This window comes from Paenibacillus polymyxa (assembly GCF_018614975.1).
Lineage (GTDB): Bacteria > Bacillota > Bacilli > Paenibacillales > Paenibacillaceae > Paenibacillus > Paenibacillus polymyxa_E.
This window is the reverse complement of the sequence record NZ_JAGGNR010000018.1, coordinates 1-57,671: the sequence shown is the minus strand read 5'-3', so window position 1 is coordinate 57,671 and position 57,671 is coordinate 1. Positions and strand designations below refer to the sequence as shown.

52 protein-coding genes and 1 riboswitch (1 of these 53 running past the window's edge) are annotated in these 57,671 nt (G+C 46.9%); of the genes, 47 read left to right on the top strand and 5 right to left on the bottom strand.

Features of this window, described 5'->3' with window-relative positions; all coding sequences use genetic code 11:
• The 4 genes from J7E78_RS16940 to J7E78_RS16925 all read left to right on the top strand — a co-directional run.
• Nucleotides 1-1,265: the end of a DEAD/DEAH box helicase gene (locus J7E78_RS16940; RefSeq protein WP_215077395.1), read on the top strand. It extends 1,432 nt beyond the left edge of the window; the window shows 1,265 of its 2,697 coding nt (coding positions 1,433-2,697); its start codon lies beyond the left edge, outside the window; the stop codon is at nucleotides 1,263-1,265.
• 20 nt (nucleotides 1,266-1,285) lie between these two features.
• Nucleotides 1,286-2,248, top strand: coding sequence for an SWIM zinc finger family protein (locus J7E78_RS29825; RefSeq protein ID WP_215077394.1), 963 nt, complete (start codon nucleotides 1,286-1,288; stop codon nucleotides 2,246-2,248).
• A gap of 949 nt (nucleotides 2,249-3,197) precedes the next feature.
• On the top strand, nucleotides 3,198-4,400 hold the full coding sequence (locus tag J7E78_RS16930; protein WP_251035101.1) for a transcriptional regulator: 1,203 nt from the start codon (nucleotides 3,198-3,200) through the stop codon (nucleotides 4,398-4,400).
• Between the two features lie 301 nt (nucleotides 4,401-4,701).
• Nucleotides 4,702-4,872: an aspartyl-phosphate phosphatase Spo0E family protein gene (locus J7E78_RS16925; protein ID WP_215077392.1), complete on the top strand. Its 171-nt coding sequence runs from the start codon at nucleotides 4,702-4,704 to the stop codon at nucleotides 4,870-4,872.
• Between the two features lie 82 nt (nucleotides 4,873-4,954).
• Here J7E78_RS16925 and J7E78_RS16920 read toward each other — a convergent pair whose 3' ends face one another.
• Entirely contained in the window at nucleotides 4,955-5,389 is a 435-nt protein-coding gene (locus J7E78_RS16920; protein WP_215077391.1) for a hypothetical protein, read from the bottom strand.
• Between the two features lie 215 nt (nucleotides 5,390-5,604).
• Here J7E78_RS16920 and J7E78_RS16915 point away from each other — a divergent pair, with 215 nt between their 5' ends.
• From J7E78_RS16915 to J7E78_RS16905, 3 genes are all read left to right on the top strand, one after another.
• Nucleotides 5,605-6,075, top strand: coding sequence for a GNAT family N-acetyltransferase (locus J7E78_RS16915; protein WP_100528395.1), 471 nt, complete (start codon nucleotides 5,605-5,607; stop codon nucleotides 6,073-6,075).
• A 192-nt stretch (nucleotides 6,076-6,267) separates the two neighbouring features.
• Nucleotides 6,268-7,368, top strand: a complete 1,101-nt coding sequence (gene ychF / locus J7E78_RS16910; protein WP_215077389.1) for a redox-regulated ATPase YchF — start codon at nucleotides 6,268-6,270, stop codon at nucleotides 7,366-7,368.
• A 206-nt stretch (nucleotides 7,369-7,574) separates the two neighbouring features.
• Nucleotides 7,575-7,790 carry a hypothetical protein gene (locus J7E78_RS16905; protein WP_215077388.1) on the top strand — a complete coding sequence of 72 codons (216 nt, stop codon included), beginning with the start codon at nucleotides 7,575-7,577 and terminating at the stop codon, nucleotides 7,788-7,790.
• 16 nt (nucleotides 7,791-7,806) lie between these two features.
• Here J7E78_RS16905 and J7E78_RS16900 read toward each other — a convergent pair whose 3' ends face one another.
• The 4 genes from J7E78_RS16900 to J7E78_RS16885 are packed head-to-tail and all read right to left on the bottom strand — an operon-like array spanning nucleotide 7,807 to nucleotide 12,886.
• Nucleotides 7,807-8,913, bottom strand: a complete 1,107-nt coding sequence (locus J7E78_RS16900) for a GerAB/ArcD/ProY family transporter (RefSeq protein WP_215077387.1) — start codon at nucleotides 8,911-8,913, stop codon at nucleotides 7,807-7,809.
• Between the two features lie 24 nt (nucleotides 8,914-8,937).
• Complete coding sequence (locus tag J7E78_RS16895; RefSeq protein WP_215077386.1) at nucleotides 8,938-10,029, bottom strand: GerAB/ArcD/ProY family transporter; 1,092 nt, start codon at nucleotides 10,027-10,029, stop codon at nucleotides 8,938-8,940.
• A 19-nt stretch (nucleotides 10,030-10,048) separates the two neighbouring features.
• Entirely contained in the window at nucleotides 10,049-11,263 is a 1,215-nt protein-coding gene (locus J7E78_RS16890; protein WP_215077385.1) for a Ger(x)C family spore germination protein, read from the bottom strand.
• Nucleotides 11,264-11,269: 6 nt separating this feature from the next.
• A complete protein-coding gene (locus J7E78_RS16885; RefSeq protein WP_251035099.1) occupies nucleotides 11,270-12,886 on the bottom strand; it encodes a spore germination protein in 1,617 nt (538 codons plus the stop codon).
• Between the two features lie 465 nt (nucleotides 12,887-13,351).
• On the opposite strand from J7E78_RS16885, the gene prfA reads away from it, so the two are divergent.
• From prfA to J7E78_RS16690, 40 genes are all read left to right on the top strand, one after another.
• A complete protein-coding gene (gene prfA, locus J7E78_RS16880; protein ID WP_215077384.1) occupies nucleotides 13,352-14,419 on the top strand; it encodes a peptide chain release factor 1 in 1,068 nt (355 codons plus the stop codon).
• Between the two features lie 24 nt (nucleotides 14,420-14,443).
• Nucleotides 14,444-15,328, top strand: coding sequence for a peptide chain release factor N(5)-glutamine methyltransferase (prmC, locus tag J7E78_RS16875; protein ID WP_215077478.1), 885 nt, complete (start codon nucleotides 14,444-14,446; stop codon nucleotides 15,326-15,328).
• A gap of 85 nt (nucleotides 15,329-15,413) precedes the next feature.
• The gene (locus J7E78_RS16870; RefSeq protein ID WP_215077383.1) at nucleotides 15,414-16,634 is read left to right on the top strand and encodes an FtsW/RodA/SpoVE family cell cycle protein; all 1,221 of its coding nucleotides are present in this window, start codon (nucleotides 15,414-15,416) and stop codon (nucleotides 16,632-16,634) included.
• A gap of 271 nt (nucleotides 16,635-16,905) precedes the next feature.
• Nucleotides 16,906-18,126: an FtsW/RodA/SpoVE family cell cycle protein gene (locus tag J7E78_RS16865; protein ID WP_215077382.1), complete on the top strand. Its 1,221-nt coding sequence runs from the start codon at nucleotides 16,906-16,908 to the stop codon at nucleotides 18,124-18,126.
• Nucleotides 18,127-18,384: 258 nt separating this feature from the next.
• On the top strand, nucleotides 18,385-19,044 hold the full coding sequence (gene spoIIR, locus J7E78_RS16860) for a stage II sporulation protein R (protein WP_215077381.1): 660 nt from the start codon (nucleotides 18,385-18,387) through the stop codon (nucleotides 19,042-19,044).
• Between the two features lie 420 nt (nucleotides 19,045-19,464).
• Nucleotides 19,465-20,664 (top strand): L-threonylcarbamoyladenylate synthase, encoded by a 1,200-nt coding sequence (locus J7E78_RS16855; RefSeq protein ID WP_397330591.1) that lies wholly within the window; start codon nucleotides 19,465-19,467, stop codon nucleotides 20,662-20,664.
• 176 nt (nucleotides 20,665-20,840) lie between these two features.
• Complete coding sequence (locus J7E78_RS16850; RefSeq protein ID WP_215077379.1) at nucleotides 20,841-21,401, top strand: manganese efflux pump MntP; 561 nt, start codon at nucleotides 20,841-20,843, stop codon at nucleotides 21,399-21,401.
• 58 nt (nucleotides 21,402-21,459) lie between these two features.
• Nucleotides 21,460-22,038 carry a low molecular weight protein arginine phosphatase gene (locus J7E78_RS16845; RefSeq protein WP_215077378.1) on the top strand — a complete coding sequence of 193 codons (579 nt, stop codon included), beginning with the start codon at nucleotides 21,460-21,462 and terminating at the stop codon, nucleotides 22,036-22,038.
• A gap of 90 nt (nucleotides 22,039-22,128) precedes the next feature.
• Nucleotides 22,129-22,210: riboswitch (ZMP/ZTP riboswitch) on the top strand.
• 141 nt (nucleotides 22,211-22,351) lie between these two features.
• Nucleotides 22,352-22,945, top strand: a complete 594-nt coding sequence (locus tag J7E78_RS16840; protein ID WP_215077377.1) for a TIGR01440 family protein — start codon at nucleotides 22,352-22,354, stop codon at nucleotides 22,943-22,945.
• A gap of 28 nt (nucleotides 22,946-22,973) precedes the next feature.
• A complete protein-coding gene (locus J7E78_RS16835; RefSeq protein WP_165980299.1) occupies nucleotides 22,974-24,221 on the top strand; it encodes a serine hydroxymethyltransferase in 1,248 nt (415 codons plus the stop codon).
• Nucleotides 24,222-24,650: 429 nt separating this feature from the next.
• Nucleotides 24,651-25,280, top strand: a complete 630-nt coding sequence (gene upp / locus J7E78_RS16830) for a uracil phosphoribosyltransferase (RefSeq protein ID WP_017691929.1) — start codon at nucleotides 24,651-24,653, stop codon at nucleotides 25,278-25,280.
• Nucleotides 25,281-25,330: 50 nt separating this feature from the next.
• The gene (gene wecB / locus J7E78_RS16825) at nucleotides 25,331-26,488 is read left to right on the top strand and encodes a non-hydrolyzing UDP-N-acetylglucosamine 2-epimerase (RefSeq protein ID WP_036667768.1); all 1,158 of its coding nucleotides are present in this window, start codon (nucleotides 25,331-25,333) and stop codon (nucleotides 26,486-26,488) included.
• Nucleotides 26,489-26,673: 185 nt separating this feature from the next.
• Complete coding sequence (locus J7E78_RS16820) at nucleotides 26,674-26,928, top strand: AtpZ/AtpI family protein (RefSeq protein WP_145324430.1); 255 nt, start codon at nucleotides 26,674-26,676, stop codon at nucleotides 26,926-26,928.
• Nucleotides 26,921-27,298, top strand: a complete 378-nt coding sequence (locus J7E78_RS16815; protein WP_215077376.1) for an ATP synthase subunit I — start codon at nucleotides 26,921-26,923, stop codon at nucleotides 27,296-27,298. Before J7E78_RS16820 ends, J7E78_RS16815 begins: the two co-directional genes overlap by 8 nt.
• Before the next feature lie 45 nt (nucleotides 27,299-27,343).
• A complete protein-coding gene (gene atpB / locus J7E78_RS16810; protein WP_215077375.1) occupies nucleotides 27,344-28,162 on the top strand; it encodes a F0F1 ATP synthase subunit A in 819 nt (272 codons plus the stop codon).
• A gap of 78 nt (nucleotides 28,163-28,240) precedes the next feature.
• Nucleotides 28,241-28,465: a F0F1 ATP synthase subunit C gene (gene atpE, locus J7E78_RS16805; protein WP_017691934.1), complete on the top strand. Its 225-nt coding sequence runs from the start codon at nucleotides 28,241-28,243 to the stop codon at nucleotides 28,463-28,465.
• Between the two features lie 115 nt (nucleotides 28,466-28,580).
• On the top strand, nucleotides 28,581-29,069 hold the full coding sequence (gene atpF, locus J7E78_RS16800; RefSeq protein WP_215077374.1) for a F0F1 ATP synthase subunit B: 489 nt from the start codon (nucleotides 28,581-28,583) through the stop codon (nucleotides 29,067-29,069).
• The gene (locus J7E78_RS16795; protein WP_215077373.1) at nucleotides 29,066-29,614 is read left to right on the top strand and encodes a F0F1 ATP synthase subunit delta; all 549 of its coding nucleotides are present in this window, start codon (nucleotides 29,066-29,068) and stop codon (nucleotides 29,612-29,614) included. The genes atpF and J7E78_RS16795 overlap by 4 nt, the downstream gene beginning before the upstream one ends.
• 16 nt (nucleotides 29,615-29,630) lie before the next feature.
• Nucleotides 29,631-31,145: a F0F1 ATP synthase subunit alpha gene (gene atpA / locus J7E78_RS16790; RefSeq protein ID WP_215077372.1), complete on the top strand. Its 1,515-nt coding sequence runs from the start codon at nucleotides 29,631-29,633 to the stop codon at nucleotides 31,143-31,145.
• A gap of 210 nt (nucleotides 31,146-31,355) precedes the next feature.
• Entirely contained in the window at nucleotides 31,356-32,228 is an 873-nt protein-coding gene (gene atpG / locus J7E78_RS16785) for an ATP synthase F1 subunit gamma (RefSeq protein WP_076209796.1), read from the top strand.
• A 95-nt stretch (nucleotides 32,229-32,323) separates the two neighbouring features.
• Complete coding sequence (gene atpD / locus J7E78_RS16780) at nucleotides 32,324-33,727, top strand: F0F1 ATP synthase subunit beta (protein WP_047840699.1); 1,404 nt, start codon at nucleotides 32,324-32,326, stop codon at nucleotides 33,725-33,727.
• 60 nt (nucleotides 33,728-33,787) lie between these two features.
• Nucleotides 33,788-34,192 (top strand): F0F1 ATP synthase subunit epsilon, encoded by a 405-nt coding sequence (locus tag J7E78_RS16775; protein WP_215077371.1) that lies wholly within the window; start codon nucleotides 33,788-33,790, stop codon nucleotides 34,190-34,192.
• A 609-nt stretch (nucleotides 34,193-34,801) separates the two neighbouring features.
• Nucleotides 34,802-35,059 (top strand): DUF1146 family protein, encoded by a 258-nt coding sequence (locus J7E78_RS16770; protein ID WP_017691941.1) that lies wholly within the window; start codon nucleotides 34,802-34,804, stop codon nucleotides 35,057-35,059.
• 520 nt (nucleotides 35,060-35,579) lie between these two features.
• Nucleotides 35,580-36,926 (top strand): UDP-N-acetylglucosamine 1-carboxyvinyltransferase, encoded by a 1,347-nt coding sequence (gene murA, locus J7E78_RS16765; protein ID WP_215077477.1) that lies wholly within the window; start codon nucleotides 35,580-35,582, stop codon nucleotides 36,924-36,926.
• Nucleotides 36,927-37,395: 469 nt separating this feature from the next.
• A complete protein-coding gene (gene spoIID, locus J7E78_RS16760; RefSeq protein WP_215077370.1) occupies nucleotides 37,396-38,736 on the top strand; it encodes a stage II sporulation protein D in 1,341 nt (446 codons plus the stop codon).
• 476 nt (nucleotides 38,737-39,212) lie between these two features.
• Nucleotides 39,213-39,953 (top strand): peptidoglycan DD-metalloendopeptidase family protein, encoded by a 741-nt coding sequence (locus J7E78_RS16755; RefSeq protein WP_215077369.1) that lies wholly within the window; start codon nucleotides 39,213-39,215, stop codon nucleotides 39,951-39,953.
• A 171-nt stretch (nucleotides 39,954-40,124) separates the two neighbouring features.
• Complete coding sequence (gene spoIIID / locus J7E78_RS16750) at nucleotides 40,125-40,412, top strand: sporulation transcriptional regulator SpoIIID (protein ID WP_017691945.1); 288 nt, start codon at nucleotides 40,125-40,127, stop codon at nucleotides 40,410-40,412.
• Between the two features lie 219 nt (nucleotides 40,413-40,631).
• Entirely contained in the window at nucleotides 40,632-41,630 is a 999-nt protein-coding gene (gene mreB / locus J7E78_RS16745) for a rod shape-determining protein (RefSeq protein ID WP_076209800.1), read from the top strand.
• A gap of 102 nt (nucleotides 41,631-41,732) precedes the next feature.
• A complete protein-coding gene (locus J7E78_RS16740; RefSeq protein WP_215077368.1) occupies nucleotides 41,733-42,617 on the top strand; it encodes a flagellar hook-basal body protein in 885 nt (294 codons plus the stop codon).
• A gap of 117 nt (nucleotides 42,618-42,734) precedes the next feature.
• Nucleotides 42,735-42,860: a hypothetical protein gene (locus tag J7E78_RS29715; RefSeq protein ID WP_285229449.1), complete on the top strand. Its 126-nt coding sequence runs from the start codon at nucleotides 42,735-42,737 to the stop codon at nucleotides 42,858-42,860.
• Between the two features lie 393 nt (nucleotides 42,861-43,253).
• Complete coding sequence (locus tag J7E78_RS16735) at nucleotides 43,254-44,093, top strand: flagellar hook-basal body protein (protein WP_215077367.1); 840 nt, start codon at nucleotides 43,254-43,256, stop codon at nucleotides 44,091-44,093.
• A gap of 12 nt (nucleotides 44,094-44,105) precedes the next feature.
• Complete coding sequence (locus J7E78_RS16730) at nucleotides 44,106-44,330, top strand: DNA-directed RNA polymerase subunit beta (RefSeq protein ID WP_210109216.1); 225 nt, start codon at nucleotides 44,106-44,108, stop codon at nucleotides 44,328-44,330.
• A 488-nt stretch (nucleotides 44,331-44,818) separates the two neighbouring features.
• A complete protein-coding gene (gene fabZ, locus J7E78_RS16725; protein WP_036613058.1) occupies nucleotides 44,819-45,250 on the top strand; it encodes a 3-hydroxyacyl-ACP dehydratase FabZ in 432 nt (143 codons plus the stop codon).
• Between the two features lie 111 nt (nucleotides 45,251-45,361).
• A complete protein-coding gene (locus J7E78_RS16720; RefSeq protein WP_215077366.1) occupies nucleotides 45,362-47,083 on the top strand; it encodes a phospho-sugar mutase in 1,722 nt (573 codons plus the stop codon).
• A gap of 411 nt (nucleotides 47,084-47,494) precedes the next feature.
• Nucleotides 47,495-49,516 carry a DUF5693 family protein gene (locus tag J7E78_RS16715; protein ID WP_215077365.1) on the top strand — a complete coding sequence of 674 codons (2,022 nt, stop codon included), beginning with the start codon at nucleotides 47,495-47,497 and terminating at the stop codon, nucleotides 49,514-49,516.
• Nucleotides 49,492-50,673 carry a polysaccharide pyruvyl transferase CsaB gene (csaB, locus tag J7E78_RS16710; protein ID WP_215077364.1) on the top strand — a complete coding sequence of 394 codons (1,182 nt, stop codon included), beginning with the start codon at nucleotides 49,492-49,494 and terminating at the stop codon, nucleotides 50,671-50,673. The genes J7E78_RS16715 and csaB overlap by 25 nt, the downstream gene beginning before the upstream one ends.
• A 7-nt stretch (nucleotides 50,674-50,680) precedes the next feature.
• On the top strand, nucleotides 50,681-51,439 hold the full coding sequence (locus J7E78_RS16705; RefSeq protein ID WP_215077363.1) for a WecB/TagA/CpsF family glycosyltransferase: 759 nt from the start codon (nucleotides 50,681-50,683) through the stop codon (nucleotides 51,437-51,439).
• 414 nt (nucleotides 51,440-51,853) lie between these two features.
• Nucleotides 51,854-52,981, top strand: a complete 1,128-nt coding sequence (locus J7E78_RS16700; RefSeq protein WP_036612523.1) for a glycosyltransferase family 4 protein — start codon at nucleotides 51,854-51,856, stop codon at nucleotides 52,979-52,981.
• A gap of 163 nt (nucleotides 52,982-53,144) precedes the next feature.
• Nucleotides 53,145-57,074, top strand: a complete 3,930-nt coding sequence (locus J7E78_RS16695; RefSeq protein WP_215077362.1) for an S-layer homology domain-containing protein — start codon at nucleotides 53,145-53,147, stop codon at nucleotides 57,072-57,074.
• 206 nt (nucleotides 57,075-57,280) lie between these two features.
• Nucleotides 57,281-57,622 carry a hypothetical protein gene (locus J7E78_RS16690; protein WP_036612519.1) on the top strand — a complete coding sequence of 114 codons (342 nt, stop codon included), beginning with the start codon at nucleotides 57,281-57,283 and terminating at the stop codon, nucleotides 57,620-57,622.
• The last annotated feature ends 49 nt before the right edge of the window (nucleotides 57,623-57,671 follow it).

Genomic DNA, 57,671 nt, shown 5'->3' with positions numbered 1-57,671 from the left:
TGCGGCAGGAGCGGGCACTGCTCATCGTCCCGGCTTCACTGATCGGGAACTGGATGCGAGAGATTGACAAGTTCGCGCCTTCTCTGAAATATTACGTATGCCATTCATCGCAGAACAAAGATATTCAGGAAGCCGTTGCTCTTGGAGCGGGGACTCAACTTGTCATTACAACGTACGGGATGTTAGCGAAGTATGAGTGGCTGAGGACGCAGGAGTGGGACATGCTTATCCTCGACGAAGCCCAGGCGATCAAAAATCCAGGCACAAAGCAGACGAAACTCGTCAAGCAGATTCAAGCCTCCTATCGTATCGCGATGACAGGTACGCCAATCGAGAACAGGTTGGGCGATCTGTGGTCGCTGTTTGATTTTCTCAACAAGGGATTGCTCGGAACGGTAAAAGAATTCGGTGCTTTCACGCGTGGACTGCGCGATTCCAGCGATGGCTATGGCAGGCTGCGGCAGACAGTGAGTCCGTTTATTTTGCGCCGGTTAAAGACAGATCGCACGGTTATTACCGATCTGCCTGACAAAATCGAGATGAAAACGTATGCGACCCTTACGAAAAAACAGGTTGTCCTGTACAACAAGCTTGTCAAGGAATTGCAGGAGAAGCTTACAGCTTCGGAAGAGGGTATTCAGCGCAAAGGATTGGTACTGGCGGCGTTAATGAAATTCAAGCAAATCTGTAATCACCCTGATCAGTATTTGGGTCAGCAGGTCTATGCAGAACCAGATAGCGGCAAGTTTGCGCGGCTACGCGAAATCTGCGAGACGATCTACGAGAAGCGGGAGCGGGTGCTTATTTTTACCCAATTCAAGGAAGTGACGGAAGCGTTACAGATGTTTCTGGAGCCGATCTTTCAGCATAAAGGGCTGGTTCTCCATGGTGAAACGCCGATTGGGAAGCGGCAAGAGTTGGTGGAAGCTTTTCAGGGCAAAGAATATGTACCGTTTATGGTGCTGTCCATCAAAGCGGGTGGAGTGGGGCTGAACTTGACGGCGGCCAATCATGTGGTTCATTTCGACAGATGGTGGAATCCGGCGGTGGAAAATCAGGCGACAGACCGGGCATTTCGGATTGGTCAGCAGAAGAATGTGATTGTCCACAAATTTATTACACAAGGGACGATTGAGGAGAAAATCGATCAGATCATTGAAGACAAGGTACGTCTATCACAGGAAATCGTGCCGGACATCCAGGAAAGCTGGATCACAGAAATGGACAATGATCAACTGCTGAATTTGATGAAGCTGACAGAATAGCGCTGTGGGAGGGATGAGAAGTGGGTTTCTATAATGGCTTCCCTGAATATATACCCGTTGCTGAGAAGAAGCGCAGAGCAGCAGCGGCTGCAGCAAAATTGCAAAAGAAAAATGCTAACGTATGGCCCGTTGTCATAACGGGACGTTCCGTTGCGACAACCTGGTGGGGGAAGGCGTGGTGTACGAATCTGGAGAGCTATGCCGATTACAGCAATCGGATTGATCGTGGGCGCAGCTATGTGAGGCACGGCTCAGTGCTCGATTTACAGATTGCTAATAATAAGGTGGCCGCTCTCGTTCAAGGAAGTTCCTCTAAGCCATACAAGGTAGAAGTTACCGTAGGTTCGTTGTCGGATTCCGTGTGGCAGCAGATCATCAAGGGATGTGCGGGCAAAATCAATTCGTTGCAGGAACTTGCAGGTGGCAAATTCCCGGCTGGACTATCGGAGTTGTTCACAACCAAAGGTACGGGCTTGTTTCCATCACCCCAAGACATTAGCTTCACGTGCAGTTGCCCGGATTATGCAGTGATGTGCAAGCATGTAGCGGCTGTGCTGTATGGGATCGGTGCAAGGTTTGATCATGATTCGGCGCTATTCTTCCAGCTTCGCAATGTGAAGATGGACGAGCTTATATCGGCATCGCTTGCTGCACAATCTCAAGAGATGATAGGCAAGAGCGGCCGCCGTGGAAGAAGAGTTGTGGATGATGGTGACCTGGGTAGCACATTTGGTATTGATCTGGATCAGGGGGCAGAAGTCGACACTTCTACCACCAAAGCAACCGTGAAGAAGGCCCCCAAGAGCCGAAGTTCAGTTGCCAACAAAGCAACAACCAAGGCGAGTGCTCCGAAGGAAGCACCCGCTACCGGGAGTGAAGTAGCGAAGCCACGGCGAGGAAGACCGCCGAAGAACAAAGCCGTGGCTGAGGTGGATCAGGTAGCAGTTGATGCTGTCCCTAAAAAGAGTCGCAGACGTCTGTAGCGGTGCGAACCCCAAGCTCACATGATTTCCCTGGGGGATTCGCACCTCGAAATTTGTCGAATACGTTGTTTTCGTGACTATTTGGCAACAGGTAGGTTGAGATTATACGTTGGCGTGGCATATAATGAACGTATTATTTGTTCGAAGTATCGCAGTTACGCGTGTGATTATGTTTTATGTGATTTTATTGCGCGTAATTTCTCTGTCGCACTCCGTATGGAGTGCGTGGATTGAAATCAATGAACTATTGGGTATTATATTTTCGGCGTGTGGCGATAGCTACACGCCTTTTGCTTAAAAACTATATTTTTGTAAGAAGTCAATTGATATGATTGAAAAAACTCTTTTTAAATAGATAGTAGTAGACTCAATACCTTGTATAGTGATCCAGAACATCAAGAAGTATTGAAGCAAGAGGTTTATTCTATTCAAGAAAACATGATAGTCGTTAAAAGAAATTGTAGATAGTGGAGTGGCATTTAACGAAATTGTATTCGAAAAGCAGGATTCAAGAAAAGTTCTTAATTTCGTAGGCTGAGGAATACAACATAAATGATAAAATTTTGAATCAAACTGATGGTGATTTTTCCACAAAGACCTGCTCAACTAAATTGGGCAGGTTTTTGTTTTGCACTATATATCAAATTATATCAAGGTAGATAAAACTTAAGTTCCTAAAAGATAAAAGGTATCTAACCCATTGAATATATAGTTAAATATTTACAAGTAAAATATTGCTAATTAACTGAGGTGTATAGTATTATTTAATTGACCATTGCTTAATTTTGTTTGGAAAGGTGGTGTACCTTTGAACTCAGTAGCCACAATACGTGATCATTTAGCAGACTACTTAAAAACGAACCATATGACACTCAATCAATTCTCTGAGATATCGGGAATTAATTCAGGGACGTTGAGTGGCACGCTGAACGGGCTGCGTCCTATTGGCATGCAGCAGTTGGATCGACTTACTGCCGGGATGGGTTTAACAGAGGGTTACTTCTATGAATTATACATAAATGAGTGTTTTGTACATGCAAGTCCGGATTGGCGAAGACTTGGGCCTTTTTTATACCGTTGTGCCGAACTCGGTAAGATCAATTATATGGAAGAAGCCGTTAATCTAATTATGGATAATCTTTCCTATGCACCGCTTTTATTCGAATTGGCTGAACAGTTATATCATGAAGGGAGGCTTGAAGCGGCCAAGCCCCTGTACCTTTGTGTAGCTGAGGGCGAGAAAATGCAGCATTCTGAACGGTTAGCTCTAAGTCAGTATCGTTTGTTCACAATCGGGCTTTCCCAGGATCAGTTGAGCAATCTTACACTTGCCACGCAGTTTGAGTTTTTTGTAGATCGGCTTGACGAGCCTTACCAGTTGGATGGACTGAACGACCTGATTAATGTGTATGCATCCTTGCGTCGATGGGATAAGGTGAGGGGTCTTGCTAATCAGTTAAAGTTAAAAGCAATGATTCATTATGAGTTAAGGGAAACATCTGGAGCAACTGAAGCTAAACTCAAAAAGCAGGATATTTTTTACGTTTCATACGCATATTTGATGCTTGGAGAGGCTTGTTTCTATTATGAAGAATATGAAAAAGCACTTCAATATGTTTCGTTGTACACCGACTATAGTTGGGTAAATGATCCGAGCGAAGAGGAAACTGTCGTTATTCGTCAATTCGAAGAATGGGCAGAAGGCAACCGATATCTATATGAACTAATGTCAGGTAAAACAGAGGTTATCCAAAGTTATATGAATTACATCTCTGAGAGAGAGAATGAGATCTTTCCTGCTTTATGTGCAATTGTGAATGCGGCAAATCGGTTTGATATCAATATTGATTCAGTTCTTGAAACGTATGAAGCTTATTTCATGTACCAGGAACAGAGTAGCCGTATTGGAAAAATCAGCGAGCAATATACGAATGATCAATATGGTACTTTGCTTGTGGGCCTAGGGACATACTATTTAAAACATGAAGATTATAACAGAGGATTTGAGTTGATTCTTAACGGTTTGGATTTTGCAATTAAAATTAAGAATAAAGATAGTATTCTAGAATGTATAAAATTATTTGAAGAATTTTGGTATGGTGCAGTCGAAGAAGCTAAACTACGATACAAACAATTGATTCGGGAGGTATGAAGACGAATGAAGATGAAATTGGCAACATTTATATTTACATGCAGTATCGCCGTAGGAGTAATTATTCCTACTATTCAACCAATCTCCCTTGATATAGAACGTCCAGCAATCATAAAGACCAATGGCCACGGCACAGGGAGTTAACCAACATTTCTGAAAAGAAACTCCTTTAATATGAGAAGCTCCCTCAAGTAGATTAGTGAATTGTCTACGCTGAAGGGAGCTTTTTCGTGTTGGAGTTCGCCTGATTTCCTACTAATTAGCAGAATGGACTAGAATGTTACAACAGGGAGGGGTGAATATGGATTGTGGTAAGCTCAAGTTGCAGATCGAAGCAGCGAGGCAAAAGCTCTATCAACTCAAGGTGGACTATGGAGATCTTCTTCATCCTCATGTTATACAGCAATCTATAGTCCTGGATGATCTCATTAATCAATACAATCAGGTTAAAATAAAAAAGCCGATTGAATAATTCAATCGACTTTGGGCGAGAAACTTTGGCGGGTCGCTCGCCCCTATATTTTAACATAAGTCCACAGAGCGAAGTATCGTTATTACATACATTCCTCTTTCACGGTGACATTCTCATTGGTTACAGTAACATAGGAGTTGCCGGACAAGTATTCCGTATAACCGCAAACCGTTTTGGTATAGGTTTTTCCGCGGCTGTCCGTAAACGCCAAGGAGACGGCCCCCTCCCCGGAGAGTTTCAGCTTCGGGGCGAATTTCACGTTTGCTCCGCTGAGAATATCCTTATCGAATATGTAGGTGGAGCCACTCTCGTTGTTGTTAAATGAGTTGTCGCCTTGTACCAGGCTAGCCTGAATATTGGTGAGGTCATAGTCGGACTGATTATGGATTGTGATCCTTAAATGTCGAAAGGGATCCATTGCATTCAGAAAGCTCATAAAAGCGACGATGGCGATTCCGAGTATGATGGCGGACAAGATAATCATTTTCTTTTTAGAGAATCGGCGATGTGTGTTCAATATGATCCACTCCTTTCCTTCATGAGGTATAAACGATGGGAAGAGATCAAAAGTTATGAATCAAATGGATAAATATGAAAATTGAAGCTCAAATCGTATGAATAACTTCATGCGCTAAGCGGGAGAACAGGATACAATAAGATACTAGTAGTGCAAAAAGGACTGTACAGAGATCATACATAATGAAGACCACTCGAAAAAGGAGGGGAAATAAGTTGGAACTTTCTCCAATGAATCAGGAAGATTATGCGAGTTTTCGCATTCGATCGATTAAGGATTTTGCACAGGAAAAAGTAGAAGCGGGCACCTGGGCTGAGGAAGAAGCACAGCAACTGGCGGAGGAATCTTATGAACGTTATCTGCCAGAAGGCCTGAACACACCTGGAGCATATCTCTACAATCTGGTGCATCCTGTGGACGGCAATGTGGGGTATATCTGGTTTAATATCACGGATAACCGTCGCGGGAAGGATGCCTTTTTGCTGGATATTGTCGTTGAAGAAGCGCATCGGGGTAAGGGATACGGAACAGAGACGATGCAGGCGCTTGAACAGACGGCCTTGAGTCTTGGCGTGGATCGCATTGGTTTGCATGTGTTTGGACATAATGTGCGGGCGAGCAGCCTGTATCGCAAGATGGGATATGAGGTAACGGATCTAACCATGTACAAGGAAATCAAAGGGTAAACCTAATAGGGGATATTCTAGGCAAAACTTAAGATCTGCGCAAAACGAATTATCCGCAGTAACCGGGGATTTCGGGAAGCGTATGGGACTCTAATCGAATTGGCGAAGTTCCTTGATGCCTTGAGGTTTGTCATATATAATGTATAGGATTATCCATACCGAACAAGTAATCAATGAGGAGTTGTCATATACATGGCTTTGAAAGCTGGAATCGTGGGTTTGCCTAACGTTGGTAAATCTACATTGTTTAACGCAATTACACAAGCAGGTGCCGAATCGGCAAACTATCCGTTCTGTACGATTGACCCTAACGTGGGGATCGTTGAAGTACCCGATGAGCGTTTGGACAAATTAACAGAACTTGTTGTACCTAAGAAAACAGTACCAACGGCGTTTGAGTTTGTAGATATCGCTGGTCTGGTTCGTGGTGCGAGCAAAGGCGAAGGTCTTGGTAACAAGTTCCTTGCCCACATTCGTGAAGTAGATGCAATTGTACACGTGGTACGTTGCTTTGTAGATGAGAACATTACACACGTCGATGGCAAAATTGACCCGGTGAGCGACATCCAGACGATCAATCTGGAGCTGATCTTGGCCGATATCGAGAGTGTTGAGAAGAAAATCGATCGCTCCAAGAAAAACATGAAGGGCGGTAACAAGTCTGCCTCTCAAGAAGTAGAAGTGTTGGAGAAAGTGAAGGCTGTTCTGTACGATGACAAGCCGGCACGCAGCATGGAACTTACGGATGACGAGCTTCTGATCATACGCGATCTGCACTTGCTGACCCTGAAGCCTGTTCTGTACGCAGCCAATGTAGCTGAGGACGAAATCGGCGACGTGGCGAACAATGCTTACGTGCAAAAAGTAAGAGAATTCGCGGCTGCTGAGAATGCAGAAGTGGTGCCAATCAGTGCGAAGGTTGAAGAAGAGATTTCTGAGCTGGAAGGCGAAGATAAACAAATGTTCCTGGAAGAACTCGGTATCGAGGATTCCGGTCTGAACCTGTTGATCAAAGCGGCTTACAAATTGCTCGGTCTGTACACATACTTCACAGCAGGTGTACAGGAAGTTCGTGCGTGGACAATCCGCAAAGGTACCAAAGCGCCTGGCGCAGCGGGTGTCATTCACACCGACTTCGAACGTGGATTCATCCGTGCAGAAGTGGTTTCCTACGACGATCTGGTTGCAGCGGGTTCCATGAACGGTGCCAAAGAGCGCGGACAACTTCGTCTTGAAGGTAAAGAGTACGTTGTAAGTGACGGCGACGTTATGCACTTCCGTTTCAACGTATAAGTTGTGGCATGTATCGGGGACGCATTAGCCTCGCGGCTACATTTTTGCTGCTTCCCGTACAACCCCCGGAATTAAAATTTTCGGGGGTGTTTGCCGTTTCCATATAATCAGGCTTTCTGCCCCTCCACAATGAATGAAATCCTGGTAGGGTTATCATACTAATGGGAGTGTTTTCAAAAAAAGAAACGGTATTGGAGGCAGGCTGAATGCAAGTGCTCGTTATTTCATTGGTGCTTTTAGTTCTAAGTCTCGTTTTTGTTGTTCTGATGGATTTGTTGGTGGGACTTCCTCTATCAGTATCCTTTAATAATATTACCTCCCCATTTCTCTTCATGAAGATGGACGAGATGATCATACTTGTCCTCGTTATACTCTATGTTATTGCCAAACCGATTATCCAGAACTATCTGAGCAAAAGATAATCTTCAGCCTCAATATTTAAGATGGTGTGCTATTTAATCTGAATCGTTTCTTGATCCATCCAAAAATCAGTAACAGGACAGGAAGCGCTACCCCCATGAAGATAAACAACGTTCGTAGCGCTAGATTACCCTCCTCAATATGTTCTGGAAAACTTCCGGCGCTTGCGAGTGAAGTCAGTAATATCAGGAGACCAACAGGTAGAATCATCCTGCGCTCATCCTGAATGTGGAAGATATCGGTAATCGCGCTCACGCAAGCATAATAAAACATCGCAATCTTGAAAAACACCCCGATAATTAAGGTCAGAACAACAAAAACGTCCAGCCTTTGCACAATTGAACCAATGTCGATCAAACTGATCATGTACAGCAAGGGGAATGTACTGCGTGAGGTGATATCTGTACCGAGAATGGTGATCTGTAGCATACTCGATATGGTGAGAACAATGCCACTGATTACCACAGCGACAAATCCGAAACGAATCCCCTTTTTCGTTTGATTGATCAAAGGCAGCAGCATCATGAAGCAGATTAATTCGCTATATGGAAACTCGAAGGTTTGCTGCAAAACGGATATCAGAACAGGGCTCCAGCCGTTTCCAAGGACGGGAAATAGTCGCTCCGTCTCAATCAGGCGAGAACAGAGTAAAAAAAACATGCTGAGCAGACCGGTCAGCAGTAATACGACCAGGAAAATTTGTGCTGTCCGGGCCAAAACTTCTATTCCTTTGTTTAAGACATAAGCAACGGACAGAATCATTACTGCCTCCACGACAGTAAGAGGAGTTTGATCGAGGACAGAATTGATGAGCAAATTACCGGCGTCTCGCAGATCCCTTGCAGCACCGTACATAAAAAAGATAATGTACAACATTCCTGCGACAAAGCCAATTCTTCTGCCCAGCATCGTCCTCAGATGGCCAGTCAGCCGAAGGTTCGGGGCAAGAAGGTGAAGAGCCGCGTATACTCCGAACAGGAGAAATCCTCCAGCAGCTCCGAGCAGATTTGCCAGCCAGGCATCTCTTTCAGCACTTGTCCCCAGACTGACCACAAGCGCTGTTCCCATATTAAACAGTATCATTAGAGCAAGCAATTGCTGAGAATTTATTTTTACTTTGTCCACGTTCTGTCCCCCCTGTCATTCACTTTACTTCATGAGCTTGCCCAGTTTGGCCACCATCCACAAGACGAGAGGAATGCCCAAGCCAAACGTAAGAAAAACAGTAAACAGCAAAATATCTCCTTCCTCGATCTGTTCTGCAAAATTACCTGAAAGCACCAATGACATCAGCAACACAATCACTCCGATCGGGACCACAAGCTTTCGATAGTCCGGAACCTGAAACAGATCTGTGGCAGCCATGATGCCTGCATAAAAAAAGATTGCGATTTTAAAAAAATCCCCGACAATCAGTGTGAGCACTACAAAAACGTCCAGACGTTGTACAAAATCGCCGATGCTGATCAAGCTGATGGTGTACAAAAGCGGAAAGGTGGCCCGTTCAGCTATTTGAGCTCCCAGAATTGCGATATTGGTTGCGCTGGAGTAGGAAAGCAGGATTCCGCTGGTTAGCACTGCGGCAAACCCCGCCCGTATTCCGCGCCCGGAGGTATTATTCATATATGGCAAAAGCATTGTAAAACAAATCAATTCTTCATACGGGAACTGGATGGTTTGTTTCAAGGTGACATTCAGTACGGGAAGCCAGCCGTTCCCCAATACAGGAAGCAGATGATCCATCTCGACGATTCCGGAGAAATACATCAGCAGGTTGCTGATCACCGCCAAAGCTCCCAGGGTAAAAGCAAAGATCAGGGCGGTTCGAGCCAGCACTTCAATGCCCTTGTTCAGCACATAGGCAATAGACAGGATCATCACTGCACTGACAACGATCTCGGGCGTCTGATCCAGTACGGAGCTGATCAGCAAATCCGAACCTTCACGTAAATCTCTTGCCGCTCCATGAATGAAAAAAAGAACGTATAGTACACCCAGCAGCCACCCAAGCTTTTGACCCAAAATAGCTCTTATATATCCTGAGAGCGGGAGCTTGGGATACAGCCGATACAGGGAGATGTATACGGAGAAGATGAGCATGCCTCCTACCAATCCAAGAAGGATAGCGATCCAAGCATCTTTTTCTGCTTTGGTCGCAAGAACACGTATGATCGCGGTCCCTGTATCAAATAGCAAGATTAAGGAAAATAACTGTCCTGGACTGAGTTTTGCTTTTTCCACGCTGTCATCACCCCCGTACTTACTGCTCTTCTTTCTTAATCTCATGCAAATATGGCTTCGTGATCTTGCCTGTGCGTCTGATCTTCGACTCCACAGTTACATCAAATTCACAGGTGGAGAATAACGTATCCCATTGTTTCTCTATCTTCTTCCAGCCCTTGGGATTAGCCCGTTCAATGGCTTCCCCAAAACCGAGCACATCCGTTTTCATGGATTGCACCTTTCTGACGGCTTGTACAATCTCTTCTTTAACCTTTTCATTCCACTCAAGCTCGAGCTTGCGAAGCTCCGCTGAACTGGACGGATCAAATGACGAACAGATGACCTCTCCCACCATGCCAACATCCCGAATCCCGATATGTACAATCGGCTGCCCTCCCCTCCAATCAGCCTTGATCCGTGTCTTCGTGTTGAACACATCAATGGCAATTCCGTTCTTGTGATCTTGGCAATCGAGACTGACAATGGTGTAGTTGATGTTATTGTTGATCCAAGCGACTCCCCGTGACTCTCCATTATTGAGCCAGCCGATCAATTTACCCTCTTTGAAGAGGCCTATGCCGTCAAGTGAAATCTCTGCAGGGACATCGGTCCGCTCCAGGCTCGACTTGTATTTTGCCAGCTCTTGTTGGCCGGAAAGTTTGATTCCGTTGACAACGGGTCCACCTCCTTTAGTCAGCAGACCACGAATGACATCATCGATGCTGACCTCGTAGTTTTCGCCAAAAACTTTTGCCGTTGTTTTTAGCTTTCCCAGCATAGCATTGGCCGGAATGCTTTCGATGGGGGTGAGAGCTTTAAGAATCGATTCGGCATCCGTGTTTTTTGCGATAAACACACGGGTCCTCAGTCGAGGTTCCGCATCCCGCTCCATGAAGTCAAATATTTCCTCCATTCCATTTCTTGCCAGATCCTCGCCGATAATCAAATCACTCACATGTTGGACATTAAGCCGTCGGGGAATTTTTTTGGATGCCTTGCGGGCAGCCTCCAGCAAAGTACGTCCATCGCTGGAATATACAACAACCGGGACGACAGCCCCTGATTTATTACCGGCAATGGCCCGAGCATTAACCACCTGAAACGAGAAGTGATATAAATCAGTTTCGGGCACCCTATCAATACCTATGGCCAAAGGGAACGCCAAATCGTTAAGTTCGCGGTAGTTCCAGCATCCGCTCATAAGCAGTAAGGAGAGAATGGATAACACCAGGAGCTTATATCTAAGGTTCACGGCTGTTCATTCCTTCCGGTGTGTTCGTTGATTATTTGAAGAAGAGGTGTCCTCGTTTGCATGAGACTCGGATATGGGCTGTGAGTGCGAAGTTTGAGGACGTGTAATTTCTGACTTTAACGGAGCTCGCCAAATGGTATCCTTTTGACCTTTCAAGTCAAATGGAGAGAATGGAGACATATAAGGCGTGCCAAAAGACTTTAAACTGGTCAAGTGAGCGACCAGAATAATCATGGCGATGATGATCCCGTAAAATCCCAATGTGGAGGCAGCCAGCATCAGCGGAAAGCGGATTAGCCTGGCGGCGTTGGTTAAGGTGTAGCCTGGTAAAGCGAAACTAGAGATGCCTGTAAGTGAAACAATGATAACCATCATGGCGGTAACGATGCCTGCTTCTACGGCCGCTTGTCCCAGCACGACGGCACCCACAATCGATACGGCTTGTCCCACAGCCCTGGGCATACGTGTGCCAGCCTCGCGCATGATCTCAAAAGCTATCTCCATCAGCAGTGCTTCAATCGCAACAGGAAATGGAACCCCCTCGCGCTGTGCTAACAGATTAATGGCCAGAAGTGTTGGAATCATCTCATGATGGTAAGCTGTGACGGCAATATATATGGAGGGCACAAGAATAACAATAAAAAAGCTCAAATATCGAATGGCCCGCATAAAGGTGGTGAAATCGAATCGTTGGTAATAATCTTCTGCTGCTTTGAAAAACTGTGAAAAGGTAGTTGGCAAAATCAATGTGTTTGGCGTGCCATCAACCAGTACAGCGATTCGCCCCTCAAGCAGATTGCCAACCACGACGTCCGGCCGTTCCGTATTGTATACCGTCGGAAAGGGGGACAGGATATCGTCCTTGACCAGATCCTCAATATATCCAGATTCAAGAATGGCATCAATATGGATGTCCTTTAAGCGTCCTTTCACTTCTTCGACAAGATGCTCCTCGGCAACATTTTGCAGGTACATGATTGCTACCTCGGTGTTGGAGACCGTACCGATATTCATCGATTCCAGCCATAAATTCGGAGTTTTTAAGTGCCGGCGAATGAGCGAAATGTTGGTTGCAATGGATTCGGTAAAGCTGTCTTTTGGACCGCGAATATTGATCTCCGTTTCGGGGGGCATGATACTTCGTTCCTTGCTGCTCCGAAGATTGGCTATGATGCAGTTACTGAATCCATCCACAAGAACGATTAGATCCCCCGATAAGATAGAGTTCACCATGCTGTTCCAATTGTTATGAATACGAATGTCACCCACACTCAATGCCCTGTCCTTAAAAAAGTCAAAGAGGCTCTTTGTATCCGTATCGAGGGGCAGAGTAGCACTGAACGGCACATCTACCAATAAGGATTGGGCAATGAAATCATTAATTCTCTCTTTGTCAGCCAACCCCTCCATGTAGACGACTGCAACGTGAGCGTTGGAATCGCGATGTGACTGGAAGGTGCGGATAATGATGTCCGAGCTGTGACCAAGCTCATTTTGGATTTGCAACAGCTTTTGCTGCAAGTCTTTCTCCAGTGGATGATTTTCATCTTGAACATCCATAGAGAAGCCGATTTCGTTGGATTTACGTATTTTCTTCAAACGAAAGTACCGTCTCAAGGACATGAACATCCTCCTTTGATGATCTGGTGTTGATGTGTATTATCAGTAATATGCAGGAAATTATACGGAAAACAACGAAATCCTGGATTAAGAATTCGCAGACGTATGTTCGCCTTGTTAGAAGTGCTGTATTGTCCGGTAAACAGTTACTATTCAGGAGCATAAGAATATGCTATAATTAAGAGTCGTATACCACGTAAAAATTCGCGCTTGAACAGATGAGCTGAAGCGGATTTCATACAGGGTACACGATTTCTTGATTTCACTTTAAAAGTAAAGGATTTGATGACGTTGTAGCGATGTTATACGTCGATCATACAGGAATGTGAATACATGCTGCGGTCAGGGGATTCGGTGAGAATCCTGTGCGTTGTGGAATATAGATTATAGATGTTATGAATAATGAAACCGAAATAATTATTAAAAACGATATTTGCATGGACAAAATAATGTGTGAGGTGACTATACATGTTGGATAAATTACAGGCGTTAGCCGACCGTTATGACAAGTTGAGTGAGCTTTTGTGTGACCCGGATGTGGCAAGTGACAACAAAAAGCTGCGGGAATACTCCAAAGAACAATCCGATCTGCAACCGACTTATGAAGCGTACAATGAATACAAACAGGTAAGTCAGGATCTCGAAGCTGCGAAGGAAATGCAGGGTGAGAAACTGGATGATGAGATGCGCGAAATGGTCAAAATGGAGATTGAGGAACTGAGTGCGCGCAAGAAGGAGCTGGATGATCTGATTCGTGTGCTTATGCTGCCGAAAGATCCAAATGATGACAAGAATGTTATCGTGGAAATTCGCGGAGCGGCTGGTGGAGATGAAGCAGCGTTGTTTGCAGCAGATCTGTACCGGATGTACACACGTTATGCAGATGCACAAGGCTGGCGTGTAGAGCTGATGGACGTTAACACAAATGATCTCGGTGGATTCAAAGAGGTTGTTTTCCTGATCAACGGACGTGGCGCTTACAGCAAAATGAAATACGAAAGCGGCGCACACCGTGTGCAGCGTATTCCAACCACCGAATCGGGCGGACGTATTCATACGTCAACTTCAACGGTTGCGGTTATGCCTGAAGCCGAAGATTTCGATATCGAAATTCATGACAAAGACATCCGCGTCGATACGTTCTGTTCGAGTGGTGCTGGTGGACAATCGGTTAATACCACGAAATCGGCAGTACGGGTAACGCACGTTCCAACGGGAATCGTGGCGACATGTCAGGATGGAAAATCACAGAACTCCAACAAGGAAAAAGCGTTGCAGGTTCTGCGTACACGGATCTTCGATATGAAACGTATGGAAGAGGAAGCGAAGATCTCTGTTGAGCGGAAGAGCAAAGTAGGAACGGGTGACCGCAGTGAGCGTATTCGTACGTACAACTTCCCGCAAAGCCGTGTGACGGATCACCGTATCGGTCTGACAATGCACAAGCTGGATCAGATCATGAACGGGGAGATTGAAGATATCTTGTCTGCACTGACGATTGCTCAGCAGACTGAGTTGATGGATAGAGGAGAATAATCTGTGTCCCGCGCGCAGTTCGTTATGACGCCGGAACAGAGCTGTCGGGAAGCCTTCGTGGAGGCTTCCTCTTTTTTGGAAAAGTGCGGCGTGTACGAGCCGCAAAACAATGCCCGGCTGCTGCTGGAACATGTACTCGGCGTTTATGGCGCCGCGTATTACATGATGCAGCCAGAGCCCTTTCCCAGCGAGCATCGCAGCCGCTGGGAGGACGCCGTCACGCGCAAGGCTGCGGGTGAGCCGGCGCAATACATTATCGGCAGCCAGGAATTCTATGGGCTGCCGTTCGAGGTCACGCCGGCCGTGCTGATTCCGCGGCCGGAGACCGAGCTGTTGGTCGAGGCTGTGCTGCGCGAAGCCGACCGCGTGTTTCCCGACGGCGCTCCGCTCGCCGTCGATATCGGCACGGGCAGTGGGGCCATCGCGGTGACGATGGCTTCACTACGCCCGCGCTGGCAGGTCGGCGCCGGAGATCTCTCGGCGGCTGCCCTGCAAGTGGCCGCGCGGAACGCGGCCGCGAACGGGGTACAGATCGACTTCCGTGAAGGCGATCTGCTGGCCCCGTTCGCCGGGGAACGGGTGGACATTCTGGTGTCCAACCCGCCGTACATCCCGGCGGCAGATATCGCCGGGTTACAGCAGGAGGTGCGCGATCATGAGCCGCGCATGGCACTGGATGGCGGTCCGGACGGGCTTGCACCGTACCGGATCATGCTAGAGCAACTGGCTCTGCTGCCTGCGCCGCCGCAGATCATTGGTTTTGAGCTGGGCCAGGGGCAGGCTCGCGACATCGCAGCTCTGCTTGAAGCGGCAGGACATTGGCCGGAAATCATCATTGTACCGGACCTTGCCGGAATCGAGCGGCATGTCCTGGGTGTTCGTACTTCGGAACAGGTGACGAAAATGTAAGGTTCCGCGGGTTTTCTTTTTGCCGTGAAATCCTCTACAATGAGATATACCGAAGATTTCTGAATGCTTGGGGGAACATAATTACATGCTGCACAAATTTAAAAAGATAGACTATTCTATTGTGTTTATATTGGTTATTCTGATGGTTATCAGTATTCTGTCGATTTACAGTACAACGTTTGGTCGTCCGAAGCTGGAGGGACTCCCGAAAAGTGCAGTGATCTTTTATATTTTGGGCTTCATCGTCTTTTTTGGGATGTCGATGATCAATTATAAATTTATAATCAAAAATTATTTATATATCTATGGCGTAGGTATGCTACTGCTCATTTTCGTAATGTTCTTTGGTAAAGAGTATTATGGTGCAAAAGGGTGGCTGTCCATCTTCGGGGTCAGTTTGCAGCCTGCTGAGTTGTTCAAGCTATGCCTGATTGTGTTTTTATCGGCCTTTTTGGCCCGAAAGAAGAATCGCCCGCTCTATTTTGGACGTGATGTTATTCCGATCTCACTCTGTGTTCTGCCGCCGTTACTACTCGTATTACTTCAAAATGACTTGGGAAATGCGTTAAGTTATGTTGTCATTCTTGTGGGCCTTTTATGGATTGGCAACATTAAATTTACACATGCCCTCATTGGTTTTATTATTGCTGTGGCTACCTTTATCGGCGGTACACAAGCATATATTCATTATCATGATGAGATTGTTAAATTTCTGAATGACATTGGACGTTCGCACTGGGCGGATCGTTTTGATCCCTGGCTTGTGCCAGAGCTGACCTCAAGAGATGTACTCTGGCAGACGTATAATGCAAAGCTTGCGATTGGTTCTGGCGGAATTACGGGCAAAGGATATCTGGAAGGCACAACGATTCAGTCGAATCGGGTGCCGCTGGCCTATGCAGACTCGATCTTTGTGCAGATTGGGGAGGAATTTGGTTTCATCGGTGCCTCGGTACTGCTTCTCCTGTACTTTATCCTGATTCACAGGCTGGTGCTGATTGCACTGGAGTGTAAGGATCGCGCGGGGCCTTATCTCATTGTTGGGATTATAGCGATGCTGCTCTACCAGATCTTTGTCAATATTGGTCCGTTCATTGGTCTGATGCCATTGACAGGGATTACGCTGCCGTTTATCAGTTCGGGTGGTACCTCCATTATGATCAACATGATCAGCATGGGTCTTGTGATGAGTATTAAGGTCCACACGGAAGAGAATGAGGATATTCTTGGCTCTGCGGAACAACCGAGTATTACAGATCTGGTGATGAAATTGCTAAGACGTAAGCCATCCCAGCAGGAACAATAACATTCTCGAATCAAACTGTGAAATAACACGTTAGATTGATGTATATAAGTTAGATAACTATAGAACCCTGGAACAGATCAGCCCCACTCACTTAGGGATGAATGTTTCGGGGTTTTATTGTGTTTGTACGGTGGGAGACAGGCCGTGGAGTTGTTTAATATTCATCCTGAAGCAATCCTGATTTCCTTTTTATTATCCAATTATATACAATGGTAATATTGAGTTCAATTGGAAATCATAGAATGCTAGATTCAGGGGGATGGACGGAGTCATGGTGAGAATGTTGAAAAAGATGGACGGTGTGATTCTTTTTGTCATGCTGTTGCTCATGATTATTAGTGTATTTGCGATTTATAGCGGAACGCAGACAGATGCCAAACTGGCGAATCATCATGTCAAAACGATTTATTTCTATGTAGCCGGGTTCATTGCGGTGCTAGTGATCGGGCTTGTGAATTACAAGTTATACGTGAAATATGCGTTTTATTTGTATGGCTTGGGGATCATCCTATTGATCCTTGCGAATGTCTTGGGCAGTTCGATCAATAATGCTAATGGCTGGCTGAAGCTGGGCGAGAACTTTTCTTTTCAACCGGCAGAGTTGTTCAAGATGATTCTGATTCTGTTCCTCGCCCATTTAATTGTGAAGAGACAACGAGGCACGCTGAAATTTTGGAGAGATATTGTGCCGATTGGCTGCTGGACGTTTATTCCGTTTGCCCTTGTTATGGCTCAGAATGATCTGGGAAATGCGCTGGGGTATGTGGTGATTCTGGCTGCGGTATTCTGGATTGGGAATATGAGGCTGAAGCATGCATTGATTGCACTCGCGATTGTGGGAGTGGCGTTTTTTGGCTTTGTTAAAACCTATACCTTCTACCATGATGAAGTGTTCACCTTTCTTGAAAAGATAAAACGTGAGCATTGGGCAGAGCGGATTGATCCCTGGCTTGTACCGGAAAAGGCTACCTCCAAGGCTTCCTGGCATACGAAAAATGCAGGTTTAGCCATCGGTTCAGGGGGCATCATCGGCAAAGGTTATTTGCAAGGAACATCCGTTCAGAGTGGACGAGTTCCCTATACGTATTCTGATTCCATTTTTGTTGTAATCGCAGAGGAGTTTGGCTTTGTTGGTGCATCTGTACTGATTTTGTTGTACTTTATTATGATTCAACGTATGGTGTGGATTGCTCTGACTTGCAGAGATCGCGCGGGACCCGTCATCATTGTAGGTATTATCGGAATGTTGTTGTATCAGGTATTTGAGAACGTGGGGGCGTTCCTCGGACTGATGCCACTCACAGGTATTACGTTACCGTTCATCAGTTACGGCGGCACCTCTTTGCTTATTAATATGGCTTGTATCGGTGTAGTCATGAGCATTAAGTTGTATGGACAAGAAGAGGAGGATGAACTTCTCATAGGGGAGCAGCAACCTCGGCTGTCGGAACGTTTATGGAATATGCTCAAGAAAGAGAAAAGTGCTGTGTAACTGTTGAGTCGGTGTAGGTGGATAAGTAAAGCGGTGGAGCGTATAACGTGATCGTTCGTAGGAATAAAGAGGTTGATTTGCCCTGTAACCAGGTGCAGATCAGTCTTTTTTAACATGATGGGTGAGAAAGTGTGAATGAGAGAATCAATATAGTAGATTTATTGCAAATGCTAGGTTTACTTTTGTCTCCCCGGGGCATACTGATAGACATGAGAGAGTTGCAGGTAGCGTGATCAGAGAGCCGAGGGGGAGAACGGAATGAGCAGACGAATTGTAAAGCAAATCGGACTTATTATTGTATGTCTTATGATGATGATCATGATGTGGGAGGGTCAGAAAACGGATGCAGCTGTGGCGGCCACAGAGATTCCGGAACAATCGATTCGCTTGCGTATTCTAGCAAACTCGGATGCACCGGGAGATCAATTGGTGAAACGTGAGATTCGGGATGCTGTCGTTGCTCAGATGGGCGAGTGGGTAGCCAAACTGGAGAATCCGCAAAGTTTGGATGAAGCGCGCAAGGTTATTCGTGAGCAGTTGTCCGAGATTGAGAATAGAGTAGGAGAAGAGCTGGCGAGTCGTGGTTTGCATTATGCATATCAGGTGGAACTGGGTTCTGTTCCGTTCCCGACCAAACTATATGGAGGTACCGTCTATCCTGCCGGAGATTATGAAGCGGTTCGAATCACGCTGGGCGAAGGCAAAGGTCAGAACTGGTGGTGTGTGTTGTTCCCGCCGCTGTGCTTCATTGATGCAGGGACCGGGGATGCACTGGCGAAACCTTCAACCGTATCGGCGGCAGCAGCTGAACCTGGAGATACAGAGGCATCTGTGCAGGGAGATACACCGGAGGCGAGATTCTTTCTGTGGGACATGGCTGTGAAACTGTGGAGTTGGATAACTGGATTATTCGCATAACAACGTATTTATAATATGAATAAGGGCGACTTCGATTCTGGAAGCTGCCCTTTTGATATGAATTGGTAGCGAAGTTATAGTGAGACTCATGCGTGGAGTGAAGTGTGAAGGGCATCCGAGGCGGGACAGGTATGTTATAATTACTTATAGTGCGTGTTCAAAAAGTCTGGTTTTCAGTACCAAGAAGATGGAATGAAGCTAGAAATGGAGTAGCGGAGCGTAGGCAAACTACGTAAGCAACGGACATTTCGGCTGAATTTCATATTCGACGTTGATGATGCTGCTAGGCATCTATCGTAATCAAAAGCGTACTTTTTGAACAACCTCTTATATTGAATATGGATATGAACTAACCTACTTGAAGTTTAGGAATGATGATATATGAGCAGAGAAAACGAACCATTGCAACACACCTCTGAGATGAGGGATGGTAGAGACGAACGTGATACGAAAGCTCCGGGAGAACTGGTCACCGAGATGTGGGATGTACGCGTCTTGGTGAGCGCTGAGAACGATCACGGATTGGGTAATATTGAAATGTTAGATGTGAAAAAGGGGAGCGCCGATCAACAGGCGCTCGCCGACTTGCAGGCTGCCGCAGCCTGCATTCGTCTCGGTCAGACGGTAGCCTTTCCGACCGAGACGGTCTATGGCCTGGGTGCTGATGCGCGTAGCACAGCAGCCGTGGAGGCTGTATTTGTCGCCAAAGGCCGACCTTCCGACAATCCACTGATTGTGCATATCGCGCACCGTGACCAGTTGGATAATCTGGTCACGGAAGTGAACGAAACAGCCGAAGCGCTGATGGCGGCCTTCTGGCCGGGACCACTGACGCTGGTGCTGCCGATTAGGCCAGGGGCGGTGTCCCCGCGTGTCACAGCCGGTCTGGACACGGTGGCCGTGCGCATGCCGGACCATCCGGTTGCCTTGCAGTTGATCGCGGCGGCGGCATGCCCTGTGGCTGCGCCAAGCGCCAACCGCTCCGGGCGGCCAAGCCCGACACTCGCGGCCCATGTGCGCGAGGATCTGGATGGCCGCATCGGCGGCATTGTGGACGGCGGCCCCACCGGGGTGGGCGTCGAGTCCACGGTTGTGCAGGTCGGTGACGACGGTACCGTCACCATCCTGCGCCCTGGCGGCATTACGGCGGAACAGCTGTCCGCCGTTGCCGCCTGTGTCGCCACGGACCCCGCGCTACTCGCGGAGGGGGCCGATGGCGTGGGCAGCCCGGCGCCGCGCTCGCCGGGCATGAAGTACACGCACTACGCACCCGCAGGGGCGCTGTGCGTGGTGGAGGGGCCGCCCGCAGCGGTGGCGGCCTGGATCAGCGCCGCCCTCGCAGAGGCGGCGCAGCGCGGAGAGCGCACCGCGGTGCTGGCGTTCGCCGAGCACGCGGAGCAGTACCGCGCCGATGCCGTGTTCTCGCTGGGTGACGCCAGCGAGCTGGAAGAAGCAGCGCGCAGGCTGTACGCCGCGCTGCGCAGCTGCGATGAGCAAGGCGCCACATATATTGTGGCGGAAGCCTGCTCACGCGAAGGGCTGGGAGCAGCCGTCATGAATCGGCTGCTCAAGGCTGCAGGTAACCAACTCATACAAGTTGGCAACCAGCGCCCCTTATAACCTCTCCTGATCATACAGTCAGGAGAGCTAATCACTCTTTTTCCAAAACAAAATCAAGATTCTATAAAGCCAGCATCCAACCATAGATCCGTCGCCGTTTGTCTTTCATCGGTCATGTTTAGGTCCTTGTCCGCATATCGTGTACAAGAACCTTTACGTGACTTGGGGGTATAGGGATGTGGGATGTGTCTGCCCATGTAGGGCAGTTGGTAACCATTTTGATCATGGCTGTTGCGCTGGGCCTTGATGCGTTCTCGCTCGGAATCGGAATTGGCATGAAAGGTATTCGACTGCGGGATGTATTGCGGATCAGTACAGTAACAGCACTGTTTCATATCATCATGCCACTCATCGGCATGTATATGGGCAAATACGTCAGCTCGCTACTCGGTGACATTACGACGTATGCGGCAGGTGGATTGCTTGTTTTGCTGGGTGCTCATATGATTCTGAATGCATTCCGTGAAGGCGATACCAAGCTGGTGAACCACCGTTCCCTGCTCGGCGTTGTTTTGTTCTCCCTCAGTGTAAGTGTGGATTCGTTCTCCGTTGGTGTTTCCTTAGGGATGTTTAGCAGTGATCTGATCTTAACCGTACTTGCCTTTGGCATTTGTGGCGGGGTGATGTCGGTTATGGGTCTTCTATTAGGGCGTCGGGTGAGCCAGAATCTCGGGGATTACGGCGAAGCTATTGGTGGCGCAATCTTGCTTGCATTTGGACTTTTGTTTATATTTTAAAATAAAACTTGAGATATCATATCATTCGCATCATATGTAAAATGGGGAGGCTAACACAATGAAACATATTTTATTCGTATGTACAGGAAATACGTGCCGCAGCCCCATGGCAGAGGGGCTTTTGCGAAAATTGGCATCGGAGCGCGGCATTCAGGTAGAGGTTCGTTCCGCAGGTGTGGCAGCAACGTCGGGTATGCCGATCTCCCGACATGCTGAAGCGGTTTTGAGAGATCATAACGTTGAAGGTCCACCTCATTCCACACAGCTTAGCTCTAACCTGGTAGGTTGGGCCGATCTGGTTCTTACATTAACACGGAGTCATAAGCAGCATGTCATACAGGTTTTTCCCGATTCAGTCCACAAAACCTATACATTGAAAGAATATGTGGAGGATGATGAACAGGTATTAAGTGATGTTCAGGAGTTGGACAGCCTGTTTGCGACGCTTGAGATGAAACGTGCCCTTGGGCAAGAGATCCTGGCATCGGAGCGTGAGCGAGCCATTGAGATTAGACAACGAATTCCAAGTTTCGACATCTCCGATCCGTTTGGGGGAAGTCGTGATGATTACAATATAGCTGCTGCTGAGATTCGGACGGCATTGGACCGGCTTTTGGATAAGCTGGGAACGTTCTGATCCTGCGGGGCAGGTTATAGAAATAGGACATGTGATGTAAATTAACCGTTGATTTTAGCTGCGGGTTGTTTTATGATGAAGGGGAAAACAAGGATCCGGTGTAACTGGCGACGAAGTGGGCATAACCACGATGGAGCACCGGAACAAACGGCCGGTCGCCTGGGCAAAAGAGCAATTCTGCGTTACCCGCAGACTGCTCTTTTTTTCGTCTTTCATCTGAATATTCGCTATAATAGGTCCTGAGATGCCGTGCAAGAATACGAAGGACAGCCAAGAGACAGCGGGCATGATTTTATCGGGAGGCGATGATAGGATGACTATAGAGTTAGATTCGGAACAACCCGGATTGCAGGAACAGACCGCGTCTATCCTGCATGAACTGGCGCTTGCGGGGCAGCTTGGGCCTGGACAGATCGTTGTGATCGGTACAAGCACAAGTGAAGTCGCAGGTGAGCGGATTGGTACGAGTGGTGCCATTGAAGTGGCGCAGCAGCTTCTTGCGGGTATACGCGAGGTGCAGGAGGAGTTCGGTTTTGACACGGTATTCCAATGTTGTGAGCATCTGAACCGTGCGCTGGTCATGGAACGTTCTGTGCTGACTCGTCTTGGATTAACTGAGGTAGGTGCAGTACCTGTGCCCAAGGCCGGAGGTTCCATGGCATCCGCAGCGTATCGTTCGCTGACCGATCCATGCCTGGCTGAACATGTGCAGGCCCATGCGGGACTGGACATTGGGGAGACGATGATTGGCATGCATCTCCGGCATGTAGCCGTACCCTATCGTACAGCGCTTCGCTATGTTGGAGATGCCCGTGTGACCACAGCGTTGACCCGCCCGAAGTTGATTGGCGGCGAACGTGCGGTGTATCGTATGGAAGAACAACCAGATTCGACATTTTGTGAGTGAATTTTTATAAACTGGGAGGAATTTAATCATGGAACAATTGCGCAAGAATGACCCGGCAGTACTGGAAGCGATGAATCTTGAACTGAAACGTCAACAGAACAACATTGAACTGATTGCATCCGAGAACATCGTAAGTGAAGCAGTAATTGAAGCACTGGGATCTGTTCTGACCAACAAGTACGCTGAAGGATATCCAGGCAAACGTTACTATGGCGGTTGTGAGCATGTGGACATCGTTGAAGACATCGCGCGTGATCGTGCAAAAGAGTTGTTCGGAGCGGAACACGTGAATGTTCAACCTCACTCCGGTGCACAAGCGAACATGGCAGTATATCTTGCAGCATTGAAACCTGGTGATACTGTACTTGGTATGAACCTTGCCCATGGTGGACACCTCACACACGGTAGCCCGGTTAATGCATCCGGTTTGCTGTACAACTTTGTAGCATACGGCGTTCAGGAAGATACATTCCTGATTGATTATGATGAAGTGCGCAAAGCGGCTTTCAAACACCGCCCTCGTCTGATCGTTGCAGGAGCAAGTGCATATCCGCGTACCATTGATTTTGAAAAGCTGGCTTCCATCGCCAATGATGTAGGTGCTTTGTTCATGGTGGACATGGCTCATATCGCAGGACTGGTTGCTGCTGGTTTGCATCCAAACCCGGTTCCACATGCGCATTTCGTAACAACAACAACACACAAAACGCTGCGTGGACCTCGTGGTGGTATGATTCTGTGTCGCAAAGCGTGGGCAGCAGCAATTGATAAAGCCGTATTCCCTGGTTCCCAAGGTGGACCTCTGATGCACGTGATCGCTTCCAAAGCGGTAGCATTCGGAGAAGCTTTGCAACCTTCATTCAAAACATATGCACAGAACGTTGTGAAAAACGCACAGGTTCTGGCTGAAACACTGATCGCTGAAGGATTGAACATCGTATCCGGTGGTACAGATAACCACTTGATGCTGATCGACACACGCAGTGTGAACATTACAGGTAAGGAAGCTGAGCATGTGCTTGATTCCATCGGCATTACCGTGAACAAAAATGCAATTCCATTCGACCCTACAAGCCCGTTTGTAACGAGTGGTATTCGAATTGGTACACCTGCTGCAACTTCCCGTGGCATGAACGAAGAAGCGATGGTAGCGATCGGTAAAATCATTGCCAAAACGCTGAAAAATCCTAAAGATACAGCGAAGCTGGATGAAGCTCGTGCAGAAGTGACTGCACTGACAGACCAATTCCCGCTCTATACCGACCTTAAATACTAAAAAACTTTGCTCATGGTGTTTGTATTTGAGATGTTCTTAAAATGGGATACAAAAAAACGAAGCAGACAGAATGAGACCGCAGAAGCGAAGCGTTCGCCTTTATCCCCGGATTTTTCCCTTGTTAAAAGGAGAATAAAAAAATCTGGGGATAACAGCGATCGAAGGATCATTCTGTAGGCGGAGTGCCATTGTATTCATCATTTTCATTTTCTCAATGACATAACAGCAAGAGCAAAACAGGACCGGATGGATCATTTTCCGGTCCTGTTTTTTTATAGGATTCGGTATTCTGTAATGATTGGGTGCCCTTTGATGGTGTAATTCGTTGTTGGTGATGATATAATATACAGGATTTATCGAGCCCATGAATGGTGGCTAGGTATATTTGGAAATGCTGAACTTGAAGAACTTACCGGAGGGACAAATTAGATGGGAAAATTAGTAATATGTGATCACCCTTTGATTCAACACAAACTGACGTTTATACGCGACATGCGTACGAATACGAAAGATTTTCGTGAATTGGTGGATGAAGTAGCAACGTTGATGGCTTATGAGATTACAAGAGATGTTGAACTGGAAACGATTGATGTACAGACACCTGTAGCTGCAACACAAGGTAAAGTCATCTCTGGACGTATGCTCGGACTGGTGCCGATTCTGCGCGCAGGACTCGGAATGCTGGATGGCGTTGTGAAATTGTTGCCAGCGGCAAAAGTTGGACATGTTGGTCTGTTCCGTGACCCGGAAACACTGCAACCGGTGGAGTACTACACAAAACTGCCTACAGACGTGACTGAACGTCAACTCATTGTGATTGACCCGATGCTGGCGACTGGCGGATCGGCTATCGCAGCCATTGACGTGCTCAAAAAACGCGGTTGTACTCAAATCAAGATGATGAACCTTGTTGCAGCACCGGAAGGCGTAAAAGCTGTGCAGGATGCACATCCCGATGTGGATATCTATGTAGCAGCATTGGACGACCGTCTGGATGATCATGGTTATATCGTTCCAGGGCTTGGAGATGCAGGAGACCGTCTATACGGCACTAAATAAGCATATCGCATGCTTGTAATCGGAACTTATAGAAAAGGGGCTTTGCTCGAATGTCCAACAAAATTAAAGTCATGACGATCTTCGGGGTGCGTCCGGAAGCCATCAAGATGGCTCCGCTTATTTTGGAATTGCAGAAACACCCTGAGTCTATTGAATCTATTGTTTGCGTAACTGCGCAACATCGCCAGATGTTGGATCAGGTACTTGAAGTTTTCGACATTCATCCCGATTATGATCTGGATGTGATGAAGGACCGTCAGACATTGAATGAAATCACAATTCGTGTGCTTGGCGGTCTGGAGCCGGTGTTAGCCGAGGCTAAGCCGGATATTGTACTGGTTCACGGGGATACATTAACTACCTTTGTAGCGAGCTACGCAGCATTCTTGCAACAGATCCAGGTAGGACATGTGGAAGCGGGGCTGCGGACGTGGAACAAGCTGTCTCCATATCCAGAAGAGATGAATCGTCAGCTGACGGGAGTACTGGCTGATCTACACTTTGCGCCTACGGATTGGTCTTCTTCCAATCTTGCCAAAGAAAATAAATCAGAGTCTAGTACGTACGTCACAGGCAACACGGTAACAGATGTGTTTCAATATACAGTACGGGAGGACTACACACACCCGGTACTTGATTGGGCCCAAGGCAAACGCCTTGTGCTGATGACAGCTCATCGCCGTGAATCTCAAGGCGAGCCTCACCGCAACATTTTCCAGGCCGTCAAACGGATTGCCGACGAATTCGAAGATATTGCCATCGTGTACCCGGTGCATCCAAGTCCTGCTGTGAAGGAGCCGGCTCACGCGATTTTGGGGAATCATCCCCGTATTCAATTAATTGATCCACTAGACGTGGTGGATTTGCATAACTTTTACCCGCACACTCACTTGATTTTGACCGATTCAGGCGGTTTGCAGGAAGAAGCGCCTTCGTTTGGTGTGCCTGTGCTCGTATTGCGCGATACAACAGAACGCCCGGAAGGTATTGAAGCCGGAACGCTAGAATTGGTAGGTACCGAAGAGGAACGTGTGTATGAACGGACCAAAGCTCTGCTTACAGACAAAACATTGTATGCAAGCATGAGTCAGGCTGCCAATCCATACGGTGATGGACATGCTTCTGAAAGAATTGTCAATGCGATTTTGCACCATTTCGGTGTAAATAGTGAGCGTCCGGAATCATTTCACAGAAAATTCAAAAAATAATACATTTTTTCTGACGGATTTATAAAGGGCAAGCATACAGTTAAACTGTACGGTTTACGCGGGTTTATGGGCTTTGAGGGTCTGTATTCCCGTCGTTTTCCCCTTTAAAACGCTAAAATCATTCAATTGACAAAGGCTCTCATCATTCAGTAAAATTAACTGGGATTGCAAGGGTGGCGTGGAAAATGGCCGATTCGAACAAACCAAATTCATCCCGTAACCATGACGATAATGTGTGGAAAGCGATGGGACTCGTGACAGCTTTTGGGATCGAGATTGCCATTCTCGCTGTTGCCGGATATTACGCTGGCTCCTGGTTGGACAAGACCATCGGAGGTAACGGAATATGGATCGCCGTAAGCGTTCTCTTTTTTCTTGCGGCAGGCGGTGTAAGCATCTACTTTATCGCGAAAAAAGTCATGGGGGAAAGTGATGAGTGAACTAACCAGATACCGCAGATCGATGACTGTTTTCATCATGTACTTTCTTATGATTTGTTTTCTCGCAGCGGCCTTTATGCCACGTGTGGAGACAATTGCTTTGGGACTGGCCCTGGGTACAGGAATTAGCTGGATCAATGCATTTTACTTGGGCTACAAAGTAAGGAAAATGTCTGATGATGCGGCAGAAGGTAACTTGAAGCGTGTGAACCTGGGATTTTTGACAAGAGCGGCACTCGCTGTGCTCGGTATATTCATATCGATGCGCTTTCCGCAGTACTTCAATACATATGCGGTTGCAGGCGGTCTCGTCATTGCACAATATTCCTTACTGATTATAGGGATTGTCCATTCCCGCAGAGCAGAATGATGTTAGGTGCTGCAGCTTTCAAGTCGAGAAAGGGGTGAGAAAAATATGCATGAAGCTCCAATTATTATGCTTGGCGGATTTCGACTGGATCTATCGGTTGTGTTGATGCTGGTAGTCACAGGTGCCCTTGTTTTTATTTTTGCTGTACTGGCCACACGAAGACTATCCGTTGAAAACCCCGGCAAGCTGCAAAATTTTATGGAGTGGGCAGTAGAATTCGTCCGCAATCTGATTTCCAGTACAATGGATATGAAGAAAGGTAAACATTTTATCTCTCTTGCTCTTTCCATGATCATGTTCATTTTTGTAGGAAACATGCTCGGACTTCCGTTCCAAGCGGTAACTGCAGTGGACAGCGCTGAACAAGCGCAAGTGTTCGGTCAGCCGATTGTTACAGCGGTGGAGGCGTTTGAAGAAGCGCATGCCAAGGACCCGGAAGCACATCCACACGTTGAACTGGCCTGGTGGAAATCACCGACAGCCGATTTGTCTGTAACGATGGGACTTGCTCTCGTAGCGTTCCTTGTATCTCATGGACTCGGATTGTTCGGTAACACCAGAGGATATCTCCAGCATTACCTGAAGCCATTCGCCTTGTTCTTGCCAATCAACTTGATTGAGACGGCATCCAAGCTGTTGACACACGGTATGCGTCTATTCGCGAATATCTTCGCGGGTGAGGTTCTGATCGCAACGATCCTGAAACTGACCACATTCAAAGTGTTTGGTGCCATTGCAGCGATTCCGCTACTAGTGGTGTGGCAAGGCTTTAGTATCTTTATCGGCGCGATCCAGGCATTTGTGTTTGTTATCTTGATGATGGTATACATTTCACAGAGCATCGAGACGCACGACGAGCATTAAGTTTCAAGCCTTACGAAGATTTCTTCACCAGGCTGAACAATAAAAAATTCGATTTATCATTTTAAGGAGGATATACAAATGGGAGCAATGGCATTAATCGCAGCAGCAATTGTTGCAGGACTGGGCGCGTTTGGCGCAGGTATTGGTAACGGTATGGTAATCAGCAAAACGGTGGAAGGTATTGCCCGTCAACCGGAAGCAAAATCCACTCTTCAAACAACAATGTTTATCGGTGTAGGTTTGATCGAGGTATTGCCGATCATCGGTGTGGTACTCGCGTTCATGTTCTATGGTATGGCTTAATTAAATTTTAAAGGTTTGGCGGGGAAGGCCATAGCCATCCGCGCCTTCTTTTTAGGTAATGTCTGCTACCTGCAGATGAATGTTCCAAGGATACCTCCAGGAAGGAGTGAACAGATTGAGTTTCATATGGGAAAATACGCTTCTTGCGATTGTTGCATTCGCAATTTTATATTGGCTGCTTAGCCGTTATGCTTTCGGTCCTTTGTTCTCCATTATGGAAAAACGTCGTGAACTCGTGTTGACGCAGATGAATGAGGCTGCACAGACCCGGGAACAGGCCATCGCCTATGTGGAGGAACAAAAACAAGCTCTTGAGCAAGCGCGCCAGGATGCTTACGACATCATTGAACAATCCAAACAAACGGGTGGCAAACAAGCTGAATCGATTCTGGCTGATGCGAAAGCAGAAGCTAATCGTCTGAAAGACGATGCAGTACGCGAAATCGAGAGCGAGAAGAACAAAGCAGTCGCAGCGCTTCGCAGCGAACTGGGTACCGCTTCCGTTCGGATTGCATCCAAGTTGATCAAAAAAGAAGTTGAGAACGGTCCTGCACAAGAAGAACTTGTGAACCAATACCTCAATGAGGTAGGAGGCCGACAATGAGCCGCGATACGATTGTTGCCAAGCGTTATGCGAAAGCATTGTTCGAAGTTGCTCTTCAGCAACAGCAGGTGCTTGAGGTTGAACAGGAACTGGTTGCAGTAGTCAGTGCATTGACCGGAGATGCTGATATTGAGAAATTTATCGTATCCCCTAACATTTCTGATGAAGCCAAACAGAAGGTGCTTCACTCAAGTCTTGATGGTAAGGTATCCGAGCCTGTCATCCGCACTGTCTTGTTGATGATTGAACGCGGACGCGTTGAATTGCTGGGAGATTTGCTGAATGATTATCGGAAGATCCAAGGTGAGTCACTCGGCATCGCTGATGCCCGTGTCTACTCGACTTATGCATTGAATGATGAAGAAAAAGAAGCGGTAGCCCGTGAATTCGGTGGCCGTGTGAATAAAAAGATTCGTATCGAGAACATTGTTGATCCGACTCTGCTGGGCGGATTGAAAGTCGCCATTGGCGATACGATCTATGACGGCAGCTTGGCTGGCAAGCTCGAACGTCTTGAGCAGTCTTTTAACAGACGAGTACAGTAGATTGGGGTGAGGACACTTGAGTATCAAACCAGAAGAAATCAGTACATTAATTAAGAGCCAAATCGAACAATACAAGACCGATATCGATGTAGTCGAAGTTGGAACGGTAATCGAGGTTGGTGATGGTATCGCTCGTGTTTACGGACTTGAGAACGTCATGTCCAACGAGTTGGTTGAATTCCCAAGCGGTGTTATGGGACTCGCCATGAACGTCGAAGAAAGCAATGTCGGTGTCGTTATCCTGGGACCTTACTACGATATTCGTGAAGGTGACCAAGTGAAACGTACTGGTCAAATCATGCAAGTGCCTGTAGGCGAAGCATTGATTGGACGCGTTGTGAACCCGCTCGGTATTCCGGTAGATGGCAAAGGGCCAATCGCTACAACGGAATTCCGTCCGGTTGAAGGTAAAGCACCAGGCGTAATGGATCGTAAATCGGTTCATGAGCCGATGCAAACAGGGATCAAAGCCATTGATGCCATGGTTCCAATCGGTCGCGGACAACGTGAGTTGATCATCGGTGACCGTCAAACAGGTAAAACATCCATCGCGATTGATGCGATCCTGAACCAAAAAGGTAGCGGCATGAAGTGTATCTATGTGGCTATTGGTCAGAAACAGTCTACCGTTGCTCAAGTTGTGGAAACTCTTCGTCGTAAAGGCGCAATGGAGTACACAATCGTTGTAACTGCAGCAGCTTCCGATCCGTCCCCACTCCTGTACATCGCACCGTATTCCGGTTGTTCGATGGGTGAGTACTTCATGTACAAAGGCGAGCACGTTCTGGTTATCTATGATGACTTGACCAAACAAGCCTCTGCATACCGTGAGCTTTCCTTGTTGCTTCGTCGTCCACCGGGCCGTGAGGCTTATCCGGGTGACGTCTTCTACCTGCACTCCCGTTTGCTGGAGCGTGCTGCGAAGCTGAATGATGAACTTGGTGGTGGTTCTTTAACCGCATTGCCGTTTATTGAAACACAAGCTTCCGACGTATCTGCATACATCCCAACGAACGTAATCTCCATCACGGACGGACAAATCTTCCTCGAAGCTGACTTGTTCAATGCTGGACAACGCCCGGCGATCAACGTAGGTATTTCCGTATCCCGTGTCGGTGGTTCTGCTCAGATCAAAGCGATGAAAAAGGTTGCAGGTTCCCTGCGTCTCGACCTCGCTCAATATCGTGAGCTTCAAGCGTTCTCCCAGTTCGGTTCCGATCTGGATAAAGCGACTCAGGCCCGCCTGAATCGTGGTGCACGGATGATGGAAATCCTGAAGCAAGGTGTTAACCAGCCTCTGCCTGTAGAACAACAGGTTGTCAGCTTGTACACTGCGGTTAAAGGATTCCTGGATGAGATTCCAACAGGTGATGTGACTCGTTTCGAGCGTGAGTTCCTCGCGTTCATGGAGAGCAGCCATCCGGAGATTCTTGCATCCATCCGTGATACTAAAGAATTGACTACAGACAACGAAAATGCACTGAAAGGTGCAATTGAGAAGTTCAGAAAGAGCTTTGCTGTCTCTGTCTAAATAAATGATTGCAGGTGCGGAGTTGTCTAACCGATTCCGCATGTCTGCATGTAATACTTTGACTCTGTCAAAAAAGATGATGCTTACGATGTAGTTTTGACCTTGTCAAAACTAGTGGTGATGCTTACGAAGTAACTTTGACTCCGTCAAAGTCAGGGTTAGGCTTACGAAGTAGTTTTGACTACGTCAAAACTTGAAGGTGGTGAAATCATGGCAAAAGGCATGCGCGAAATTAAGCGGCAAATTAAAAGCGTACAAAGCACCAAGCAGATCACCAAAGCAATGGAGATGGTAGCTGCTGCAAAACTGCGTAAGGCGCAGGAAAAAGCGGAAGCAGCCCGTCCTTATTCGGAGAAACTGAAAGAAGTTGTAGCTAGTATTGCATCAAGCACGCAAGGTATACAGCATCCGATGCTGGAGAGCCGTCCGGTCAAAAAGACAGCTTACCTGATCATTACATCGGACCGTGGTCTTGCAGGTGGATACAATGCGAACGTTTTGCGTCAGGTTAATCAGACGCTCAAAGAGCGCCACAACTCCCAGGATGACTACGAATTGTTCGTCATTGGACGTAAAGGACGCGATTACTTCAGACGTCGTGAAATGGCGATGGCATCCACAACTACGGATCTGTCGGATTCGCCTTCATTTGCAGATATCAAATCCATCGCACACGAAGCTGTTCATGGGTTTGAACTGGCTGAATTTGATGAATTGTACATTTGTTATAACCGCTTTGTGAATGCGTTGACCCAGATTCCTACGGTAGAAAAACTTCTTCCGATGGAAACACCTGAGGTAACTGCTGCGGAAGGACCAACGGCAAGCTACGAATACGAGCCGTCTGCTGAGGCTGTACTGGAGGTTTTGCTTCCGCGTTACGCGGAAACGCTGATCTATGGTGCACTTCTGAACGGTAAGGCAAGTGAGCTGGGTGCGAAAATGACGGCAATGGGTAATGCAACCAAAAATGCATCCAAACTCATTAACGACTTGTCATTGACATACAACCGTGCCCGTCAAGCGGCGATTACGCAGGAGATTACGGAAATTGTGGCAGGTGCCAACGCAGCACAAGGCTAACCGTTTTTTTATTAATGAAGGCTTGCAGAGCAAAGATAAACGAACGGTACATTATTTTTGCAAAAGTAGCAGGCTTGTAGGAGGGGAACGTTAAGATGAACAAAGGACGCGTTGTGAGCATCATGGGTCCGGTTGTTGACGTCGAGTTTGATCGCGGCGGGCTGCCGGAAATCCTCAATGCCATTACGATCACTACAGTAAGTGAGAGCGGCGTAAGTGTAAACCTTACACTCGAAGCTTCGAAGCATCTGGGTGACAACCGAGTACGTTGTATTGCGATGTCCTCCACGGATGGACTTGTTCGTGGTATGGAAGCTTTAGATACAGGAGCACCAATCTCTGTACCCGTCGGAGAAGCAACACTGGGTCGTGTATTTAACGTACTCGGCGAAGCGATTGATACTGGCGGTGCTGTAGCTGCTGAGCACAAGAACCCGATTCACCGTTCAGCACCTGCATTTGATGAACTGACTACCCAAGCAGAGATGCTGGAGACAGGAATCAAAGTTATCGACTTGCTCGCACCTTACGCTAAAGGTGGTAAAATCGGACTCTTCGGTGGTGCCGGTGTAGGTAAAACGGTAACCATTCAGGAATTGATCAACAACATCGCACAAGAGCATGGCGGTATCTCCGTATTTGCGGGTGTTGGTGAGCGTACACGTGAAGGTAATGACTTGTATCACGAGATGAGTGATTCCGGCGTTATCAACAAAACAGCAATGGTCTTCGGACAAATGAACGAGCCTCCAGGCGCACGTCTTCGTGTAGCCCTCACAGGTCTGACGATGGCGGAATACTTCCGTGATGAAGAAGGCCGTGACGTGTTGCTCTTTATCGATAATATCTTCCGTTTCACCCAAGCGGGTTCAGAAGTATCTGCCTTGCTTGGACGTATGCCTTCCGCGGTAGGTTACCAACCTACGCTGGCAACAGAAATGGGTCAACTGCAAGAACGTATCACATCAACGAAAAAAGGTTCTGTAACATCCATTCAGGCCATCTACGTGCCTGCGGATGACTATACTGACCCGGCTCCTGCAACGACGTTTGCCCACTTGGATGCAACGACAAATTTGGAGCGTAAAATTTCCGAGATGGGTATCTACCCTGCGGTAGATCCGCTGGCATCCAGCTCCCGGATCTTGTCCCCTGAAGTTGTAGGTGAAGAGCACTACAGCGTAGCTCAAGGCGTTAAACGTATCTTGGCACGTTACAATGAATTGCAAGATATCATTGCAATCCTGGGTATGGACGAGTTGAGTGAAGAAGATAGAGCGCTTGTATACCGTGCTCGTAAAATCCAACGTTTCTTGTCCCAGCCTTTCCACGTTGCTGAAGCATTTAACGGTATTCCGGGTAAATACGTTCCGGTTAAAGAAACGGTGCGCAGCTTTAAAGAGATTCTCGAAGGTAAGTATGATGATCTTCCGGAAGCAGCTTTCCTCTTTGTTGGTACAATTGAAGAGGCAGTGGAGAAAGCCAAAACACTGGTTTAGTCTGAATCCAGGATTGTCCTTATGTGGGCTATCCTTCGGATAGTTTCAGGAGGGATGGAATTGAGCACCTTTTTGTTGGAGATTGTAACACCCGAGCGTCTGGTATATTCAGAACAAGTGGATAGCATTACAGCTCGTGGTATTGAAGGGGAGCTGGGCATTCTGCCTGGTCATATTCCTATGGTTACACCTTTGCAGATTGCACCGATCTATATCCATAACGGAAAAGAAAATAAACGAGTTGCTATCGGTGGCGGGTTTATCGAAGTTCGTAAAGATAAGGTTGTTGTACTTGCAGAGAGTGCTGAATTCCCGGAAAACATTGATGTGGATCGTGCGCGTGCGGCGAAAGAGCGGGCAGAACGTCGGCTTGCAAGCCAAAGCAATCAGGACCACTTTGATCACCGTCGTGCAGAAATTGCGCTGCAAAAAGCGGTTAACCGGATTAATGTGTTCGGCAAATAAACGGTTCTTGGAAGCCCGGCGGCGTAGTCTGCCGGGCTTTTTTGAGTTTGTTTGATAGAATTGTTTTATCGAATATATCAAAATGGCTGACCACAAATTACATCCTAACCCCCTTCAGTAAACAGAAGTATTTTAAGCGAATTATTCACCGATGTTGAGGATTTGAATAGAATGTAGGACTAAAGTAGTGGGCGTATTTACCACTAAGAGAACCATTTTTTTCATGAATAAATTTAAATTATTTCCGAGGAAATGACAGAATCGATATCGAAATAGCGCTCTTTTATGTCGTTTTAGTCACAAAATCCCGGCATTTTAAAATTAAAATATTTTAGAAGTGGAAATCAATGTAATTGACAATGTATGATGAAAGAGCCTATATTCCATAGAGTCAGCAGAAGCAGGAAGCTGCGTAGTAGATTCCATAGTCATGCACAGCCGCATTGTTGCTGCTCGGTGATTGGGCATCAGGAGATTCCTGCCTGGCAGGAGTAAATCTGACAGTACGCTCAGTATGTTATGCTCAAGACATTCCAGTATACTAACAAGTTATGGGTGCCGGGCATATGATATGCTGATCGCTGCAACAAATGTGGAGGTAAAGAATATATGGATACTGATCTGACGAATCAGGTGAACCAGGCGTTAAGCACCAATGGCTTGGTCTCAATCATCGTCTCCCTGTTATGTATTGCATTGTCTTGGTGGGCTTTGACAAATCTCAAACTGGATTTAATCATCAGGCAACCACGAGGTGCTCAGGGAAGACTGTTGCATTTGCTCTTGGCCATTATTTTGGGGCATGCCGTTGCTGGCTTTGTCATTGACTACTTGTCTTGGACACAAATGTTGCGTAATTTGTTTTAATGTCGAGATGGTTGGTTAATCATCTGTTAGGTTCTTCAAGCTGCTCTTTGTCGAATAACATCGATTAATTGTGTTAACAATTAGAGTATGAGTTGTCGGTAAAGAAATTAAGAAAAAAATGTGACGTAAAATTGGATGAATTTGAGATGTTTTATGTAAAAATGCTTGTATCGTACAATTCAACAATGTTATGATGGAAGTTAGGGAATTCACAATTGTTCACTTATTTTGTAGTTATAAACGGGATATCCGGTTCATGCCGGCTAATAACCATCCCACTCTGTCTGTTCTGATGCTCTGCTGGCTTGTAAGTCACTAATTTTACATGCTGAATAGCAAGATGCACGGCATATGGTATCATTGATATGGATTATAAAACCAATTCTTTTCTGAACAGACATCTGTGGCAATATGCCAGAATATGTCGAAATTCCACACATAGCAACAGTCCTTTCTAGCATAGTGGGGCTTACGTATTCCGGAATGAAGAAAAGGGAATAAAAGCGCGGAGGGAACCATGATGAGCAAATTTATCGTCCGCGGTGGCAAAAGGTTGACCGGAAGTGTCAAAGTTAGCGGCGCTAAAAATTCTGTTCTTCCGATCATCGCTGCCTCTCTCTTAGGGGAAGAAGGACATAGCGTTATTATTGACGCACCTCCTCTAGACGATGTGATGACGATTAACAAGGTGTTGGAATCGCTGGGAGCGGGAGTTACATACCGGGACGAAGTGATTACCGTAAATGCGGAGAAACTTACTTCCTGTGAAGCCCCGTATGAATGGGTAAGTAAAATGCGGGCGTCTTTCCTGGTCATGGGGCCTTTGTTGACTCGAATGGGTCATACAAGAATCTCACTTCCTGGAGGATGTGCCATCGGTACACGGCCTATTGATCAGCATTTGAAAGGTTTTGAAGCCATGGGCGCAGAGATCAGCTTGGGCCAAGGTTATATCGAAGCTCGTAGCCAAGGACGGTTGCGTGGCGCGAAAATTTATCTGGATGTGGCTTCCGTAGGTGCCACTCAAAATATTATGATGGCAGCAACATTGGCCGAAGGTGTAACTGTTCTGGAGAACGCGGCAAAAGAACCTGAGATTGTGGACCTTGCCAACTTCCTGAATGGAATGGGTGCCATCGTACGTGGTGCTGGTACTGGAGTGATCCGCATTGAAGGTGTGGAGAAACTGACAGGTGTTACACACACCGTTATTCCGGATCGGGTAGAAGCGGGTACGTATATGGCTGCTGCTGCAATTTCCGGTGGTGACGTGTACATTGAAGGTGCAATCTCTGATCATTTAGGCTCCGTTATCGCGAAGCTTGAAGAGATGGGTGTTACAATCCAACCGGATGAGAATGGCGTGCGTGTAATCGCAGATCGTCCTCTTAAGGCTGTGGATGTGAAAACATTACCTTATCCAGGATTCCCGACAGATATGCAATCCCAGATGATGGCACTCTTGCTCGCATCTGAAGGAACAAGTGTCGTGACAGAGACTGTTTTTGAAAACCGATTCATGCATGTGGATGAGTTCCAATTGATGAATGCGGAGATCAAAGTTGAAGGACGTTCGTCCATCATCACAGGTAATGCCAAACTGAAGGGTGCCAAAGTAACGGCTACCGATTTGCGTGCGGGTGCCGCACTCATTATTGCAGGTCTTGTTGCTGAAGGTACAACGGAAGTGGGCGGTACTCATCACATCGACCGTGGTTATGTACATCTCGCTGAGAAGCTTAATGGACTTGGCGCTGACATCTATCGGATTTCGGTTGATGAGCCTAAGCTGGAAGCAACCAAAGCACCTAGTGAAAAAGTGGAGAAAGAAGTACCGATGTTTAAGGTGCAACCAACTTTGGCTTAACACTGGATTGAATAGAAAAAATATGGTCCCCCTATTGTGAGTCACACGGTTGTGTGGATTATGAATGCGAAGGAACGTATATTGTAAAAAATGATAAGGCTAAGCCATCTGGCTTGGCTTTTTTTGTGTTTACTTTTAAGAAGACGACGAGATAATTGATACCTGATTCTATTAATAGCTGGTCCTAACTTGTATAGCATAACATCGTAATCTGTACCGATTCTGAACCAAATGAAAGAGCGTACCTTATATGGGGTGTCGGATCCAGCTAACCAGCGGTATTCAGCGACAGATCAACGTTTCTAAGATGTACATAGCAAAAGAAAACAGGAAATTTAACAGAATTAAAAGGGCCTCGTTTCTCTTAAATCAGGTTCTATCAGATCAAGCCAGCTCATAACCTAAACTATGGATTTGAACAACACGACCGGCACATGACCGGCCATAGATAACGGAGGGTTATATTCGAATGAAAGAAGCTCGTGTACAGGTAAAGGTACCCCTTGTCCCTCGTCCAGGTATGCAAGAGGCGGAGGGAAATACCGTTTCTGGAATAGGAAAAGACAAGCCTGCCCCATTGAACCTGAGGACTGTTCCATCACAGCCTGCAAGATTATCCAATCCAGGACAGGTGTCGACAGATGAGCTGAACCGACAGACAACCGAGCACATTCATATACCTGTTATTGAGCTGGACCAGTTCCGCCGTGTGAAGCGTCGCCGAATGCGGACATTTGGACGAAAACCCCGATGGGGACGCAATACGACACGATGGCAACCGGCTGCCGCTGTATCTGCCTTATTGGCAATGGCGTTGCTGATTCCGGTAATTCTGGTATGGCCGCGGACAAGCGAATCACCAAAGCCGATCCCTGCTCCAACAGATGCCAACAGCACAAGAACCCCAGCCCCTGCGCCAGCCGTTCCTGTTACCTACCCTGAACCCAAAGTACGCGTATACCTGTCTGCAACGGGCACAACGATGAATCTGCCACTGGAAGACTATGTTACCGGGGTTGTGGCAGCTGAGATGCCAGCGGAATTCAGACTGGAGGCGTTAAAGGCGCAGGCGATCGCAGCCCGCACATTTATCGTGCGTAGGTTAGCTGTGAGTGATACAAGCGGTGTTCCATCGGGTGCGGCGGATGTGACGGATACGGTCAGCCATCAGGTGTTTATTCCGCCAGATCAGGTGAAAGCGGATTGGACGCGTCTGGGAAAGGCGAAGGAATGGGAGAAGCTGCAACAGGCTGTACGCGAAAGTCGAGATACGGTGATGACATATCAGGGCAAGGCAATCACCGCGTCCTTTTTTTCCACAAGTAATGGGTATACTGAGAATGCGGAGGATGTGTGGGGGAACGCTGTGCCGTATCTGCAAAGTGTAGACAGTCCGTGGGACAAAAACCTGGCACCAGGATTCAAGCAGACCGTCACCATGAAGCGTAACGAGATTCTGCAGAAGTTGAACCTGGATGCCATTCCGGTTACCGCCCAGAAGGGTGGATCGTGGATGGAAGTATTGTCTACAACCAAAGGACATCGGATTAAGGAAGTGCAGATCGCAGGTGAAACATTCAGCGGACCCGAGGTGCGTAAACTGCTTGGATTAAGATCCAGCCAGTTCAGTTGGAAGACCACAGGTGACGAGGTCCAGATTACAACGTACGGGTACGGTCATGGGGTTGGCATGAGCCAATGGGGAGCAAACGGTATGGCGCAGGAGGGACACACGGCCACCCAGATTCTCAAACACTACTATACCGGCATCTCCTTCGGACAGGCATCCAAGATGCTGGCAGCGAAGTAGGAGAGATGAACACGGATGGATAGATAAATGCTTTGACGCATGAGGACGTCAGGAAAGCCTTAGTCGGCCGGTATCCAGTCACATCCTATATCATTTCGCCTTCTGCTAGTAAACTCACTTCTGAGAAAGGATTGGTCATTAAGCCAATTCACGCTTTTTACCAACCGCCCTTTCCGGAGGTTTTAAGACTTGGCTATATATGCGGAGAGTGCTAGCGTATGCAGAGCGCAGGGGACAGAAAAGACCTGTAGAAGCGAAGCGTCCGCCTTTATCACCGGATTTCTCCCTTGGGAGAATATAATCAGGAAATCCGGGGATAACAGCTGGTCGAAAGGTTTTCTGGCCCCGAAGCGGCGCACGTACCAACACTCATCCTCAACATATATAACACTCTCTGAAACCTCCGTGAAAATAATTAGAGTCGCGCGTGTATAAAAGAGTTGCACCCGGTAACACTTGTTACTGAGGTGATCAAGATGAATGAACAAAACAAAAAAACAGTCCAAGAAGAAACTCCTAAAACAACTCAAGGAGTACCGGCTAGTCAGCCCTCTTCATGGAAAAGAGCAATGTCCAAACGCTGGGTCTTCCCGGCAGCCTACATCGCAGCAGCAGGCATTATACTAACCTTAGTGTGGGTCTATCAGGGCACAGGCGACAAAACGCTGAACTCGGACCCTGCTAGCGGGGTAGTAGAAACAGGCGTATCGACGGGTACAGAAGGAACAGCAGTAGGCGGAGAAGAAGAAAGTGTGGAAGTTGTTGCAAAGTCGGAGAATTTTGTATGGCCGGTAGCGGTACCGTCCGAAATTTCGGTAGTAAAACCTTTCTATGATAGCGAAGCTTCAACCGAGGAACATGAAGCGGCGATGGTGCAGTACAATGATACATTCATCCCGAACACAGGTGTGGATCTGGCACGTGGGGATAATAAAACGTTTGAAGTCAAAGCAGCGCTTGCCGGAAAAGTTACCCGGGTTGAGCAAAATCCGCTCACAGGTCAGGTTGTGGAAATCACACACAGCGATAACCTGAAGACGGTATACCAAAGCTTGGCAGACGTCAAAGTGAAACAGGACGACGAAGTGAAACAGGGAGATGCGATTGCATCCGCTGGCGTCAATGAATTGGGTAAAACGCTTGGCAACCACCTTCACTTTGAAGTGTACGAAGACGGACAGCCAGTTAACCCGCAAGGATATCTTCCGGAAAAATAAATGATTATTACCGCAGCAACATGATGGGCAGAGGGGTTGAACCTCTGCTCTTTTTGTGCTTTTCAGAAAATAATGGGACCTTCGAAGCTTGTCACACCTCTAAACCGCGAATATATAGGCATGCTCCTCATATAATGTACCAAACTATCCACACAGTAGGGAGGCGGGAGCGTGCACGATTACATCAAGGAACGGACCATCAAAATTGGTCGCTGCATTGTTGAGACGAGGAATACGGTCCGTACCATTGCCAAGGAATTCGGCGTGTCAAAGAGTACTGTGCATAAGGATCTGACGGAGCGTCTGCCGGAAATCAACCCTGATCTTGCTGACCAGGTGAAACACATTTTGGAGTATCACAAGTCGATCCGCCATTTGCGGGGCGGTGAAGCGACCAAAATTAAATACAAAAAAACGAGTGGCAAGAAACGTGAGGTGTTGGCTTCCGCCAAATTGTAAGCATCTTCTCAAAGACGTAGGCCAAAAAGCTCACACATGCATTGAATCCCTCCCCTGAAGTATGATATGTTAAAAGCTGGTACAGGATCGAATTATGACATCTTATCAGCCCGATTTTTACATATATATGTTGCACTTTGTCGAACGAGCGGTGACGTGATAAGGGACTCTTTTTCACAGGATACGCTGACCAAATAATATCACTTTGGGGGCTCTTTTATGTTTAGCAAGGATATCGGTATTGATCTTGGCACGGCGAACGTGCTTATTCACGTGAAAGGAAGTGGGGTTGTTCTTGACGAACCTTCCGTCGTGACCATTGAAAGAGATACGAAGCGTGTCCTTGCTGTTGGGGAAGAAGCGCGTCGTATGGTGGGGCGTACTCCAGGTAACATTGTTGCCATTAGACCGCTGCGTGACGGCGTTATTGCGGACTTCGAGATTACAGAAGCGATGCTCAGACATTTCATTAATCGTGTGGGTGCAAGAAGCTGGTACAGCCACCCTCGAATTCTGATCTGTGCACCAACGAACATTACTTCCGTGGAGCAGAAGGCCATCCGCGAGGCAGCAGAACGCAGCGGTGCCAAAGAAGTGTTTCTGGAAGAAGAGCCGAAAGCGGCAGCGATCGGTGCGGGAATGGATATTTTTCAGCCGAGCGGCAATATGGTCGTGGATATCGGCGGCGGTACGACTGACGTTGCAGTTCTGTCTATGGGCGACGTGGTCACCGCCTCTTCTATTAAAGTTGCAGGGGACAAGTTCGACGAAGCCATTATCAAGTTTATCAAAGCCAAATACAAGCTCATGATCGGCGAACGGACCGCTGAAGATCTCAAAATTGCGATTGGTTCCGTGCATCCGGATGGAGGCCAAACGGAGATGGATATTCGCGGACGTGATATGGTATCCGGTCTGCCAGTTACCGTAACGGTATCGGGAAAAGAAGTACAGGAAGCACTGTGGGATTCCGTGCAATCCATCATCGTTGCAGCGAAGTCAGTATTGGAACGTACACCGCCGGAATTGTCAGCAGACATTATTGATCGTGGTGTTGTATTGACTGGCGGGGGAGCACTGCTGAACGGACTGGACGAGCTTTTGTCCAATGAATTGCATGTACCGGTATGGGTTGCGGAAGATCCAATGCACTGTGTCGTGAAGGGGACAGGCATTATGCTTAATAATTTGGATCAGGTGGTTAAGAAAAAATTCTAATCTGCCGATATAAAAAGCAAAGGTTCGCCATGCTCGGCAAGCAGAACGGACAAGCAGCCAACCTGTGATGCAGGACAAGCGCTTGAGGAGAGGGGTTAATTCATGTTAAGAGGTCTGTACACCGCTACTGCGGGAATGATTACGCAACAACGCCGCCATGACACAGCAACACAGAATATCGTAAATATGAACACCACGGGATACAAACAGGTGAACAGCGTAAGCCGTTCCTTCCCGGAAATGCTCATTACCTTGGTAGGCGGAGATGCAAATCTCCCGACAAAGCGGCTGGGCAAGCTGAACACGGGGGTGTTCGCGGAAGAGAGTTTGTCCATGAATTTGCAGGGGACCATTATGGAGACTGGGCAGAAAAATGATTTTTCCATTTCATCCAATATGACTGTCAATGATCCGCAGACTGGACAACCTGTCCCGTTTGACGCATCAGGCAAATTTGTACGGGCCGACGGCACGGTAACTTACCAGCCCCAGGCATATTTTACAGTTCAGGATGCAGAAGGTAACACCGGATATACACGTGATGGTCACTTCGAGATTACAGGAACGGGACAATTGCTGAGTTCAACAGGTTCACAAGTGTTGGATAATAATGGACAACCTGTCGTATTGACAGGTTCCGTAGAGCAATTTAAAGTGGATGAGCAAGGCCGTTTGGTGGATGCAGCAACGGGTGTACCAACAGGGGTTACTCTTGGCATTAGTGTCATTGACCAGCCGAATCAACTGGTTCGTCGAGGTGATGGCAATTTCAGTCTCAACGATGAAAATGGAGCAACTGCTAGGATGATGGCTGCCGGTGATAATGTGCAGATCCGTCAGGGATACCTGGAAGGTTCCAATGTTGATGCTTCACAGGCAACGGTTGATATGAACGCCGCATTCCGTGCGTATGAAGCAAACCAGAAGGTCGTACAATTCTACGACCGCAGTCTGGACAAAGCCGTCAATGAAGTCGGGCGTGTATAACGCCGACGTTTAAATATAACCGCGCATCGGGGAGCCAAACGCCCTTTGCGTAGCAAAGCAGAGAGGCTCACGCGGAGCGCGAGAGCCTGGACGCAACCGAGCATATGCGAGGGATGCGTGGCAGTACCTGAGCGCAGCGACGGTCACGACAGTCCTTTGCGGAGCAAAGCAGGGAGAGACCACGCGGAGCGCGAGAGCCTGGACGCAACCGAGCATATGCGAGGAATGCGTGGCAGTACCTGAGCGAAGCGACGGTCACGACAGCCCTTTGCGGAGCAAAGCAGGGAGAGACCACGCGGAGCGCGAGAGCCTGGACGCAACCGAGCATATGCGAGGAATGCGTGGCAGTACCTGAGCGAAGCGATGGTCTCGACAGTCCTTTGCGGAGCAAAGCAAGGAGAGACCACGCGGAGCTACACGCCGTATAAAGAGCGTGTCGTGCTATGATTCAGCCATGTGAAACTATGGCGGAAATCATAGCACGGCAGTCGCGGCGCGCACACACCACCGCCACTTAGCAAGATCGTACCCCACTTATCTACTCCGCCTGTTTCGGGAGTCCAGAGGGCAGCGCCATCTGGGGCCCTCCCTGCTAGGGAGGGTTTGGGAGGGTGAAAACAGGGAGGGTAACCACCAATGAATAATTCCATGATTAGTGCCAAGGTGTCCATGACTGCCATACAGCAGCGTCTGGATGTCATTTCCGATAATATTGCCAACGTGAATACGGCAGGCTATAAGAGCAAGCAGGCGGCATTCGAGGATGTGCTGACCCGGGTTCAACAACAACCGGACAAGTACAAACTGGATGGACGTTCCACACCGATGGGATATAACCTCGGTTTTGGTGCTCGTTTGGCAGATGTAACGAAGGATATGTCTCAAGGCCCCATGAACGAGACGGGCCTTCCGACCGATCTGGCCATTGAGGGAAATGCGATGTTTGCAGTTGAAGCGAATGGGGAGAAAATGTGGACACGTCAGGGTGCATTTCATTTTGTACCGGATACAAGACCTAAACCTACTCCGAATTCACCTGATATGATGGTGATGGTTAATGGCGAAGGCCACTTTGCCCTGGATCGTCAAGGCAATCGTATTACGGCGCCGAATAATAGCAAAGTTGCTTTTGATGAAAATGGCAACCTGTTAATCCGACGCGGTAATGAGGCGAATGCAACCATTGGAGCACAGATGCAAGTGGTAGACATTGAACGCCCAGAGGGACTGGTACAGTATGCGGATAACCTGTTTGGTCTGGATGCGGGATTAACTGAGGATGATGTATTTGGCGCTAATGCAGCTACACGTCAAGCGGCTGCCTTGATCCGTCCAGGATTTCTGGAGCAATCTAATGTGGATCTGACACAGGAGATGTCTTTGCTTATGCAAGGACAGCGAACATATCAACTGGCGGCAAAGGCGCTTACTTCAAGTGATTCCATGTTGGGTCTTGCCAACAATATGAGAGCGTAAAAGGTGAATGTGATGACAGAAACACAGCAGCAAAACAGTAAGCCAGAGAAAAAGGAAGTCAAGAAGAAGAAGAGTGGATGGCGCATCGCAAGATGGTTCCTGGTCCCGGCCCTGCTTGTTCTTGCCCTCGCTGGCGGAATGGTAGCTGGATATGTGGTACTGGGAAAACAGGATATCGGTTCCGTATGGCAATGGAGTACATGGGAACATGTATATAATCTGGTGTTCGCTCCATAATGTAACGAGTTAAGCGAAAACTCCTGCGCAGGCAGGAGTTTTCTTTTTGACGTTGAAAACAGTATAATGATGGATGACGTTTGACGTCAAAAGAGGCCTCCCCTGCGAAAGACATTCGTCATCGCGAAGAGAGACCCCTTATCTTAACCTTCACTACTGCAGTCATGAAGGATATAACTAGTGTTAACCGAAAATATGCTTTCCATACAAAATTAAAAAAATTAAAAACCCATTTATATGAGCTTCGGCTTGATCATAATGAGGTTTTCCATGTCCGCACTAAAGTCAGTGAAGGGAACGGAATCGTTCGAAAGAAGCGAAGCGCTCGCCTTTGTTTCCTAATGTTATCCATCTGAAAAATAATTCAGAAACATTAGGAAACAACAGCGATCGAAAGAACGATCCGTAACCGTAACGGTCACCTATGCGCACATGAAAAATCCATGATGAAGAATGCTCATATAAACATCCCGAGAGGAGATTACACTGTGCTCGATATCAAACAGATTCAAGAAATCATCCCGCACCGCCCCCCGTTTCTGCTAGTGGACAAGATTCTAGAGATTGAGGATGGCAAACGTGCCGTTGGTCTGAAAAATGTAACCATTAACGAACCTTTCTTCATTGGTCATTTCCCAGAGTATCCGGTAATGCCGGGTGTACTGATTACAGAAGCGCTGGCTCAGGTTGGTGCGGTAGCCATTCTGAATTTGGAAGGCAACAAAGGCAAAATCGGCTTTTTGGCGGGACTGGACAACTTCCGATTCCGTGGACAAGTTGTGCCCGGAGATACGTTGATTCTGGAAGTGGAGATTACGCGTCTCAAGGGTTCTATTGGTAAAGGTAAAGCAACTGCCCGAGTGAACGACAAAGTGGTCGCTGAAGGCGAGATCATGTTTGCACTGTCTGACCCAAGCTGATTACATACGTGAGCATTGACATCATGCAGGAACGTAGACGAACCGAATGATGCAAGATGCTGAAGTAACTCAGCACACCTGAATTTATATAGACGGAAGGGGTTTATCGGAATGGAACAGTTAAGCACAGCAGCAGCAGAGACGTTGCAGCAATGGTTGGAGGATGCTTCGATTGATGAAGCAACGAAACAGGAGCTTCGTGACTTGCAGGATCAGCCGAAAGAGCTGGAGGAACGTTTTTACAGAAACCTGGAGTTTGGTACAGGAGGATTACGTGGAGTCATTGGTGCGGGAAGCAACCGGATGAACCGTTACACCGTTGGGCGGGCAACGCAAGGATTTGCGCGTTATTTGCTTGAGCAGCATGGTGACCAAGAAGGCAAACCTTCTGTTGTCATTGCTCATGATTCCCGTCATTTCTCACCTGAATTCACACTGGATGCTGCGCTTGTACTGGCTGGAAACGGCATTGTAGCCAAGCTGTTCCCATCCCTGCGTTCAACTCCTGAGTTGTCATTCGCAGTGCGTCATCAGAAGGCCACTGGCGGAATCGTTGTAACAGCGAGCCACAACCCACCGGAATACAACGGATATAAAGTCTACAATCATGAGGGCGGTCAATTGGTACCGAATGAAGCGGAAAAAGTCATTCAGTACATCCAGGAAGTGCCTTCCCTTGCTGACGTGAAGAAGCTGACGCAAGAAGAAGCAGAAGCACAGGGGCTACTGATCTGGCTGGGTGAAGACCAAGATCAAGCGTTTGTGGATACCGTAGCAAGCCGCAGTCTGAGCCGCGAACTGATCCAATCCGACATAGGCCGTGATTTCAAAATCGTCTTCACACCGCTTCACGGTACAGGCAACATCCCTGTACGTCGCGTGCTGGAGCAGATCGGATTCGAGCAAGTGCACATTGTAGCAGAACAGGAACAGCCGGATGCGGAGTTCTCTACCGTGAAATCTCCTAACCCGGAAGAACGCGAAGCGTTTACGCTTGCAATGAAGCTGGGCGAATCCGTGGGCGCTGACATTCTGATGGGAACAGACCCGGATGGCGACCGTATGGGTGCTGTTGTGAAAGACAACGATGGCAAATATTTCGTCTTGTCCGGTAACCAGTCTGGTGCGATTATGGTACATTACCTGCTCAGTCGCCTGCAAGAGACAGGTACACTGCCGAGCAACGGCGCGGTTGTCAAAACGATCGTAACAAGTGAGATGGGTGCTGTTATTGCTGAACATTACGGTGCAGAAGTGATGAACACACTGACAGGCTTCAAATATATCGGTGAAAAAATGAACCAGTTCGAAGCAACAGGCAGTCATACCTTCTTGTTCGGATATGAAGAGAGTTATGGCTACCTTTCAGGCAACTATGCCCGTGACAAGGATGCTGTCCTTGCCTCGATGCTGATTGCTGAAGCAGCAGCGTATTATAAGAGCCAAGGCAAGACGCTGTATGATGTCTTGCAAGAGCTGTACAACCAATTCGGATATTTCCTGGAGAAGCTGGAGTCCCGTACGCTGAAAGGCAAAGACGGCGTAGCTCAGATTCAAGCGAAAATGACGGACTGGCGTTCCAATCCGCCACAAGAAGTAGCGGGAATTGCTGTACAAGATGTACTGGACTATTCCCTTGGTCTGGACGGTCTTCCGAAGGAGAACGTACTGAAGTTCATTTTGGCAGACGGTTCATGGTTCTGCTTGCGTCCTTCAGGAACAGAGCCGAAGATCAAAGTATACTTCGCCGTGCGTGGTGAGAGTTTGGAAGATGCCGAAAGCCGGATCGAGCGCCTGGTGACCACCGTAATGTCGCGTGTAGACGCACAATAATACAAATGCAACAAAGAGTTAGGACATGAGAAGGCCTCTCCGCACCGTAAGGTTGGTTGGCGGAGGGGTTTTTCTTTGAAATAATATTACAGATGGATCTATATAAATTGAACTGAACATTTACACGAGAACGTAGAGGGCAGAAATAACCTAAAGAAGTGAAGTGTTCGCCTTTATCACCAGATTTTCACCTTTATTAAAATTGAATCAAAAAAATCGGGGGATAACAGCGATCGGAAGGTTGTTCTGTCATCGAAGTGGCAAGTGTAAATAATGCTTTAGTTCAGTCTATATAGCATATAAGAGGGCTTGTTGACACAAGCTGTTTGTAACCTATTGTATGAATGGTATATGAACGAATTACTTGAGCTGAACGTGCATTTGGTTCCAACACTTGAGGAGGTACATGTAGTGCGTCAAAAATGGCTTTATTGGAATAACGCTTCTCGGAAGTGGTTGTGGCTCGTCGTTATTATCGGTCTGGTTGCGTCCATCCCTGTAATCAGTGATCGGGTGCAGACAGAATCTTCTGCCAAAAAGGTAGAGCTTGTCTTCAACTATCGGGGTCTGCTGGATATCTCCGCGTATCAGGCACATCCGCAAGATTTCATGAATGAACAATTGACTCGTCTAAAAGACGCAGGCGTAACGACCATGGCTGTGTTCGAAAGTACATTGGACGAGCTGAGAAAGACACGCCGACTAATGGTATATAATGGCCAGGATCTTGCCAACCTGACCAAAGATGTAATTCCTTCTAACGCAAATTACACGTATGTGTTATTTACATCAGAGGAAAACGCACAGACGTATACCCCTATTATTGAACAAACGTTCGCTGATCGGCATATTCCGGTAGTACCATGGGAATATGAAGGTCGTAGCGGCTTAATATTGCAGACTCCTCCGGAGAATGCCAACATGCAGCCTTTGCAGCCCGATCCGGTTGCCGTGAAGATGCTGCGTGATAAAGGGTTCTACATTTTGCCGCGGATCTCGGACAGTGTGCCATACAGCCAGGAATCGATGGAGCGCTTGCTTACCTTCTTCGAAGAGAATGGTGTAAAGCGCATCTTGTTTGATGGGGATGCTGTGAAAGGGTACAATGATAATGCAGAGATGAAGAGTCTCGACCAATTCGCACAGTTGCTGAACAAGCACAATATTGGTCTTGCAGCCATCGAGAACTTGAAGAAACCGCAGTCTGGATTCCAGACCCTTGCTTATAAAACGGATTACAACGTTACGCGTCTGTACTCGCTTAGTGATGGGGATGCCAATCTGGACGTAGATACGATTGCTGACCGTTTTGTTCTCGCAACCAAGGATCGCAACATTCGTATGCTCTATATGAATGCATCACCAAGCCGGAATACAGCCAAGGCCATGATTACAGATCCAATTGAGAATCTGATCAACAGCTTGGGTGAGCCGGGTCACGCGGTAGAACGCATGGCGAAGCATGGATTCGAACTAGGACAAGCTGAAGCATTTACAGTTAAGGATTCGTCGATTCAGCGTTATGCCAAGCTGGTTGCTCTTGTTGGTGCAATTGCCATGATTGCACTTATGATTTCTTATTTTATCCCACTACTGACCTTGATCGCATTTGTAGTTGCTCTGGTGGGCAGTGCAGGATTGTTCCTTTTGAAACCAACGCTGCTGGAGCAAGGAATTGCCTTGCTTGTGGCCATTGCCGCGCCGACCATAGCGATGGTGCTGGCCGTTCGTACAGTGAACTATCAGCAACAGCGTCAACCAGACGCATCCGCGGGTCGTCGTTTGAAACAGACCTTAGTTTTATATGTAAGAACTTCGATTCTGTCGTTCCTGGCGGTACCTTTTGTCATCGCGTTGCTGAACAGTATTACGTACAGTCTGGTGATTAACCAGTTCCGCGGCGTGAGTCTGTTGCACTTTGCACCTATGGCGCTGGTAGCGATTTACATTGTGTTTTATCGTGGTTCGGGTTCATTCTCGATGAAGAAAATTAAAGAAGTGCTTCGTACACCGATTAATGTATTAATGGTTGTTTTGGGGCTTGTTGCTGCCGTGGTTGGGTACTATTACTTGAGTCGCACAGGCAACTCGGGTGCAGTAACGCCGTTCGAGATGTTCCTGCGTACCACGCTGGAAGATACGTTCGGTGTACGTCCGAGATTCAAAGAATTTATGCTGGGACACCCGCTGTTTATCGTTGGCGTGTTCGCCGCTTTAAAATATCGTAAAGTCATCTTTGTACTCATTATTGCAGCGATTGGACAGTTGTCCATGGTGGATACGTTCGCGCATATCCATACGCCGGCTGTATTGTCACTCATTCGTGGAGTGATGGGATTGGGACTTGGCTTAATCTTCGGTATCATTGCTGTGGGTGTGTGGCAAGTAGCGGAAGGATGTTGGAAAAAATGGTCACCACTTCTCAAAAGTTAGTCATCTCGGGGTATTACGGATTCCGCAATAGCGGAGACGAAGCGGTGCTAAAGTCGATTTTGACAGCGCTGGAAGAGGAAAGCCAAAGGTCGAACATCACCATTGAACCTATTGTTCTCTCGGGTGATCCCGAGTCGACAACCGCCATGTACGGTGTGCGCTCCGTGCATCGTATGAAATTGAAGGAAGTCCGTGAAGCACTCAAGGAGAGCGACGGGTTAATCAGTGGCGGAGGAAGTCTGTTGCAGGATGCAACTGGACTGAAATCCATTCCTTATTATCTGGGTGTAATCAAGCTGGCTCAGATGTTGAAAAAGCCAACGTTTATCTATGCACAGGGTATTGGCCCTGTGAAGCGTAGAATTTTCGATCCAATGATCAAATCGGTCTTCAAGGCCTGCACCTATGTATCCGTTCGGGATGAACAATCTGCAGACTACCTGCGTGGGCTCGGGTTACAGTGGAATCAGATCCATGTCGTACCCGACCCGGTAATGGGCTTGCCATTACCTGAAGCAAAAGTTGAGAGTGGGGCAGGTACTGTCTCAGCAAATGCTGCTACTCAAGCTAATCGAGTGGAACCTTCATCTGGAGGACATACCAAGCTTCCTGTGATCGGCGTATCGGTACGTTTTTGGGAGTCGGACAAGAAGGAACTTACGGCTATTGCAGCCGGATTGAAAAAGCTGTGCTCCAAAAGAGCGGTGCACTTGCGTTTTCTACCATTTCATTTGCCGATAGATGAACAGGCATCACGATTCCTTATGGAAATGCTAGGTGATGTGACCAGCAAAGGCAGTGAGATTAGCATCACACAGGATCTGACCGACCCACAGCTTATGCTGGAGGAAGTCAGCAAGTGTGATCTGGTGATTGGTATGCGTCTGCACAGTCTGATCTATGCGGCATCGCAATATGTTCCTCCGGTAGGCATCTCGTATGATCCGAAAATTGATCAATTCCTGCTTCGTCTGGATAGTGAACCAGCAGGGAATACGAGCTCACTCGATGGTGTTAAACTTGCCAAGACTGTCGTTGGATTGTTGGATCAACGTTCACAGTGGTTGAAGGAACATGAAGAAGGCATCACCGAACTGAAGCAGGAAGCCAGAGTACCTGCACAGCAGATTATTAACTATTTAGGCCGCAAAGGATGAGATGAAAATGAGTCAGACCGGATCAATACCTACCGTTTCAATCTATGGCATTCCTTTTTCCAAACTGACGATGAAAGAAACGGTAAAGGTTCTCCAGGAAGCTGTGCTGTCCAAGCAACCACACCAGGTCATCACAGCCAACCCGATTATGGTTATGGCCGCATTGGAAGATCCCGCAATTATGGAAGTCATGCAAGCTGCGGAATTGATTGTTCCTGATGGAACAGGTGTCGTATGGGCTGCGAACTATTGTGGAGATCCTGTAGCTGAGCGAGTGCCGGGATTTGAGCTATTACATGAATTGCTGCGTGTTGGAGAAAACTATCGATGGGGCGTATATCTGCTTGGTTCCACCCCTGAGGTGATTCAAGAAACGGCAACTCGGTTACAACAGCAATATCGGGCGATTCGAATTGTGGGTTATCGCGACGGTTATTTTGGTCCGGCTGAGGATGAACAGGTCATCGCTTCTATTCGGGAAGCATCACCTGATCTGTTGTTTGTAGCACGGGGGGCGGATACCCAAGAACCGTGGATTCACAAACATAAACACGCACTACAGGTTCCCGTAACTATGGGGGTCGGCGGCAGCTTTGATGTGATTTCGGGTAAAACCAAACGTGCGCCTATGCTGTTCCAAAAGTTAAGACTGGAGTGGTTTTATCGCTTATTGCGTGAACCAAGCCGGGCTGGCCGGATGCTTGCGCTTCCGAAATTCGCTGTTAAGGTGATGCGTGACAAAGAAAACGTGACGAAAGTCCGTTAAAAACAGGTAATTGCAAGATAAATGCCTGTTTATGCTAGAAATTAAGGATGGCTATTTAGGTGGGATAAGCGTATAATTCATTCCGGATTACATGTGTGCCACTCCATGAAAAACGGAAGTTGTTGCATACGGCCACTTCGATGTCAGAATAACCTTTTGATCGCTGTTATCTCTGGATTTCTTTTATCCACCTTTGCAAGGTTGAAATCCCGCGATAGCATATGCTTACGATGTAGCTTTCTTTCAGAAAGTTTGTAGGCGAACGCTTCGCTTCTACAGGTTATTTCTCCCTCTCCGTTCTGGTGCAAATTGCATTTTTCATCAAAAGTGACTAACAATAATTTTCATATATAAAAAGAGATCAGGGGATTTATAATTTCGTACAGGTATTATAATTGGGGGTCGAATGTTCAAATGGTAGCGATCTTTATCATTGGATTTATCGTGTCAATGGGACTGGCTCTTGCCCTGACACCACTTGTCAAAAAGTTCGCAGTCCGCATTGGCGCAATGGATACGCCGAATGCACGTAAAGTACACACACGAATCATGCCGCGTCTTGGTGGTCTGGGGATATTCCTGGCCTTTATTATTACCGTTGCTGCATTGCTTCCGTTTGTATCGGCATGGTTCACAACTCGGGACATGAGTTTTGTCAGCGCGTTTCTGATTGGTGGAACGATTATTGTGCTGATCGGCGCACTTGATGATCGGTTTGAACTGTCAGCCAAAGTGAAGTTGCTTGGTCAGATCGTTGCTGCTTCTGTCGTTGTATTTGGATTTAATATCCGGGTAGATTTCGTTAATATTCCGTTTCAGGATTCCTATTCTTCACTGGAAGCCTGGGTATCCATTCCGCTGACGATCTTATGGATCGTTGGTGTAACCAATGCGATTAACCTGATTGATGGTCTGGATGGTCTGGCAGCGGGTGTATCTGGTATTGCAATTGGTACCATTGCCGTAATGTCCTTCCTGATGGGGAACATGATGATCGCTTTGATGTGCCTTGTGTTATTGGGTAGCATCATTGGATTCCTGTTTTTCAACTTCCACCCAGCCAAGATCTTCATGGGGGATACCGGATCACTATTCCTTGGTTTCTCTCTGGCAATGCTATCTATGCTGGGATTCAAACAAATTGCTATCGTGTCCTTCATTACACCGCTGATCATTATCGGTGTGCCGCTCTCGGATACCTTCTTCGCGATCATTCGTCGTGCGGTACAACGGAAACCGATTTTCGCACCGGATAAAGGTCACCTGCATCACTGCTTGCGTGAACTTGGATTCAGTCACCGTCAGACGGTGCTGATCATTTATGGAATTGCCGCATTCTTCGGAGTTCTGGCGATTATCCAATCTTCCGCTGCCATGTTCGAAGCGAACTGGGTAACGTTCGTTGTGATCTGTATCATGATGTTCTTCCTTCAGGTGGGAGCAGAAGTCATCGGGCTTGTTAGCAAAACAAGAAGACCGGTTATTAACTTCCTGATGCGTATGCGCGTCAAGCTGAATCCGGAGACCCGTTCGAAATCTTAAATAGATAAATGTAATGGTTACAGCTATTCTTGAATATTATTCCAGACCCAACCTTATCCCTTGTGGATAAGGTTTTTTGTTTATTTTGATATTTTTACTAAATAATTGGAACCTTTTGCCGATATATAAAGTTAACTGACTTAAAAAGAGGAGAGATGATTGAATGCAGCGTACGAAGAAGCCGTTAATCTGGCTGATGATGGTGGCACTGGTTGTATCTCTAATACCAGCTGGCCTTGCACCAGTCGCATCGGCGGCGGGACAGACAAGTTACTTTACTCCTGATAATGAAAAATTAAAGCGTACGGCAGGATTATCGATGGATGCCCCTGATCCGAATAACTCTGTTCCCAGTGATGCGGATAAACTATCTCGTAATAGTGCCTATATCGTTACAAGTAGTGAACAAGTAGTTGCGGGTACATTCACCAACGTTACAGGATCGACACTTGGTGTAAATGTACAACTGATGAATCTTCAGAATGGTAAATGGGTACCAGAAAGTACACGTGTTGCGCCAGGTGTTGTGACCGTTGATCCCGACCGTCCAGATAATCGATTCAGGTCAACACTTACACTTTTCCCGGGGATGAACCGTGTAACATTCACAGGTTCCCAAGGGCCGAGTGAACGATCAGAAAGCTTTTATATCCTATATGACTCCGTACCGTATATCGACAAATTGCAAGTGCTTGGTGGCTCAGATAATTTAAATCTGAATGAAGGCGCTCAAGTCGTTGTTAATACTGGTGATGTAACCATTACGGGGGTTGCTCAGAATTCGAAAAGAGTTACGGTGTCACTGAATAACGGCACTGCGTTGCCTACTGGCTTGCAACTGGATGGAAACTTTTTCTCACCGGTGTTAAATTTGAAGCCAGGACATAATGACTTGGCCATCACAATTGAGGGTGGAACAGATAAGAAGGTCTTTAACTATTCCTTGTTATATTACAACGACCAAAGTCCATTCTCTACACTTGATCTGAGAGAAGGAGGAGCAGGTCTGCCGCAAAGCATGCTATCCAATGTACGACCAACATATGGTGGAGAGCTAATTGATGCATATGTTAATGTTCAATTGATTCTTCCAGAGCAAGCTGGGAATCCTACACCAGTGATTGGATTGGAAGACGAGACATTGGAACCTGGTGCCATTAAAAATATGGACATTGAGGATATCCCGAGTGTGGGTCAGAACACTCCAGGATATACTATTATCACTTTTGATATCAATCCAATTCCCTTCAAGGACACCAATGGCATGATTGATCGTCTGCAAAATCATATCCTGACTGTAGATTACGGTGATGAGAGTGTAAGAACAACGATGAATCTGGAATATGTAGAAAATGCAGTCAGTATTAGCAACTTGAAATATATTCGGGATTTCAATCAAACTAATATGATTGATGCAACAACAGTTCCAGAAGGTGTAAATCTTGATGGGGCGAGTGTCAATTCAAGTGACTTCTACATCTTGGTTGAGACGAACAGAGATCCTGGCAGTGCTGGATTGAATGCTAGTTACCTTCCACGGGGAACAAGTGATATAACAATTGACTTTATTGGTAATGCTGTGAAAGATGATCCAACCAAACGGATTTACCATATCACTGGTTTTAAAAGTGGAAACCAGATGGTACGATTCGCTTTTGATAATTCGTCAACAGGACGTAATGTTACCATTTCATATGCCTCCAAGAGCTTTATCTCTGTAGATAATCTTACTGATGGGCAGACCTATGATATGAATTCCATTGCATCAGATGGGATTACATTGGAAGGTCGGTATGTTGACTTTGACAACTTGACCAGTCCATTTTTTGTAGGAGAAATATTCGCCAATGGTCGTAAGGTCTATTCCACAAGTGACACGCCTGCACCAGGGCAGGAGTATCCACTTAGTTTGAGTTTTGGAACTGATGGAAGCTTTTCGAAGAAAATCAAAGTGGATGGCGATACAGGTCCATTATATATCGGAGAAAACAGAATTGTACTCACGGGTACAGCAAAGGATACTAAAGGACAAATTAGTGAAGTTTCAAAAGAACTCCGAATCTTCATCAATGACAATAATATCTCGACGATTAATAATTTCCAACCATCACTAAGCAACAATACATCAAGATTCCCTACGGATACTTATAGCTCCAATGATCCATGGGTAAGGGAGTTATTTAACCTTTCACCTGAATTCGTGTTCAATGATAATAAGTATACAACGAGTTTGAAATCATTCGACTTGGTTCTTCGGGGTGCTGGGGCAACAAGAATGAGCCTCAACATGGGAACGCAAAATATATTTGAACTTAACATTCCGGATGGAGCTTCAGATACTTGGGTAAATCCAATAATGAATGATCAATTTGCTACAAACAACCCAACCGTTATCGTTGAGAAAGCAGGACGGCAACAAGACTTTGTTGTTCGTTTGAAGAATTTGAAGGCAGAAACACCTGGAACGTATATCTATACACTGGATCTTTACAACAAAACAGGTGCGAAGACAAGTCAGAAGGTAGAGATTGTAAAAGAGGTTACAGGATATCGGATTTTATCTCCTGTTGCCAATTCCGGAACTCAAATTGTTGTGAATAAGAACTTTGTTCATTTTGATATTGAGGCAGAGGGCGCTACTGGGGTTATCATTGATAAGCAACCAGCAGCTAAACTTCAAGGTGCAGCAACGGATCGTTTTGTGCTCGATTACGTTGGACTTAAGCCAGATAAATCGAATGCGATCAAGATAACGATTAATCGTGATGGTGTAACAACGAACGATACCGTTAATGTGTTCTATACGAATGCTGCAGGGGTTGACTCGCAATATATGGCTCCTAAGGTGGCTAACAAATATTCTGCATTCAACAAGCAGGTAGAGCTCAGTTTTCCAAAAGGAACAATAATGGAGAGCACGGATACTCGAGGGATCAAGAAGTTTTATCCTGAAAATAAACTTTTGTTCGGTATCGCTGACCCTGCAACGGGGATCGTTGAACGACGCAATGATTATGGAAGTCTTGTTGGGATTCAACAAAATGCAAACGATCCGAATGTGATAACTGTACCAGATGAGTATTATAGAAGATTCTCGGCTGTAGTAGGAGATGCAATAAACTTCAGTCCGATCTCTGATATTTACTGGGTTAGTGGTGGAATGGGAGAATCGGGAAGGGATACAAGTAATTACAAAGCGCCAACAAACGGTAGTGGTCCATACACCGTTAACTCGCTGTACGGAGATCCGCAGATTCCCGCAGAGCGGAAGATCAAACCTTCTCAAAGAGGTTCACTGACTATAGCTTATGACCCTAACGTTGTAGACGATGCAGGTTCAACCATCTCGGTATTCTATTATACGCCAAACCGAGAATGGAGACGTATTGGGGGCGAAGTTGACTCCAAGAAACATACAGTCACAGTTCCATTTGACGACTTTGGCTATTATAAAGTAATGAAACTTAGAAGAAGCTATAATGATATTACGAATCATGGTTGGGCCAGAAATATTCTGAATGCATTGTATGCCAAAGGGTTCATGACACCTATTCGTTTCGAACAATTTGGTACAGATGACAGAACCTCACGCGGGGAGTTCGCTACACTTCTTGTCAAAGGTCTGAATTTGCCAATTACATCTGATAGTAATCGAACCTTTACGGACGTAGCAGCAGGAACAAGTTCATTTACATGGGACTATGACAGCATTGAGACAGCGGCCAGAGCAGGGATCGTTACTGGACTGTCAGATGGCGTGTTTGGTCCAGATCAGCCTCTTACACGTGAACAGGCAGCTGTAATGATCGCGAGAGCGCTTGAGTTAAAGTTAGCCAGCAATGACAGCAAGTTAACTGGTGCATTGGCCAAATCCTTTATTGACTCAGGAAGCATGGAAGCTTATTCAAGACCAGCGATACAAGCGGTGACGAAGGCTAAAATTATGGAGGGATCTCCAGTCACAGTTGCAGGTCAGAAGAAGCCACAGTTCGCTTTTAATCCAAAAGGGAATTTGACCCGTGCCGAAGCAGGTAAAATTGCAGTAGAGTTGCTCAAGAAGAGCACCAAAGTATTCCCTAAAACCTTAAGTTAATTCAACTGATACAACGGTGCATTTTAGGAAGGACCTGTCCCTTACTCTAAAGGGGCAGGTCCTTTTTATGAGCCTTAATGAATTGACATAGAATACTTTTATAATAGAAGCAAACTGATTTTTACCAATAACTATTTTTGTAATTTGCTAGAGTTTAAGATACAATAACGGTAAATACACAATGATCTAGAGGGTGAAGTTAGCTAATGAAACCGATTTATTCGAAAGCCCAGCTGGGCTACATGAAGGCAAAGACACAGTTTGAGAAGCAGGCAGTCATTCTGGAGAAAAAGTTGGAAGATACACGTAAGACTCAGGAGATCTCTCAGGAAGTTATGGAAGGGCTTGTACAGTCCACTGGCTTCCATGATGCGTATAACAATCTGGTTCTGGCTGAGAATGAATTGATTGAATGGTCTCACACAACGATGAAGCATGAGAAAACGTACCGTGAGAACAGACAACCAATTGACGATATGTATCTGAGATTGAATAGTGATCCAAATATGCGAGCTCAAATTATTGAACTTGCGATGAAGATTAAATAACGTTATATATCCAGAACTGCACAAGAAGTGATATGCTCCCCTCATAGTA

Bases quoted from the DNA above. Each gene is read 5' to 3' on its own strand.
- J7E78_RS16930 (WP_251035101.1), top strand. From the start codon at position 3,198: ATGCAGCAGTTGGATCGACTTACTGCCGGGATGGGTTTAACAGAGGGT.
- J7E78_RS16925 (WP_215077392.1), top strand. From the start codon at position 4,702: ATGGATTGTGGTAAGCTCAAGTTGCAGATCGAAGCAGCGAGGCAAAAG.
- ychF (WP_215077389.1), top strand. From the start codon at position 6,268: ATGGCTTTGAAAGCTGGAATCGTGGGTTTGCCTAACGTTGGTAAATCT.
- J7E78_RS16905 (WP_215077388.1), top strand. From the start codon at position 7,575: ATGCAAGTGCTCGTTATTTCATTGGTGCTTTTAGTTCTAAGTCTCGTT.
- J7E78_RS16885 (WP_251035099.1), bottom strand. From the start codon at position 12,886: ATGTCCTTGAGACGGTACTTTCGTTTGAAGAAAATACGTAAATCCAAC.
- prfA (WP_215077384.1), top strand. From the start codon at position 13,352: ATGTTGGATAAATTACAGGCGTTAGCCGACCGTTATGACAAGTTGAGT.
- prmC (WP_215077478.1), top strand. From the start codon at position 14,444: ATGACGCCGGAACAGAGCTGTCGGGAAGCCTTCGTGGAGGCTTCCTCT.
- J7E78_RS16870 (WP_215077383.1), top strand. From the start codon at position 15,414: ATGCTGCACAAATTTAAAAAGATAGACTATTCTATTGTGTTTATATTG.
- J7E78_RS16865 (WP_215077382.1), top strand. From the start codon at position 16,906: ATGGTGAGAATGTTGAAAAAGATGGACGGTGTGATTCTTTTTGTCATG.
- spoIIR (WP_215077381.1), top strand. From the start codon at position 18,385: ATGAGCAGACGAATTGTAAAGCAAATCGGACTTATTATTGTATGTCTT.
- J7E78_RS16855 (WP_397330591.1), top strand. From the start codon at position 19,465: ATGAGGGATGGTAGAGACGAACGTGATACGAAAGCTCCGGGAGAACTG.
- J7E78_RS16850 (WP_215077379.1), top strand. From the start codon at position 20,841: ATGTGGGATGTGTCTGCCCATGTAGGGCAGTTGGTAACCATTTTGATC.
- J7E78_RS16845 (WP_215077378.1), top strand. From the start codon at position 21,460: ATGAAACATATTTTATTCGTATGTACAGGAAATACGTGCCGCAGCCCC.
- J7E78_RS16840 (WP_215077377.1), top strand. From the start codon at position 22,352: ATGACTATAGAGTTAGATTCGGAACAACCCGGATTGCAGGAACAGACC.
- J7E78_RS16835 (WP_165980299.1), top strand. From the start codon at position 22,974: ATGGAACAATTGCGCAAGAATGACCCGGCAGTACTGGAAGCGATGAAT.
- upp (WP_017691929.1), top strand. From the start codon at position 24,651: ATGGGAAAATTAGTAATATGTGATCACCCTTTGATTCAACACAAACTG.
- wecB (WP_036667768.1), top strand. From the start codon at position 25,331: ATGTCCAACAAAATTAAAGTCATGACGATCTTCGGGGTGCGTCCGGAA.
- J7E78_RS16820 (WP_145324430.1), top strand. From the start codon at position 26,674: ATGGCCGATTCGAACAAACCAAATTCATCCCGTAACCATGACGATAAT.
- J7E78_RS16815 (WP_215077376.1), top strand. From the start codon at position 26,921: ATGAGTGAACTAACCAGATACCGCAGATCGATGACTGTTTTCATCATG.
- atpB (WP_215077375.1), top strand. From the start codon at position 27,344: ATGCATGAAGCTCCAATTATTATGCTTGGCGGATTTCGACTGGATCTA.
- atpE (WP_017691934.1), top strand. From the start codon at position 28,241: ATGGGAGCAATGGCATTAATCGCAGCAGCAATTGTTGCAGGACTGGGC.
- J7E78_RS16795 (WP_215077373.1), top strand. From the start codon at position 29,066: ATGAGCCGCGATACGATTGTTGCCAAGCGTTATGCGAAAGCATTGTTC.
- atpG (WP_076209796.1), top strand. From the start codon at position 31,356: ATGGCAAAAGGCATGCGCGAAATTAAGCGGCAAATTAAAAGCGTACAA.
- atpD (WP_047840699.1), top strand. From the start codon at position 32,324: ATGAACAAAGGACGCGTTGTGAGCATCATGGGTCCGGTTGTTGACGTC.
- J7E78_RS16770 (WP_017691941.1), top strand. From the start codon at position 34,802: ATGGATACTGATCTGACGAATCAGGTGAACCAGGCGTTAAGCACCAAT.
- murA (WP_215077477.1), top strand. From the start codon at position 35,580: ATGAGCAAATTTATCGTCCGCGGTGGCAAAAGGTTGACCGGAAGTGTC.
- spoIID (WP_215077370.1), top strand. From the start codon at position 37,396: ATGAAAGAAGCTCGTGTACAGGTAAAGGTACCCCTTGTCCCTCGTCCA.
- J7E78_RS16755 (WP_215077369.1), top strand. From the start codon at position 39,213: ATGAATGAACAAAACAAAAAAACAGTCCAAGAAGAAACTCCTAAAACA.
- mreB (WP_076209800.1), top strand. From the start codon at position 40,632: ATGTTTAGCAAGGATATCGGTATTGATCTTGGCACGGCGAACGTGCTT.
- J7E78_RS16740 (WP_215077368.1), top strand. From the start codon at position 41,733: ATGTTAAGAGGTCTGTACACCGCTACTGCGGGAATGATTACGCAACAA.
- J7E78_RS16735 (WP_215077367.1), top strand. From the start codon at position 43,254: ATGAATAATTCCATGATTAGTGCCAAGGTGTCCATGACTGCCATACAG.
- J7E78_RS16730 (WP_210109216.1), top strand. From the start codon at position 44,106: ATGACAGAAACACAGCAGCAAAACAGTAAGCCAGAGAAAAAGGAAGTC.
- J7E78_RS16720 (WP_215077366.1), top strand. From the start codon at position 45,362: ATGGAACAGTTAAGCACAGCAGCAGCAGAGACGTTGCAGCAATGGTTG.
- csaB (WP_215077364.1), top strand. From the start codon at position 49,492: ATGGTCACCACTTCTCAAAAGTTAGTCATCTCGGGGTATTACGGATTC.
- J7E78_RS16705 (WP_215077363.1), top strand. From the start codon at position 50,681: ATGAGTCAGACCGGATCAATACCTACCGTTTCAATCTATGGCATTCCT.
- J7E78_RS16700 (WP_036612523.1), top strand. From the start codon at position 51,854: ATGGTAGCGATCTTTATCATTGGATTTATCGTGTCAATGGGACTGGCT.
- J7E78_RS16695 (WP_215077362.1), top strand. From the start codon at position 53,145: ATGCAGCGTACGAAGAAGCCGTTAATCTGGCTGATGATGGTGGCACTG.
- J7E78_RS16690 (WP_036612519.1), top strand. From the start codon at position 57,281: ATGAAACCGATTTATTCGAAAGCCCAGCTGGGCTACATGAAGGCAAAG.